The organism is Clostridium sp. (genome assembly GCF_050717545.1).
GTDB lineage: Bacteria > Bacillota > Clostridia > Clostridiales > Clostridiaceae > Clostridium_AD.
In genome coordinates this window covers 1-57671 of the sequence record NZ_JBOITN010000035.1, presented here as the reverse complement: position 1 = coordinate 57671, position 57671 = coordinate 1, and the positions used below count along the sequence as shown (strand labels likewise).

Genomic DNA, 57671 nt, shown 5'->3' with positions numbered 1-57671 from the left:
CAAGAATTCTATCTGCATTTCTAACAGTAGATAATCTATGTGCAATAACAAAAGTTGTTCTGCCTATTATTAGACTATCAAAAGTTTCTTGTATTTTAGCTTCAGTAACACTATCAAGGGCAGAAGTTGCTTCATCTAAAATTAGAAATGGTGGGTTTTTTAGAAATATACGTGCTATAGAAATACGTTGTTTCTGTCCACCAGAAAGCATTGCACCACGTTCTCCAACAAAAGTATTAAATCCATCAGACATAGCAATAATATCATCATAAATTTCAGCCTGTTTTGCTGCTATTGCAACTTCCTTAGAAGTAGCCTCAGGTCTACCGTATCTAATATTTTCGAGAATACTATCGGCAAAAAGAAATATTTCTTGTTCTACAACTCCAATATTTTTATGCAAAGATTCTTGTGTGACATTACGTATATCTACATAGTCAAGCAGAATTTCCCCTTCATCAACATCATAGAACCTGGGAATCAATTTACATAGTGTTGATTTTCCTCCACCTGATTGACCTACTACTGCAATTGTTTCGCCAGGATCGACGTGAAGAGAAATATTATGTAATACTTGAATTCCTTTTTTGTAAGAAAAGCTAACATTTTTAATATCTAATTCGCCTTTTACTCTACCTAGCTCTATAGCATTAGGATCATCTTTCATTTCAGTTTCAGTACGCATCATATCTACAAAACGTACAAGTCCAGCTCCACCTTTTGCAAATAGTTCAGCAAAGTTTGAAAGTTTTCTAATTGGAGTTATAAAAGTAGCAATATATAACGTAAAAGTGATTAAATCAATTTGATTCATCTGTCCTTTCATAATTAATATACCACCTACTAAGATAACTGTTGCTGGCAAAATACAAAGGAAAAATTCCATAGTAGCATTAAAACGTCCCATAGCCTTATAAAATTTGGTTTTAGATGTTTTGAAAGCATCATTTGATTCACTAAACTTATCAAATTCTGAATTCTCATTTGCAAATGCTTTTGCTGTTTTCATGCCTGAAAGCCCCGATTCAATATTCACATTTATAGAAGCAGTTTTTTCTTTCACTTCCAAAGAAGCTTTTGACATTTCAGAACGTCTATACCATACAACTAATAAAAATATAGGCAAGATTAAGGCAATAACCAAAGTTAATTTCCACTGAATAGTAAATAAAATACCTAGTGATCCTATTATTGTCAAAGTGGATATAAAAACATCTTCAGGACCATGATGAGCAAGTTCAGTTATATCAAATAAATCTGCGGTAAGTCTACTCATTAGTTGACCTGTACGGTTTTTATCAAAGTATCCATAAGACAATTCCTGCATATGTTGAAATAAATCGCTTCTTATATCTGCTTCTACTAATACACCAAAAGAGTGGCCATAGTAGCTTATTATATAGTAGAAAAAAGCTCTTAATGTATAAGCAATTAGCATAATCACCATAATAGTTATAAAAGTTTTATAAGCATTAACAGGTAATAGCTCATTTAGAGAATAACGAGTTATTGCTGGAAATGATAAGTCAATAACTGCAATTAAAAATGCACATGACATATCCAATATAAATAATTTTTTGTGTGGTTTAAAATATGAGAAGAATATTGAAACTAGAGATCTTTTTTTAAATTGTTTTGTATCCATTTTAGGTATTTTCCTTTCTTTTATGCTTCTTAGTTTTTCTTTAAGTATAACATATTTATGCTCTGATCAATCTAAATTATCACATTTAAAATCTACAAACATCTCATCATTATGGTTAGAGAATAGGTTAGAGAATAGACCTCGCATTATTTTCAATACTTTAATTATATGCTATAATATAAGACATTATAATAGTTAGGAGTGAAAATTGGATGGTTGATTGGACTGAACTTGAAAAAATGTGTAATAATTGTACAAAATGTGATTTACATAATACCAAAACGAATATGGTTTTCGGGCAAGGAGATATTCATACTGACTTAATGTTTATATGTGAAGCTCCAGGAGAACAGGAAGATTTATCCGGCATACCTTTTGTAGGTAAATCCGGTCAACTTTTCGATAAAATTCTGACTTCGGTTGATATTTCTAGAGAAGAAATCTACATAACAAATATTATAAAATGTAGACCGCCACAAAATAGAAATCCACTAGATATAGAAAAGAAATCTTGTCTACCTTTTCTTCGAAATCAAGTTAAATTAATTCTTCCAAAAATAATTGTATGCCTTGGACGAGTTTCAGCCCAAAGCATTATAAGCCCAAATTTAAAAATTACAAAAGAGCATGGCATTTGGTTTTATAGAAAAGGCTATTATTTAATTGCAACTTATCATCCTTCTGCACTTTTACGTGATCCATCTAAAAAGCGAGATGCTTGGGAAGATTTTAAGACGATTAAGACGAAGTATGATGAGGTTAGGGAGAACAATTAGACTTTACTATCAACTCCTCTAATACTAGCATTCCACAGATTTAATCGTCCTCCCGTTTACATGAAATTATTTACATATCTCAAAATGTCCTAAGGTTTTTTAATTTACTTTCTCTACTAGCTGATAACACCTTTCTTGTGTCGACTTTGCCAAAGAAGTGTATCGTAAATAATCCTCTCCTGTGCCCCCACGCATGTCTTCAGAATCTCTTTGTGCTATAGCCTCTTTTTGTGCTATCCAATTGCTTTCCTCATTCTTTAATTTTTCCATGTCATTAGAGGATAATTGCTGTTCCAAAACATTATAAATCTCATTCAATGATTTATCCCATTTTCCGTATGATTGGAAAGCATAATTATTCAAATCATTTTGTGACTCTGTACCTTCTTCTACTAGCCTTTGTCCAGGGCTTAATTCAATTTTAATATTATTTAATTTATTTATAAATTCTTGTTTTCTACTTTGTACCTGATCTTCTCCATTGTTGTCTTGGGATATTACTTTTGATAATTCAGCAACGTCATTCTTTTGATTTTGCAAAGCAGCAACAATATCTTCCTTTAACTTATTGGCATCTGTATTTTTAGCATCAAACTTTAGAATATCACTTATATATTTATTCGCTTCATCAAATTTCTTATTTCTAATATTGTCTTTTGCTTTCTTTAAATTATCAGATATATATAACTTCTTACACTCACTAATACTACTCTGTGAATCAGAATACCTCTTAGTATCCTGATTGTCTACTTTTGTATAACTCTCAATTGCTGTTAAATACTCCTTACCTTCCATTTGCTTTACTGCAATAGAATATGTTTCTTTCGACTTCCCTAAAACCGTAGCAAAATCCAATTTTCTATTAACTCCTAAATCGTCTTTATAACTTAGTGCTTCTCCGTACAAAGTTACCGCTTTATCATACTCTTCCTTATTCATAGCCTGATTTGCATTATTAAGAAGGTTATTGTATGGTTTAACTTTACTAAAATAGTAATTAGACCCTACTACAAATACAATTAATAAAATAATTGATGAAGATATTAGTACTTTATTTTTAACACTCATAAAAAATACTCTCCCTTGACATTTTCGCTTTATTTTAGCAAAACAATGCTACTATTTAATATATCTAATTTATTGGCGTATATATACCTTGTTCAAATTCCGTAATTGCACCAGTATTCATATTCACTATATATACACATATGTAAACTTCTTCCTCAGAATAAACAGTATCTACATATGATTTTGTTATAACATAACAATCATCACCACTATAAATATATACTTCTTGAAAATCAAAATATTCTTAATTTTTTAACCTTATTTTTGATTTAAAGGCATATTCATTTTTAACATCGAGCTTCAGTATATTCCCTATATACTGATTAGCCTCATCAGATAGAGAGATCTTATAGAAAAGCTATATATATTTGTTATGATAAATGATAAAATATATAAAATAAAATAATTTGATAACAACACATACAACTACAAAATGAAAGGATGATATATTTATGGCAATAAAAAGAAGAAAAGTAGCTATTGTAGGAGCAGGTTCCGTTGGGTCAACTGTAGCATATACTTTAGTAATGCAAGATATATGTGAAGATGTCTTGATATTAGATATTAATAAAAACAAAGCTTGGGCAGAATCTATGGATTTAAATCATAGTATTTCATATTTGAATCGAAACACAAATATTGTTAGCGGTGAATATGAAGACTGTGGAGATGCAGACATTGTTGTTATTACAGCAGCGGCACCATATATAACCGGGCAGACAAGATTAAATATGTTAGGAAAAGCATCCTCAATTGTAAAATCAATAGTAAATCCAATTATAGAGAGTGGCTTTAATGGAATCTTTATTATTGTAACAAATCCAGTAGATGTAATCAGTTATTATGTTCATAAATTATCGGGACTACCAGCAAATCAAGTGATTGGAACTGGAACATCTTTAGATTCTGCTCGTCTTCAGAATGCAGTAGCAGATGTCATGGGTGTAGATCCTCAAAGTGTTCAGGCGTATTGTTTAGGTGAGCATGGAGATTCGCAGATGATTCCGTGGAGTATGGTCACAGTTGGTGGGAAAAATTTTCTTAAAATTCTTGATGATAATAAAGAACGCTTAAATCATATTGTATTAGAACAAATAGAAAAAAACATATCGGAAATTACTTACAAGGTTGTAAATGGTAAAGGTGCTACTAATTATGGAATTGCTGCAACAACAGCGGAAATAATTAAATGTATTTTTAAGGATTCTAATAAAGTTATTCCTGTTTCGGCTATGCTGAACGGTGAATATGGCATAAAAGATGCTTATGTAGGTGTTCCTGCAGTACTAAATCGAAATGGAATAAAAGAAATAGTAGAGTTACGTCTTACCGAGGAGGAAAGTGAAAAATTTCAGAATTCTGTAAAAATCATTAAGGAGTATAATGATAACCTTTAATATATCTTCACACTGCACTTTAACCCAAAAAACAACGAAAACCCCTGAATCAAGGATTTTCCATTGTATCAAACTTGTTGTTTTATTATGGTGGAGGCGAGGGGTGTCGAACCCCTGTCCGAAAGCCATAACACCTAGGCATCTACGAGCATAGTTAGTACTTTAACATTCCCTCCATGTGACTCTTACTAACGAGATTCACGCTTCAGTAGCTTCATATTTTCCGTTTCCAGGTCAAAGCTTTCCCGGACTCGGTTCACCGCTGTCGGCGCCCTATCCTAAGTCGCGGTCATCTAAGGTAAGACGTAGCAGTCTAAGCTGCTAGTGCTAAATTATCGTTTGCGTTTAAATTGTTCCAATAGTTTTTTAACGCGGGTCCATAGGTTCCCTCGACTCGCTTCCTCGATGCAACGTACCCCCGTCGAAACCAAGTACGCCCCCTGAATGTCAAAAGATTAATATTTCCTAAATCTTTTGTAGTAATAATGTGGAGAAATTATTACCTGTATTACGCAAATTTATTTATTAAATTTTATGACCCGTGAATTAATTAAATAGTAACTTAAATTAATTTGTTTATTACTTACTGTATCCTCTATGATACACTATATTATATCCTTTATCAAGTGCTAATATTCTGGAATATAAGTTCATTATTTCTTGTTATCTATTTCTTTCTTTCATCTGTCTGTCCATGTCTCTCTTAGCATCTTTTTCAAGCAGTGCATCTCTCTTATCATAATCTTTTTTACCGCGAACAACGCCGAGATTAACTTTTACCTTAGTATCTTTGAGATAAAGGGATAATGGAACTAGTGTAAAACCTTTTTGAGACGTAAATGATGCTAGTTTTTCTATTTGTACTTTATGCAGCAATAATTTTCTTACTCTTAATGGATCAGTATTAAATTGATTTCCATTTTCGTAATGACTAACATGCATATTTTTTATAAATACTTCACCATTTATAACATCTGCATAACTATCTCTTAAGTTCGCTTTTCCCGCTCTAATAGACTTTACTTCTGTACCAACAAGCGCTATACCAGCTTCCATTGCTTCCTCTATAAAATAATCATGTCTTGCTTTCTTATTCTCCGCTAGTGTTTTGTTTCCTGATTTCTTTGCCATAATTTCACCTGCTTTTTTCTTATTAACATAGTTTAATATTACTTATAATTATACTCTATACCATGCTCTATTTCAAGAACAGATGGATTATTCGCGCGCAGCGTGCTGCAACTTTCAACTAAAATACACGGAAGGAGCATATAATTCTCCTTCCGCAATTTCAATTTTATTCTGTTACGTAATCTTCTTCTTCTTTTGTTTCATCATCTTCATCTATAAGATCATTTAAATCACGAACAGTATATTCCCCTTCTTCTACTTCTTCTCCTGCTTCTATTTCTTCATCTTCCTCTTCTTTTTCAACAAATTCAAAGAAAACATCATGAGAAGTTAAGTCAACTTTACTAACTATAACTCTTACTTCTTCTCCTAATTTATACATCTTTTTAGTCCTCTCACCAATGAGAGTTAAATGTCTTTCATCAAAGACATAATAATCATCATTTAAGCTAGTCATATGGATTAATCCTTCAATAGTATTGGGAAGTTCTATAAACAATCCAAAATTAGTTACTGACGAAATAATACCATCATACTCCACACCAATTCTCTCGCTCATGTATTCTGCTTTCTTTAAGTCATCTACTTCTCTCTCAGCTTCCATAGCTACTCTTTCCATATCTGAGGATTGTTTTGATGCTATTTCTACTTCTTTAGTTAATCTTTCTGTTCTAGCATTACTTAATCCACCATTTATAACTTCTTTAATTATCCTATGGATCATTAAATCAGGATATCTTCTAATTGGCGATGTAAAGTGGCAATAATATTTAGATGCTAACCCAAAATGACCAACACATTCTGGAGAATATTTTGCTTTCATCATAGAACGAAGTAATAATGTGCTAAGTACCATTTCTTCTTTTTTACCTTTTACTTTTGCTATTACTTCTTGAAGCATTCTAGGATGAATATCCTTTCCCCACTTCATACCATATCCTAAGTTATGTGCAAATTCACTAAATCTCATTAGTTTTTCTTCATCTGGGTCCTCATGGATTCTATATACAAACGGTGTATTTAACCAGAAGAAATGTTCAGCCACGGTTTCATTGGCCGTTAACATAAATTCTTCAACCACTCTATTTGCAATCGCTCTTTCATAAGGTACAATATCTACAGGTTTTCCTAGTTCATTTAATATTATCTTACACTCATCAAAATCGAAATCTATAGCTCCTCTACCCATTCTCTTTTTATTAAGAATGCCACATAATTCCTCCATGTGTTTAAAGTCTTCATATAGATACTCATATCTTTTGATTGTTTCCTCGTCCTTGTCTCTTAATATTTTAGTAACATCAGTATAAGTCATTCTCTCATTAGTTTTTATAATACTTTCAACTATTTCATGATCAACGGTTTTACCGTGACTATCTATTTCCATAAAACAAGTAAGAGCAAGTCTATCTACTTTAGGATTTAAACTACATACTCCATTAGATAATTTTTTAGGAAGCATTGGTATAACCCTATCAATAAGATACACTGAAGTTGCTCGTTTAAAAGCTTCTTTGTCTAGAGGATTTTTCTCTTTAACGTAATGAGAAACATCTGCTATATGAACTCCTAAACGATAGTTGCCATTTTCTAAAACCTGGATAGACACAGCATCATCTAGATCTTTAGCATCTTCTCCATCTATAGTTATCATAGTTAAATCTCTTAAATCTTTCCTTCTAGCGTATTCTTCTTTCGGAATTTCTTCAGCTATATTATCAGCATAAGCTTCAACATTTGGCGGAAACTCCTCTGGCAATTTATGTTTTTTAATTATAGTTAGAATATCAATACCTGTGTCGCCTTTGTTTCCTAGAACTTCAATAATTTTTCCTTCTGGATTTCTCTTTTTTTCTGGCCACTGGGTCATTTCAGCTATTACTATTTGCCCTGTTTTGGCACCAAGTCTATCTGCTTTAGGAATAAATATATCTTGAGCTATCCTCTTATCATCAGCTACTACAAATCCAAAATTACTGCTATCTTGATAAATCCCTATTATTGTTTTGTTAAACCTTTCTATTACCTTTGCAATTTCACCTTCACATTTCTTGCCACCATTTTCTTCTTTTATAATTTTCGCAAGAACCTTATCACCATTCATTGCTCCATTTACATTATCTGCTGGAATAAATACATCTGGCCTTTCTACTTCTGCTATTACAAACCCAAAACCTCTTTGATGTCCCTGATATTTACCTACTACAAGACCCATCTTCTCTGGCGTACCGTAACATCCATTATCTGTTTTAGCTATATCACCGTCTTGTTCCATCTCTACAAGCATTGCTGCGAATCCTTTCATATCTTTTTTCTTAATATCAAAGATTTTATAAAGCTCTCCTGTTTTCATAGGTTTATATGCTGGATCTTTCATAAAATCAATTAAGGTTTCCTTTATTTCCATTAAATTTCCTCCTGTCTATTTCTTTATACTTAATATTTTTTCTAATTATACTAAAAAATATTTATTATTACTTTAGTTTTTTTATCTATCGCCCTGTTAATTTATTCATGTGTTTCTATATTTACTCACTTTTATTATAATCCAAAAAAATCGTCTAGTATATACTATATTCTTATATACTTCCCTATTTCCCAATAAAAATGCCCACATTAAATAGATTTATTTAATGTGGGCACTTTTGTCAAACTATATTATATTAAAAATTCTTCACATAAATCGACTTTTTTCTACAAAATAAAGCAGCCCTTGGGGGTGGGCTGCTTTATAACAAATAAAAAGGGGGCTATTTATCTCTCTATTTATCTTTACTTCTTAATTATATTAAATTTAGCTCATATTTGCAAGTAGTTTTGGCAATTATTGTTGTAAATTATTTTTAACAAAATGGTATTTTGTTCATATTTTATTCATTCTTGCTAAAAATTTCACATTAAATGCTAAAATAACCATATTCCTGCTAAATTAAACTTGTTTCAATAAACTTATCTCTTTTTCCGACAATTCTCTACATTTCCCTTCTTCTAAGTTATCCTCTAATTTTAATGGTCCAAAACTAACCCTTTTTAAAAATACAACTTTCTTTTCTACACTTTCAAACATCCTTTTTACTTGATGAAATTTACCTTCTTGTATAGTAACCATTACTTCAGCTCCATTATCATCTGCATTTAATATTTCTAATACTGAAGGCATACATTTATATCCATCGTCTATTACAACACCTTTCTTGAACGCATCAACATCACTTTGCTCAACAAATTTATTGATTTCTGCATAATATACCTTGTCTACATGATTTTTAGGTGCTATTAACTTATGATTTAATTCACCATCATTAGTAATTAATATAAGCCCTACAGTATCCCTATCCAGTCTACCTATAGGAAATGGATCAAAAGCACGATACTCGTCGTCTATTAAATCAATTACAGTTTCATCATGTTTATCTACAGTCGCCGAAACCACTCCAGCTGGCTTATTCATAATTAAGTATATGTATTTTCTATAATTAATTTCCTCGCCAGATACCTTTATTATTGCCTTATCCGGGTCAATTTTCATAGCATTATCAGAAATTATAACTCCATCTATCTCTACTTTACCCTTTTTTAATATTGCTTTTACTTCTTTTCTTGTTCCATGACCTAAGTTAGATAATATTTTATCTATTCTTTCCATACAATTCATCTCCTTAATATTTCTTAAACCTTCATGTAAAAATCATTTATAAATATTGAATTTTTTACTCACAGAAAAAAACAGCCTCTAAAAGCTGTTTTAAATTTATTCTTTTACATCTATCTCTAGTATATCATAATCTTCATATGAAATACTCTTATAAAAACTTTTTGATAATACTAGCAATTTATATGTTCCTGCACTAAAAGGCATAAATATATAATCATCTTTCCTGCTAAACTTTTGAACTAAACTCCAGTCTCCTTTTTCCATAAGGTAGAACTCATATACTACTTCCTTGCCACCATTACTCTGAGCACCAAAAGTTATTGTTTCATTAACTTTAAAACTTACGCTATCACATAGAATTTTTGTACCAGTTATAGGTAACCCATCATGTACTTCTATTTTTATTTCCTTCTTACAATCATAACCCTCTGTACTCTTTTTATTCTTAGCCAAAACCTCTATTAAATATGTTCCACTGCATTTAGGTTTAATATCATAATTTTTATCCTCTACAAAACCTGTTTGTTCTACCGAGTGACCATCTATTTTTAGTATATAATTTATTACTGTATCTGCTGTATTTTCATCTATAACCTTAAGATAAATACTATCTCCCACCATAAAATACATTCGAGATTGCATTAAAACATATTCTATTTTAGCTGGAATGAATTCTAGTGCCTCGATATACACCACTGAATGGGCATCGTATTCTCTCCTAGAATACTTATCTTTCACTCTTATCTCAAGCTTAAATTTTCCTACTTCTTCTGGCGTAAAATGTACAAAATTATGGACTCCAAATAACATTTTCTCCGTCTCTATATCATCCTTTGAAATCGTAAAACTATATCTTAAAGAAGTTCCCCCTGTTGCCTTAACCGTCAAATTAACAGTCTCACCTACTAAAACTATATTTTTTTTATCTATAATTATATCTTCGATAATTACATTTTCACCTGCTATTTTATCAATTAAAAAATCAAAAGAGGTTTCCTTCTCATATTCACCTTTAAAAGAAGCATCCTTTACCCATAATTTTATTTTATATTCTCCTGCCTTTTGGGGCGTCCATGTGTAATTATTTTTTCTAATGTAGCCAGAATCCTCTTTTTTTGTGCCATTAACCATGAACTTGTATAATAAGTCTTTTCCACCACGCGTTATACACTTGAAAACAATAGGACTATCACTTTCCTGTGGTGAGCTTAAATCACTAGTAAAACTCTGAATAATTATTTCTTCATAAGGTTGTACGTTATAATTAATCAATGCCCTATCATCAAACTCATGAAGTGAATACATGTCTTTTGCCATACATAGCAGTTTATAATCACCTTTTTTTTCTTCGATATAGCTAACTAACTTCTTAGTTGAATAATCTTGCAAGCAAACTATATCACCCTCTGCACTTTTTTTTATGAATTTATATAAAACCATTCTATTGTCTTCATACTTCGCATCCACTTCAAAGACTAATTCTGTACCTACTAATATATTCTCTGTTAAACATTTAAAATCCATAATCTCTAATGGCTGTATAGCCTTAACATTAAATACAATTTTCATAAAATCATCAAACACATTTTTTGAGTCTATATTCTTGCATTCTACCAAAAACTCTTGCTGTCCTGAATATTTCGAAGTCCAAATAAGAATATTATCCGCAGAGTAGTCTTTTATAAGCATCCAATTTCCCTTTTCACACACCCAATATCTGTACATTATAGGTGTTTTTATTGCTTCCACTGATAAAGCAATCTTCTCACCCACCACTATCTCGGTCTTGTCTACGTAAATATCCTTTATTAGTTTTTCGCAGGCATCCCCTACTATATAATCCGTTTTTGACATAAAATCAAAAGGTTTATTACTTTTTTTCCTTTTAGCTTGTACCATTACAGAGTATTTTCCATCTATTTCTGGTTTCCATATAACATCACTATCGCTACTTAATTTCTTTAAGGTTGTCCACGTTCCTTCAAGCCCTACAAGAAATTTATAATCTAAATTATCTTCTATTTTATTTTCAACACTTATCTCGATTTCTTTGTATTTTTCTTCAATTTTACCTAAGCTAAACAATATATTCATTTCATTCATTTAAATTTACCTGCCTTTACAAATAAGCTATGTATTACTAATTTACTATTTTTTTAAATTAGCGTCTATAATGATATATTATACTATATTTACATTATTTGTAACAGTATATATTCCAATTTTTTTCTTCTATTTATAGACATAAAATTTCATGGTTTTATTATAAAATAATAATACTTTAAATTTTATACGCCTTTATAGTATTAAATTTGTTATTGTGAATTTTATTAATATTATAAAATTTTATAAAAATAACTAGTAATGTACATTACTAGCTATTTTCCTATTCAAAATACTAAACACTAAACACTAATAAATTATATACTATTGTTTTGCTTTTAGAATTAATTTAATTAAATTGTTATAAAGCTTTTCATCATCTTCATTCGTTCGTTTTTTTGGCCCATAGGTTTTGCCACCACTACGTCTTGCCTTACCTGACAAATGCCTCTCAAATAATAATTTATCAATATTTTTATCATCATATATGTGACCTTTAGGTCCTATAGCAAATGAACCTTTGGCTAAAACCATAGCAGCAACACCAAAATCTTGAGTAATTACTATATCATTTAGTTTAGCTTCATTTGCTACTTTCATATCAACAGTTTGGAATCCACTATCAACATATCTTATGGAGGCATAATCACTGCTTAAAACATGATTAATATCACAATACATAATGAGTTCAATAGAATTTTCCTTAGCTGCCTTTTCTATAAGGTGTTTACCAGGGCAACCATCTGCATCTACAATAATTCTCATATAGTTTTTCTCATTTCTTAAAGTCTTTATCGGGTGAAAATAAACCGATTCCATGTTCACCTAAATATGGTACTGTTTTACTTAAATCTAACGATAAAATCTTTCCCATTAATATTCCTCCTAGAATGTATCTTAAATAAAATAATTATTGATTGTTCACTCTTATATTCACTTGATAGAAATAACAGCTACAATAGTTATTTATAATTATATTAATTTGTCAAAACACTATAAAATAATTTTAGTTTATTAAAGAAAATAAATCAAGTTTTTTAATAAAATTATGTATTTATAGATAATAATGCTATTAAAATATACAATTAGTATGAACTCACTTGTAACATTAAGCATATATTAAATTATATTAATAAAAGAGGTGTGATTTTTTTGATAATTCATGTTGTTAAACGTGGTGAAAACCTATATGGTATATCTAGATTATATGGAGTTTCATATAATAAAATTACTTCAGATAATGAACTTGATGACCCTTCCCAGCTTGTAGTAGGTCAAACCCTTGTTATATTACAAGGAACGCGAAAGCATAAAGTTCTCCCTGGTCAATCACTCTATAGCATATCCAAAGCTTACGGAGTAAATATTGCAAATTTATATGATGCTAATCCTATTCTTAATACCTCTATTATACTTTACCCTGGTCAAATTATTAATATACCACCATCTACACAGAAATTAGGTTCTATTGAAGTTAATGCTTATGCACTTCCAGGTACATCTATGGATGTTCTTGCTAAAACTCTTCCGAATCTAACATACCTAAGTATATTTAGTTATCAGGTGCAACCTAACGGATCTCTAAAAGGCATAAATGACGTTCCCCTAGTGCAAGCTGCTAGAAATGCTAAAGTAGCCCCTATGATGGTTATTACAAATTTAAAGGAAGGTGGTGGATTTGATAGTGCACTAGCTAATACCATTCTTACAAATCAAACCGTTCAAAACACATTATTAGATAACATAATTAACACTTTAAAAACTAAAAATTATTATGGTTTAGATATAGATATGGAATATATTTATCCAGAAGATAGAGAAAACTATAATACGTTCCTACGCAAAGTAGTAACAAAACTTAAAGTTTTAGGTTATCCTGTTACAACCGCCTTAGCCCCTAAACCATCTGGTGATATAAAAGGCTTACTTTATGAAGCTCATGATTATCCAGTCCATGGAGCTCTGGTAAACCATGTTATCTTAATGACCTATGAATGGGGATATACTGCTGGTCCTCCACTTGCGGTGTCACCACTTAATGAAGTTAAAAAAATCCTTGATTATGCTGTAACCGTAATTCCAAGTAAAAAGATTTTTATGGGAATACCAAATTATGGTTATGATTGGACCTTACCTTGGGTAAAAGGTACTTCGGCAAAAGCACTTGGCAATGTAGAGGCCGTGGACCTTGCAAGAAGAACAAATGCAAAAATTCAATATAACCTTACTTCCCAAGCACCATATTTTAATTATTATGATTCTAATAAGAAACAACACGTAGTTTGGTTCGAAGATGCTCGAAGCATGAATGCTAAACTTATGACAGCTAATGACTATAAGCTAGGCGGGGTTAGTTATTGGACAATCGGCAAATACTTCCCTCAAGCTTGGCTGGTACAAAATTCTTTGTATAATATTAAAAAATTACTTTAAGTAAAATTCTTTTATAGAAATATTGTTAAAAATCAAGTTAATACTTTTATAACAAAAAATTAAAAGGACCAGCATGATAATGCTGGTCCTTTGGTAGTTTTATCTATATTTAATTAAAGGGGGCTCTAATTAAAAATCAATTACTAGCTACTTTCTATATATTCATAATAACAACTCTTTGTGTCAGTATAATGACAAATTTAAAAATAAATTGTAAATACTAAATACATAAAAATTAAAAGCTATCTCTTTTGTACTTTTTTACTGTTATTAAAGCTGATCTTTGCTATATTCTATAACCTTATTTCTCTCCAGACTTTCCCTAGCTGATATCATTCTTTGATTCTTCGAACCACTTAAATATTGAGTAATATCTTTAAGATTTTCTATGTATTCACCATCACGTAGCATGTCTACATAATTCAAAAACTCTAATCTAAGAGGGTTTTTAATAAGTTCTTCAAAAGTATAACCACTCCAGCAAAATATGGTTTTTCCAGGTAGCATTTTTCTTATTGTTTTTACTAAATCAAGTAAAGTTCCATCCAATAAATTATCCATTGGTTCTCCACCCAGTATTGATATGCCTTTTACATATGGTTTCCTTAGGCTTTCTATAATAGAATCTTTAGTTTTTTTTGTAAAAGGTATGCCATAATCAAATCGCCTTGCCTCCGGGCTCCAGCATCCTTTGCAAGGAGGTGTTTTAGCGCATCCACTAACAAAAAGTGATGTTCTAAACCCTATGCCATTTACAGTATCATCAAAAAATATGCTAGCATAATTCATTCTAATTACACCCTTTATTATTTTTCCTATTCTTAATTTCCTTCATTTTTCCATTAACTACAGGTCTTTCAAATATACTCCCAAGGTATCCACAAAGCTTTCTAATTATACTTAATGACATTTTGTCATCATTTTTACATACAGGACACTCAAATTCTATATCACTATTCTGTTTTGTAAACATCTCTCCTGTATATCCACATTTTAAGCATTTATCACTTATTGAAGATATACCCAGAAAATGAGTTTTATCATATGAGTATCTTATAATATCTTCTAGTGCTACTAAGTTTTTAGTCATGTCTCCCAGTTCTACAAATGATATTGCTCCACCAGACGATAATGATGATGAAAGAGATTCTATGTCTAATTTATCAAAAGGTGATATCAGATGATTTGAAGGATAATGGAATGAGTTTTCATAATATCCATTGTCGTTTACGCCATCAATAACTCCAAAATCTTTTACATCCTGGACGCAAAATTTTGTTGCCAGCGTCTCTGCTGGAGATCCATACAAACTAAATCCAATTTTTGTTTTATCCTTTTGATTTTCACAATAATCCCTAAGACATTTCATAATTTTAGTTGCTCTTTTTGCTGTTTGTGCGTCTCTATCGTCAAGCCCTGTACCATATAAAGCCATTAAACAATTATGTAATCCAACATACCCAATAGATGCTGAAGCATATCCATTATTAAGTAATGGTTCTATTGTATCTTCTGCTTTTAATTTTGAAATTGCTCCACTCATATATAATATAGGTGCCTGTTTTGCTTTAACATTTTTTAATATATCATATCTTATCATAAGCAATTCTTTGCAATCATCTAATGCCTCATATAATGATTTAAAAAATATATCTTCATTATTTTCAGCTAGAATTGCCAGTCTCACAAGGTTTATTGATATTACTCCAAAGTTAAATCTCCCAGCAGATTTATACTTCCCATCTTCATCTAAATAATTACCTAAAAATGATCTGCACCCCATTGGTTCCTTATAATCTCCAGTAACGGAAGCGGCCTTATCAGTATTGATATAATCGGGATACTGACGGTGCGCACTACATACAACCGCTAATTTGAATAAGTCATAGTATTTGTCTCCTGGGTTAAGATTATTCCCTTTTGTATTTTGATATACAAGCTTAGGAAATACAGGGGTAACTCCCCCAGTTAAGCCCTTAATTCTCTGATTTAATATAGCCTGCGTTATCATCTTTTGAATTTTTTGATTTTCATCACTAGCATTTAAATCTACATTATTTATTCCAAGTGTTAAAAATGGAGTCTCCGCTCTACTTGTCATTAATGTTTGAACTTCATATTCAAGAGACTGCATACTATCTTCTATTTCTTTAGCCAATCTATCCCATGCGTATGCTTCTACTTTAATTTCATCTTCAATCCATTTCCTACCTACTGCTCTATGTTTATTTAAACTTTTAACCGCATAAGGAGCAAGCCCTGTTATTAGAGTTGGAAATGTAGTTCCACCATATGTATTACTAGATATATGACTTGCTACTTGTGACAATACATTAACTGCAGTCTCTATGGAATTTGGAGTTGCTATAAGTGTTGTACCTAAATCAAATCCATTTTCAAACATACTAATCCAGTCAACAAGGCAGCAGTTAAATAGTGGTAATCCAAAATATGTTTCATCATGTATGTATATACTCTTTTTATGTTTCTTTAAAAACTTTTTAGGTATTTTGTGTCTTTGACTGTAATTAGTTCCAACAACATTTGAAATTAACGCCCTTATAGTTTGAATCTTACTACCATCAAGATTCCCATTAGAGTTAGTCTGCTCGGAAACTGCGTTAATTATATTATCTATTTCCTTATCAAGCTCACCTTTTCTATCCCTTTCAAAGGTTCTCTCTTCCCTATAATTTATATAAGCCTGAGCTACCTTGTTATCCAATAATTTTATCTCTCCAACAATTATATCCTGTATTTCTTCTATTGGTATTAACTCTTCTCCAGTTTGTTCTAAAGATCTAATCACTCTATTTAAAACAATATTATTAAACTCTTTATCTTCTTTGCCGTACACGTCTATAAAAGCTTTCCCAGCTGCTGTAGATATTCTTTCTGGTATAAATTCTTTTTTTCTTGAATCTCTTTTTATTACCTGCATATAATGCCTCCGTATATTTTACTTTTGCTATTAAGCCCTTAAAGTCTCTCTTTATTTCACCTGGTAATTCTCCATAAAACAAAAACCTTCTAACTATAACGTTAAAAGGTATAATTTAATAAATATGTTTAATCATATAAAATCAAAAACAAATTCTATTATAGCCCTCCCTATCATTCGTAGAGTATGCAGCGCAAAACATAGGCAGGTATTCTGACTCAAGAATCATTATTTAAGTACGCCTTCCCTGTTTCCAAGTGACATAATATACTTAAATTTATCTATTACAGCTACGAGATAGTTCAGGATTTTAACCTGATTCCCTTTTAATTAATTTAAATTAATCCTATATTTTATTATTTAATTAGCTTCTTGCAAATATTTCTTGAAATTCTACTGCTTCAAGCTTTTCACGTACTAAAAGTTCTTCAGCAACTGCATTAAGTTTACTTCTATTTTCCGTTAGAAGTGTTAATGTCTTTTGATATGCTACGTCTATAAGTTTCTTTATTTCTACATCTATTTTGTTTGCAGTTTCTTCACTATATTTTCTATCCTTACCCATGTCTCTACCAAGGAATACCTCATCACTACCTGAACCAAACGCGATTGTTCCAAGAGTATCACTCATTCCATAGTCCATTACCATTTTTCTTGCTATTGAAGTCGCTCTTTGAATATCATTACTTGCACCAGTACTTATATCTCCAATAACTAGTTTTTCAGCAACTCTTCCACCTAAAAGCCCTACAATTTCTTCTTCAAGTCTCGACCTAGACATATATGATCTGTCCTCATCTGGAAGACTCATAGTATATCCTCCAGCCATTCCTCTAGGAACTATACTTATCTGATGAACAGGATCAGAATTTGGGAGTAAATTCATTACGATTGCATGACCTGCTTCGTGATATGCAGTAAGCCTTCTATCTGCTTCGATTACCACCCTGCTTTTCTTTTCAGGTCCTGCAATTATTCTTGTAACCGCTTCTTCAAGTTCATCCATTCCTATAAGTTTCTTATCTTTTCGAACTGTTAAAAGTGCTGATTCATTCATTAAGTTTTCAATATCTGCACCTGTAAATCCAGGTGTTCTCTTAGCAAGTACGCTAAGCTCAACTTCTGGTGCAAGATGTTTGTTTTTTGAATGCACTGCCAAAATTTCTTCTCTACCTTTTCTATCGGGTATTCCAACAAATATCTGTCTATCAAATCTACCTGGTCTAAGTAGTGCTGGATCAAGTACATCTGATCTATTTGTAGCTGCAATCATTATTATTCCTTCATTTTCTCCAAATCCATCCATTTCAACCAGAAGTTGGTTTAATGTCTGTTCTCGTTCATCATTGCCTCCACCGACACCTGCACCTCTTTGTCTTCCAACAGCATCAATTTCATCTATAAAAATAATACAAGGAGAGTTCTTTTTTGCTTGCTCAAATAAATCTCGAACTCTAGAAGCTCCAACACCTACAAACATTTCTACAAAATCTGAACCTGAGATACTGAAAAATGGAACTCCAGCTTCTCCTGAAATAGCTCTTGCAAGAAGTGTCTTTCCGGTTCCTGGCGGACCTACTAGTAAAACTCCCTTTGGTATACGAGCACCCATTTCCATATATCTTTTGGGTTGCTTTAAAAAATCAACTATTTCTGCAAGCTCAGCTTTTTCCTCATCCGCTCCTGCAACATCATCAAAACTAACTTTTTTTATAGTAGGATCGACAAGTTTTGCTTTACTTTTACCAAATTTCATTACTCCGCCGCCTCCGCCAGATCCTTTCATTTGCTTCATCAATATAAATCCATAGGCTACGAGCATAAGTACCATTAATATTGTAGGCAAATACTGAACCCAAACTGAAATAGTAGCTGGTTTTAGGTATGTTTCCTGAACATCTGTACTCTTTGGATTAGCTTCAATAAATTGAAATAATCTATTAGCTGGCACAACTGTTGTATATGTAGTTCCATCTTTTAAAGTTCCTGAAACTGACATCTGATCCTCATCAACCACAAAGCTCTTTATAGTATTCTTGGTCCAGTTAGTCTGGAACTGATTAAAATTAATAACATTTGAAGTCTGATCCGGTTTAATAAACATAACTGCTACAATAATTAAAACTATACTCCATGCAGCAATTTTTGACATTTTTTTCATCAGAAAACCACCTCTCTTTCTCATTCTATACTTAAATATTTCCTGTAAACTATATTCTCCATTGTCAAAAATTCATAATAAAGTTAAAGAACTTTTCCACTTGTTATATCATACCACTTTTTAACCTCAAAGCTAACAACTTTAGTTACTCTTTTATCATTTATTTTAAATGTCATAGATCACACCTTTAAATTACTATTGTTTATAAAAGAGAGTATATCATAGCAACTATTAAAACACAATAGTTTCAAAACTATTTCGTTTTATTATGTTGAAAAACTACATACATTATGTTATATTTATAGAAAATAGAAAATGGAGGCTAGGAGATGGCTACAATAAACAAATCCGATTCCGTTGACAATAATGAAGGAAAGGTCGCCAGTAAAATTGGAAGACCTATAGATAAGAAGCGTGATCTTGCTATTCTTAAGGCTGCCTTAGAGCTTGTAGCAGAACGAGGGTATAACTGCGTCACTATGGATGCTATTGCATTAAAGGCCCATGCAGGCAAAGCTACCTTATACCGGAGATGGAAATCTAAACCGTCCCTCATTGCAGAAGCCATAGGATTTATGATGCCTTGTGAGCAAAAATTTGATTTTAATCAATGCGGTGACAATTTAAGAGATTACTTATGTGAATTACTTAGTATATACTTTGGAATAAGAGATGAGGTTAGGCAAAAGGTTATGTTGTCCATTGCAACAGCAATAAACAGCGATAAACACTTATCAGAGGTCATTCATTTGGATTGCATAACCAATCAGACATGTATATTTAGCGACGCCATAGAGTGCACTATAAATAAGAAATTAGATAAGGAGCAATTGAACCTCCTGGCAAACGTAGGCCCAGCACTGTTATTTTATCAACTTATGATTAGTGGCAAGCCCATTAAGATGAATTATGTAGAACATATAGTTGATCATTTAATAATTCCACTTGTAGAGCTAAATAAAGAGTAAGACCCATCCTTCAAATTAATTGAAATTATTCATACTTCTTATATTTATGAAATTTATTTTTATCACATTAAGAATCCTGCTAATCAACTAAGTTTTCAGGATTCTTAATTAATATAATGAATTTATAACAGAGTTTTTTTGTAACATATCACAGCAGTTGAAAACTACTTTAAATATAATTTTTTCAGTTTCAGATTTAAATTTTCGGTTATTTATTTCTACTTCTAATTCATTAATTTTGCATGCTATATACTCACACCAATTTCCTTTTATTGACCACTTAACTAAATCATTTTTAATTACTATTTTGCAACATGAAAATTCATCTTTTGCTTTTATCAGCAACTTGCCAGAATTCTTTTCTCTTAAATATAGTGTAGGAGATTTATATACAATAAGTTCATTTAATTTATGATCTATAAGTTGTATTTCAATATTATGCTCTTCTTGCAAAAATGAATCAGGCTTTTTACTATTAAATTTAAACATAATATAAAATCCTTTAGCAGCATTTTATTCCATAAAAAACAGATGATCAGGAAATTTTCTTCCTGATCATCTGTTTTTTATTTAATTTTAGTTATCTATTATTTAACGCCCATCCATCCAGCAATTACCATCATTTGAACTTCTGATGTTCCTTCATAAATTTCTGTTATTTTTGCATCACGCATCATTCTTTCAATTGGATAATCACTTGAATATCCATATCCACCAAATAATTGTAAACAACGTCTTGTTACATCGCTGGCATTTCTAGAAGCAACTAATTTTGCCATAGCAGCTAAATGTGTAAATTTTTCATGATCATCTTTTGCACATGCAGCTTGATATACTAAAAGTTTTGCAGCTTCTGTATTTGCACGCATTTGAGCAAGTTCAAATTGTGTATTTTGGAATTTTGAAATAGTACGCCCAAATTGAACACGTTCATTAACATATTTAATAGTTTCTTCTATTGCACCTTCTGCAATACCAAGAGCTTGTGCAGCAACGCCGATACGGCCTCCATCAAGAGTTGCCATGGCAATTCCAAATCCTCTACCTTCTTGTCCTAAAAGATTTTCCTTTGGAATTATGCAATTATCAAAGAATAATTCACATGTAGAAGATGCCCTTATTCCCATCTTTAATTCATGAGTTCCAACAGAAAAACCTGGAAAATCTTTTTCAACGATAAATGCTGAAATACCCTTTGTTGCCTTACTCTTATCTGTCATAGCTAAAACAATATATACGTCTGCATATCCTGCATTAGTAATAAAGATCTTGCTACCATTTAATACATAATGGTCTCCTTCTAGTACTGCTGTTGACTTTTGCATAGAAGCATCAGTTCCAGCAACAGGTTCTGTTAATGCGAAGGCACCTAATTTTTCACCTGAAGCAAGTGGTTTTAAATATTTCTCTTTTTGCTGATCTGTACCATATGTGTAAATTGGTGTTGCACAAAGACTTGTATGTGCTGAAACAATAACACCTGTTGTTGCGCAAACTTTAGATAATTCTTCTACACATTGTACATAACTTAATGTAGTCATTCCAGCTCCACCGAATTCTTCAGGGAATGGAATTCCAAGCAAGCCCATTTCAGCCATTTTTGCTACATTTTCTGCTGGGAAGCGCATACTTTCATCAATTTCTTTTGCGATTGGTTTTACCTCTTTTTCTGCAAAATCGCGATACATTTCTTGTAATTGTTGGTTATTTTCATCTTGTTTAAAATTCATATTAATTTCCCACCTTTTTTTTATTTGTATTTATCGATTGTGTTTTATTAGTTAGCAACATCTAGTAGACAGCATACTTTACCTGGATTCATAATAGTATTAGGATCAAAGGTCTTTTTAATACCTTTCATTAATTCCATATTTATTCCTCCAACGCACTCTAATAAATAGTTGATCTTTCCACTACCAATTCCGTGTTCTCCTGAAACAAGTCCACCACAGTCTATTGCTTCTTTATAAATAATATCAAAGTATTTATCAACTCTTACCTTAAATTCTGCTTCATCTAAATCATTACTACATTGGTATATGTGAAGATTTCCATCTCCTGCATGTCCAAAACTCTTAATAGTTAATCCACACTCTTCGCCAGTCTTATTTGCAAAAGCAAGATAAGAAGCAATTTTATTTATTGGAACTACTACATCACATTCATCTAATAATTTTGTTTCTGCCGTAATTGCTTCTAAGAAACTAGAACGCGCAGCCCATGCATCTTTAATTTTTGCAGGTGTATCAGCTACAAGAACATCAATTGCTCCTGCTTCTAATACTATTTCACTTGCTTGTTCAATAAGGTTATTTAATTCATCTTCACTACTTGCATCTAAAGTAACAAGTAAATAAGCATTTGCAGTTACTCCATCAACTACTTGAGGGAATACGCTCTTTCCAATAAATCTTTCACTAGATAAAACAATTTCTCTTTCCATAAATTCCAATGCTTGTGGATTCATATGTTCCATTTTAAATTTAGGAACAGCAGAAATACAATCATCTAGATTTTCAAAAGGAATAATTAAACTTGCCATTTCCTTTGGCGCTATAATGGTTTTCAAAGTAAGTTCTGTAATAATTCCAAGGGTACCTTCTGAACCAATCATTAAATTCAAAAGACTGTAACCTGAACTTGTTTTTGATACTGTAGCTCCAAAGTGAGTAATTTCTCCTGATGGAAGAACAACTGTCATTGCACGTACATAATCACGTGTTGCACCATACTTAACAGCTCTCATTCCACCAGCATTTGTTGAAACGTTTCCACCTAAACAAGCGGACTTTTCACCAGGATCTGGAGCATATAATAATCCTTGTTTTGCACAATCCTCAGCAAGATCTTTTAACAAAACACCTGCTTGAACATGAACAACAAAATTTTCTAAGTCATAAGAGAGTATTTTATTCATCTTTGTAATATCAACTAGAACCCCTCCTAAAAGTGGAACTGCTCCTCCTACAAGTCCTGTTCCTGCTCCTCTTGGAGTTACTGGTATCTTATTATCATTACATATTTTCACTACTGCAGCAACTTCCTCTGTAGAGTGTGCCATTAATACAACTTGCGGAGCCTTTTTTCCATAAATAGGCATTTCATCATGAGAATAATCATCATTGATATCATCACCGGTTAAAATATGTTTTGGAGCTGCCTCCTGTAGTTGTACTATTAATTCCTCTGTCAATTGATTATACTTAGCCATAATAACCCTCCCTTTCTAAACTATTAAACAGTTTCTTTGATAGAACCATTGTGTATTTAAATTTTTATAAAGTACCATTTTATAAAAATTATTTAGATTAATTTATATGAAAATATTATTTATTGGTACTACGGTACTACCACTTTAACTAAGTTTATCACAATATTTAAAACAACTCAATCATTTATACAAATTTAAATGTAAACATTAACATAAACAGCAAAAAAACTTTACTGTGCTTTTACTTTCTTCAATTCTTCAATGAAAACTGGAAGAATTTCATTTACATTCCCAATAATACCTATATCTGCGATATCAAAAATCGATGCTTCTTCATCTTTATTAATTGCCACAATATACTTAGAACTTGACATTCCAGATGTATGTTGTGTTGCTCCAGAAATACCACATGCAATATAAAGTTTTGGTGCTACAATCTTTCCTGATTGTCCAACTTGGTGTGTACGACAAATCCAGTCATTCTCAATTGCTGGTCTTGTTGCACCTACTACACCGCCAAGTACACGTGCTAATTCTTCAACAAGTTGGAAATTTTCTATACTTCCCATTCCACGTCCACCAGAAATAATAACTTGTGCTTCTTCTAAATTGACAGATTCGCACATTTCTTTTACTGCATCAACAATTTTTGCCTTAACAGCACTAGCTGGAATTTCTACTTTTTTCTCTGTAACAGCTCCATTTGAACTAGCCTCTGGCTTTGAAAAGCTTCCTTTTCTAACTGTAACTACGGCTGTGCCTTCTACTTCAAGGTGTTCTAAAATTGTACCACCATAAGCTGGTCTAGTGTATATAACTTTACCATCAGTTTCGTTCATTCCTATTATGTCAGTTACACATCCGAGGCTCATACGTCCTGCAATACGTGGCGCAATATCTTTAGCCATTGCTGTACTTGCGAGTAACATAATATCTGGGTTTTGTTCCTTAACAGTTTGTGATAATACTTCTGTCAAAGTATCACAGTCTGTAGCAGTTTCTATAAAAATAACTGGAATTCCAAAAGCAGCTACAGTATCTGCCGCAACCCTGTTACCTACTACAAGAGCTGTTCCTTCTGCATCTAATTCTTTTACTGCACTAATCAATTCAACGCTTCCGCCTAATACTTTTTCTCCATCTGTTTCAATAAACAATAATGCTTTCATACTTTCATTTACCCCCTTAATTAGATTGTCTTGTCTTTTTTCATTTGCTCGATAGCGGCACTTACTGCTAGTATAGCATCTTTTTCTTGGATTCTGATACCAGCCTCTCTCTTAGGTGGTGCAACATATTCAATACAACGTACTTTTGCTTGTTTTACCTCTCCAATTTCTGCTGCGCAGTAAGTTGGAATGACTGCCTTACGGCTTTTCATCTTAGTTTTAATAGTAGGATAACGCGGATCATAATTTGGTTTACTTACTGTTACTACAGCTGGAGATTCTAAAGAAACTACATTATATCCTTCTTCAGTTTCTTGATGAACTTCCATACCAGCATCTTTCAAATTGATCTCAATTGCACTACTAACAAAGCTTGTCTTCATTTTTTCAGCAAGTATTGCTCCTACCTGACCAGTAATTTCATCTGTGGATTCCTTTCCACAAAGAATTAAATCGAATTTTTCACCTTTGTCTTTTTCAATTTTATGAATAGCATCTGCCAAAACATCAGCTGCTCCATTAGCGTCTAAATCTGCATATAAATCATCTTTTGCAAAAAATGCTTCTTTAGCTCCTACAGCAAGGCAATTTTTTAATGTATTTAAAGAATCATCTGCTCCAACAGTTAATACACTAACATCTCCTCCATTAGCTTCCACAAAACGAACTGCGAGTTCTAATGCATATGTATCAAATGCATTTGCTACCATAGTGACTCCATTCAAATTAGGTTTATTCGTCTTATTATCCAAATGGATTTCAATAGAATCATCTGGAACTTGTTTTACACATAACATAATTTTCATACTTTCTCTCTCCTTTACACTTTTAGATTATTAAACTGTATTTTTGATAGAACCATTGTGTATTTAAATTTTTATAAAGTACCATTTCATAAAAATTATTTCAATAATTTCTATAAAAATATTATTGTTGGTACTATGGTACTACCTCTTTAGTTAATTTTATCACAATATTTATAATAACTCAATCATTTATACAATTTTCTTTATTCCATTATTTTGTCATAAAAAAAAGTCCACAAGCACTTATTTTATAAGGCTTGTAGACTTCTTATATTTTATTCCCACTCAATAGTGGAAGGTGGTTTAGATGTTATATCGTAAACAATTCTGTTTACTCCTTTAACTTCATTAACTATCCTTCTTGATACCTTATCTAATACCTCATAAGGTATTCTTGACCAGTCAGATGTCATTCCATCTGAACTAGTTACAGCTCTTAGAGCAACTGTATGACAGTATGTTCGCTCATCTCCCATTACACCAACTGATTGAATGTTTGGAAGGCATGCGAAGTATTGCCATATTTCACTTTCAAGACCTGCTTTAGCAACTTCATCTCTAAAAATTGCGTCCGCTTCACTAGTTATAAATAATTTTTCCGGTGTTATTTCTCCAAGTACTCTTATAGCAAGACCTGGTCCTGGAAACGGTTGTCTCCATACTAAGTAATGTGGAATTCCAATTTCTTCTCCAACTGCCCTAACTTCATCCTTAAACAATTCTCTTAAAGGCTCTATTAGTTTAAAGTGCATATCTTCTGGAAGTCCTCCAACATTATGGTGACTTTTTATAGTAGCCGAAGTTGCGGTGCCACTTTCAACTACATCAGGATATATTGTTCCTTGCACAAGGAAATCTAATTGTCCAAGTTTATTGGATTCTTCTTCAAAAACTCTTATAAATTCTTCTCCAATTATCTTTCTCTTTTGCTCAGGATCACTTACACCCTTAAGTTTACCGAGGAATCTGTCCTGAACATTAACTCTTATTATGTTCATTTTAAATTCACCCTTAAACATTTTTTCAACTTGGTCTCCTTCATCTTTCCTAAGCAACCCATGATCTACAAATACGCAAGTTAACTGATCTCCTATTGCTTTATGCACAAGTACTGCTGCAACTGATGAATCTACACCACCAGAAAGAGCGCAAAGCACCTTTTTGTCTCCAACTTGTTCTTTTATAGCTTTAATTTTTTCCTGCGCAAATGATGACATTGACCAATCGCCTTCAACCTGACATACATCATACAAGAATTTTCTAAGCATTGCCTCACCGAAAAGAGTATGTTTTACTTCTGGGTGGAATTGAACTCCATAAAGTTTTTTAGAAATATTAGCCATAGCTGCCACTGGGCAATCCTGCGTAGTTGCAATTATCTCAAATCCCTTTGGAACTTTAGATATATGATCTGTATGGCTCATCCAACATTGATTTTCCTCTATCCCTTTAAATATAATAGCATCTTTATTTAGATTAACTTCGATTTTCCCATATTCTCGAACATTGGGAGTTATAACTTCTCCACCAAAAGATCGAGCCATTAATTGAGCCCCATAACATATTCCTAAGATAGGAACACCTAACTCGAATATTTCTTTTTCCACCTGTGGAGCACCATCTGCATATACACTATTAGGTCCACCTGTGAATATTATTCCTTTCGGATTCATACTTTTTATTTTTTGCGCAGAATATGTATATGGTACTATTTCACAATAAACATTATTTTCTCTAACTCTTCTTGCTATAAGTTGATTATATTGACCACCAAAGTCAACCACTAAAACTAATTCTCTATTAATCAATGTTCTTCCTCCTGTGCACTTAAACTTTATACTTATCTATTATTATCTATACTAGCTGCTAACGCTATAATTTGGAGCTTCTTTTGTAATTGATACATCATGTGGATGACTTTCTCTTAATCCTGCTGAACTTTGTACAACAAATGTTGAAGTTTCAAACAATTGTACAAGAGTTGCCGAGCCTAAATATCCCATTCCTGAACGAATACCACCTATTAGCTGATATATAGTATCTATAACGCTGCCTTTAAAAGGTAGTCTTCCTTCTACACCTTCTGGAACTAATTTTTTATTTCCTTCTTGGAAATATCTATCCTTACTTCCAGAAGCCATAGCACTTAGTGAACCCATGCCTCTATATACCTTATAACTTCTCCCTTGATATATTTCCATTTCACCTGGTGCTTCTTCACAACCTGCAAACATAGAGCCCATCATTACGGCGCTTGCTCCGGCTGCTAAGGCTTTAACTACGTCTCCTGAGTACTTTATACCACCATCTGCAATTACCGGTATACCATGCTTATTTCCTTCTTCAACACAGTCCATAACTGCTGTTAATTGTGGGACTCCCACTCCTGCTACAATTCTTGTGGTACAAATAGATCCAGGACCTATTCCTACCTTTACACAATCTGCTCCTGCCTCAATTAAATCGCGAGTTGCCTCAGCAGTTGCAATATTTCCTGCAATTATTTGAAGTTCTGGGTATTCTGATTTTATTTTACGCACTGCTTCCATTACTCCAAAAGAATGTCCGTGAGCTGTATCTATAGTTATTACATCTACTCCAGCTTTTACTAGTGCTGCTACTCTCTCCATAACATCAGCAGTTACACCAACAGTTGCACCGCATAATAATCTTCCTCTAGAATCTTTTGCAGCATTAGGAAATTTTATAGTTTTCTCTATATCTTTTATAGTTATAAGTCCTCTTAAATAATTTTCACTATCTACTAAAGGTAACTTTTCTATTTTATGTTTTTTAAGAAGCTCTTTAGCTTCTAGCATGCTTGTTCCTTCTGGTGCAGTAATTAGATTTTCACTTGTCATTATGTCTTTAATTACCTTACTATAATCCGTTTCAAAAACTATATCCCTATTAGTAATTATTCCAACTAGTTTACCATTTGTTGTAATTGGAACTCCTGATATTCTATACTTGCTCATTAATGCTAAAGCATCTTCTAGAAGATTATCAGGTGAAAGAAAAAACGGATCTGTAATTACACCATTTTCTTGTCTTTTAACTCTATCAACTTCAATAGCCTGATTTTCAATACTCATGTTCTTATGTATAATTCCTATTCCGCCCTCTCTAGCCATAGCAATAGCCATTCTAGATTCAGTAACAGTATCCATAGCAGCACTCATTAACGGTATGTTAAGTTTTATTTTTTTTGTAATATATGTAACTAAACTAACATCTCTAGGTAATACTTCTGATTTGTTTGGAACTAGCAATACATCGTCAAAGGTATATGCTTTTTTTAATATTTTCGCCATTTTATCAACACCCTTTCACCATTCTATTTAGGTACATTTATTAGACGTGCCTTATATTCATCTTTATAACTTGCATAAAAATATTTATATATACAATTTTTAAACCTCGCTTAAAGTATAAAAAGGTATACTAATCGTACTTTAATAAAAGTAAAATTAGCATACCTAAAATAAATCCATGCTAAGATTACCCATAGTGGTCAATTTGTGGCTGACCGTAGATACTCCTTGCCATATTCAAGGTATATATGAGTTTCGTAATTGTTTTATAAGCTATTATTATCATAATAGATAATCTTTAAGGATTTGTCAATGAATAATTCTTATTTATGCAATTTAAAATAAAAAAATTAACTAGGTAAATACCTAGTTAATTTTTTTATTTCTTATATTTTGATGTAAAGTAATTATATTTAAAAAAACTTTTAGTACATTCCGTCCATTCCACCCATTCCTGGACCACCCATTGGTGCTGGATTCTTTTCTGGAATATCTGCAACTGCAACTTCTGTTGTTAAGAATGTTGCTGCAACTGATGCTGCATTTTGTAGTGCTGATCTTACAACTTTTGTTGGATCAACTATTCCAGCTTTTATCATGTTAACTAATTCTCCACGAAGTGCGTCGTATCCAATTTCTCCAGCACTTGCTCTTACCTTTTCTATTATAACTGAAGGTTCTGCTCCAGCATTTGTTACTATTTGTCTTAGCGGTTCTTCTAATGCTCTTTTAATTATATTAATACCTACTTGAACATCCGCTATATCTGAAGATAATTTAGCGATTTCTAATATAGCGTTAATATAAACAGTACCACCACCAGCAACTATTCCCTCTTCAACAGCTGCTTTTGTAGCTGCAAGGGCATCCTCTATTCTAAGTTTCTTTTCTTTAAGTTCTGTTTCAGTAGCAGCTCCAACTTTAATTACAGCTACTCCTCCTGCAAGTTTAGCAAGTCTTTCTTGTAATTTTTCTCTATCAAAATCTGAAGTAGTTTCTTCAATTTGTCTTTTGATTTGAGAAACTCTATCATGTATAGCTTCTTTTTCACCTTTTCCATTTACTATTGTAGTGTTTTCTTTAGATATTTTAACACTTTCAGCTTTTCCAAGCATCTCAACAGTAACATCTTTAAGCTCAGTTCCCAATTCTTCGCTTATAACTTCTCCTCCTGTTAGAGTAGCTATATCCTGAAGCATTTCCTTTCTTCTATCTCCGAAACCTGGAGCTTTAACTCCTACGCATGTAAAAGTTCCTCTTAACTTATTAACAACTAATGTACTTAAAGCTTCTCCTTCAATATCTTCAGCAACTATTAATAATTTTTTACCTTGTTGAACAATTTGCTCAAGTATTGGAAGTATGTCTTGTATGTTAGTTATTTTTTTGTCTGTTATCAAAATATATGGTTCATCAAGATTCGCTTCCATTTTTTCTGCATCTGTAACCATATATGCACTTAAATATCCTCTGTCAAACTGCATTCCTTCAACAACATCAAGTTCAGTTCCCATAGATTTTGATTCTTCTACAGTTATGACACCTTCATTGCCTACTCTTTCCATAGCATCAGCTATTAAAGTTCCAGTCACTTCATCACTAGCAGATATTGCAGCAACTCTAGCTATATCTTCCTTACCACTAACTGGTTTAGATGATTTTTGAATTTCTTCTACCGCTTTATCAACAGCCATTTTTATTCCAGTTCTTATTAACATTGGATTAGCTCCAGCTGTTACATTTTTTAAACCTTCTCTAATTATTGCCTGCGCAAGTAAAGTAGCTGTAGTTGTTCCATCTCCTGCTACATCATTAGTTTTTGTAGCAACTTCTTTAACAAGTTGTGCTCCCATATTTTCATAAGGATCTTCGAGTTCTATTTCCCTAGCTATAGTAACACCATCATTTGTTATGAGTGGTGATCCAAATTTCTTATCTAAAATAACATTTCTTCCTTTTGGTCCTAATGTTATCTTAACGGTATTTGCAAGTTTATCTACACCTCTTTGCATAGCTCTTCTCGCGTCTTCTCCAAATAATATGCTTTTAGCCATTTCAAACCCTCCTATCGCTAAATATTAAATATACTTCAAATATTATATTTAATATTTATAACGTTAATTAAATTATTCTTTGCAATACTGTAATATTAAAACTACTTTTCAATTATAGCTAACAGTTCTTCTTGTTTTAATATGATATACTCAGTACCATCATATTTTACTTCACTTCCTGAATATTTAGAGAATAAAACTATATTCCCTGGCTTAACTTCCATTTTAATTATTTTACCATCTTCAACTTTTCCTGGTCCTACAGCTATTACTTCAGCCTCTTGTGGTTTTTCTTTTGAAGCTCCTGCAAGAAGTATTCCACTTTTTGTAGTTTCTTCTGCTTCTAATCTTTTAATTAATACTCTATCACTAAGTGGTCTAATGTTCATTTTAAACCCCTCCTTTTATATTTTTATTTTCTTTTGTTAGCACTCAACACATTTGAGTGCTAACATCATCTATACCTTATATACTAATTTATTATCATCATAATATCAAATTGGTATACACCATATATTATCCCATTTATAGCTAAACAAACAAATTGCCTTTGTTTAACACTGTATTATATAGTTTTTCGCTTGTTTGCTCTATTATTTATTGTAATTATTATACATTTAACTTGTTAGATATAATAGTATTGAATATATTATCATTTATTGATAAAATCACTATTAGAGGTGATTTTATGAGCATTTTACATAAACCAATTAACAGATTTTTTAGTTTTTCATTAAAAGCCATTTTTATTTTAAGTTTTACTTTTATTTTTATAACATTAAGTGTATATTTTACTTTGCTTTTTAAGCCATTATATTATGTTGACATTAATGCTCTTAATATTGAGTCCTCAACAGGAATAAACAAAAGTGAACTAAAAGCTAATTATAATTACGTTATCACATATTTAACCCAAAATACAACAGAAGAATTTAATCTTCCAACCCTACCTTCATCCGAGCACGGTAAAATTCATTTTAAAGAAGTTAAAATAATATTTGATAAGCTCAAAGTAATATTGTTTTGCTCTATAATAATAAGTATTATAGGTATAATTATAAATAAAAAACATAAACATACAAAATATTTGAAAATTAGCTCCATTCTTCTTATTATATTGCCTATCTTATTGCTTATACCTTTTTTAATAAATTTCGACAAAAGTTTTACTACATTCCACCACATTTTCTTCAATAATGATTACTGGCTATTTGATATCAATCTTGATCCAATAATAACAATTCTTCCACAGACATTTTTCTTTCATTGTGCATTATTAATGATTACCTTAATTGCTATATGCAGCCTAATACTATGGTGTTTATACAAATCATCATTAAAAAATAACTAGATTGTGGTCTAGTTATTTTTTCTTTTTAATTATATTGTGAATTATACTATTACCTTTAAAAATCCCTAATGCGAATATTATACTCATGGTAACTCCTATAGTAATCAAAGTTGTATAATCTTGTGCATATATTTCTTGACCAAAATATGAGGAAATAACAATTGCAGGAATTCTACCCAGAGTTGAATATATAATAAAATCTTTAAAAGAAATATCTGATATTCCACATATGTATGCCAAAGCATCCTTTGGTATTCCCGGAATTAAATAAAATATAAATACAACACTTTTTTTACTTCCCACAGTTAGTATTTTTCTGAAAAACTTTATTTTCTTTTTCATCATTATTTTTTCAACATACGGTTTACCATAACTGTTAGCTATCAAATATACAATTATGCTTCCAAATGTAATGCCTACTAGAGATATCACCGCGCCCGGCAAAGCACCAAAAATATACCCTCCGGCAACTTGTATAAATTCACCCGGTATAAAGAAAATAACTACTTGAAAAATCTGCATAAGTATGAAAACTAAAACGCTAAAATTTCCATAAGAAAGAATAACTTCTTTTAGTATATTAGGGTTTCTCACCATATATGAATACTTAAAATAATATTCGTATCCAATATATACAAATAACAGCGATACTAATGTTAATATAATAAATTGTTTATGCTGCTTAACATTAATTCTAATAGAATTACATATTTTTTTCATTTCTTTATCCTCTTCATTCTTATATTCTTTAACTTATTAATTAATTAACAACATAATTCCCAAGACTTCTGCGGGATAGTTTCAATAATAACCTTCATTATTTATTTTGCTTACTTTTCTATAAATTATTCTATTTTTATATTATTTTCTCTTGCATAATAAAATAAATATTGTTGCGCAAACCCTGCTAGGTCTTCAAATTTATCTCTAGCAAAAATCCTTATTTTAGGCAATGACACATCTGGTGCTAAATAAAAGAATTGCATAGCTCTCTTAACCCATACATCCACCGGGAAAGCAGAGTATTTTTGCATAGAAAAAAGCATGATACAATCTGAAACCTTTGGTCCAATACCACTAAGTTTTTGTAACTCTTCGTGACAAACATCATCACTTTGCGATTTAATAAATTCCAAATTAACCTCACCAGAATGAACTCTATGTACCGTATCTTTTACATATTTGGATCTAAACCCTAACCCGCAACTTTGAATTTCTTCTAAAGATGCTAATTCTAGTTCATCAACAGTTGGAAACGCAAAATATGTTTCCCCTTTATATTCTAGCGCTTTGCCCCACTTTAGGCTTAATTTATCTATAGCTCTTTTTATCATAGGGATTCTATTATTTGAAGATATTATAAATGATATGGTAAGTTCAAATGGTTCCTGCTGTAACAGTCTGATGCCATGACCAAAGTTTACCGATCTTTTAAGAAGAGGATCCTTCTCAAATTTTTCTTTGATAGCTGTATAATCCCTTTTAAGGTCGAAATAATAACACCAAATCCGGTTAAATTCATCCTTATTTATATTATATATTTTTACGTCATTATCTTTCTTTTCAATTTCTATAACCTTGCCGCAAGCAACTCCTATGTAATTACCGTTATCTTGTTTGTTCCATCTAAAACATTGCCCACATTCGAATATATGATCTAATTTAAAATTTTCTACATCTTTTATAATAATACCTTCATTAAATGATTCTATATTTTTATAATCCATAATCTTTCCTTTCTTTGCCCAATTATTAATTTCTAATTCACGCTCGCTTTTAACTCACGGCATACAATTTCGTCTAATATCTGCGTCGCAGTTTCTATCATTACTCTACAACCCACTTCTTCTGTTTTATATTTTGCTTTAAGTATTCCACAATTATTCGTACTTAATTTCGCTTCAAATTTTTGGATTAGTTCCTGGCAAAGCTTTTTAACTCTATCTCCCTCATGAGCTTTTTCAATAGTAAATAGTATTCCTATAACTGCAAGCGATCCTGTTATCGCTCCACATACGCTCTCTATACCCATACCACCACCAAATGATGACATAGTTTTAAATGTTTCGCTTGTTAAGTTCATATTGTATTCGTCATTTGCTGCGTAGATTATTACTTCCGCGCAGTTAAAATCATATTGCTTAGTGTAATACTTATTCACTTTATCCATTAACATTTTTGAACCTCCTATATAATTATTATACCAAATAGTTGTTAACTGTCCTCGACTTTTTTCACAACTTTCTTCAATTTTTTTTAATTTTTATTAAAAAACAACTCCATAAACTTTTGTTCATGGAGTTGTTTAAGTTACAATCTATTAATCTTTCTTATTTTGATATCAATTTATCTATAGCTTTAGCAGCTTTTTTGCCTGCTTCCATAGCTAATATAACTGTAGCCGCTCCTGATACAGCATCTCCACCGGCATAGACGTTATTCATAGAAGTTAAGCCCGTTTCTTCTTCCGTTACTATACACTTACGTTTATTAATATCCAAACCTTCTGTCGTTAAAGGAATTAATGGATTTGGTGATGTCCCCAGTGACATTATAACTGTATCTACATCCATTGTGAATTCTGATCCTTTAATTTCCATAGGTCTACGTCTTCCTGAAGCATCAGGCTCTCCCAGCTTCATTCTTATACATTTCATTCCTATTACATTACCTTTTTCGTCTCCTAAGATTTCAACTGGATTCACAAGTAAATCCATTATAACTCCCTCTTCTTTTGCGTGATGCACTTCTTCCGCTCTCGCTGGAAGTTCTGATTCTGATCTTCTATAAACTATATGTCCTTCTGCTCCAAGTCTCACTGCTGTACGCACAGAGTCCATGGCAACATTCCCTCCGCCTACAACAGCAACCTTCGCACCTACTCTTATCGGAGTTTTATACCCATCCTTAAATGCTTTCATTAAGTTGCTTCTGGTTAAAAATTCGTTAGCAGAAAATACACCATTTAAATTTTCTCCTGGAATTCCCATAAACATTGGAAGTCCTGCACCTGAGCCAATAAATACTGCTTTAAAGTCCTCATCTTCCATTAGCTCATTTATTTTTACAGTTCGTCCTACAACTACATTTGTTTCTAATTTAACACCTAACTTCTTTACATTTTCAACCTCATGTTTAACAACCGTTTCTTTAGGCAATCTAAATTCTGGAATTCCATATACCAAAACTCCACCGGCTTCATGAAGTGCCTCGAAAATAGTAACATCATATCCAGCTTTAGCTAAATCGCCTGCGCAAGTAAGTCCTGATGGACCACTTCCAATTACTGCAATCTTAATACCATTTTTAGGTTTTGTCTCTGATAGATCAACATTATGCGTCCTTGAGTAATCGCCTACAAATCTTTCAAGTTTGCCTATTGCAATTGCGTCTCCTTTTATTCCTAATATACATTTACTTTCACATTGAGTTTCTTGTGGGCAAACTCTTCCACAGACTGCTGGTAATGCACTATATTTTGCAATTACTTTAACTGCATCTACAAATTCTCTATTCTTAACGTGCTGAATAAACCCAGGAATATCTATTGCTACTGGACATTTAGTGACGCACATTGGTTTTTTACAGTTTAGACATCTTGTGGCTTCCTCAACCGCTTCATCTTCCGTATATCCTAGGCATACCTCTTCAAAATTAGTTGCTCTTATTTTTGGATCTTGCTCTGATACTGGAACTCTTTTCATTTTACTCATTACTTAGTACCTCCTAATAGACCGCAACCTGCTTTAATGCCTTCATTTTCTGAATTCTCTTGAGTTTTATACATTGTTTGTCTTCTCATTGCTTCATCGAAATTAACCTTATGTCCATCAAATTCTGGTCCATCAACGCAAGCAAACTTAGTTACGCCGTCTACAGTGAGTCTACATCCTCCACACATACCTGTCCCGTCTATCATAATAGGGTTCATACTTACAATAGTAGATATTCCAAGTTCTTCAGTTAATTTACAGACAAATTTCATCATTATCATTGGTCCAATTGAAACAACTAAATCATATTTTTTGCCATCAATTTGAACTAATTCTTTTAATTTATTTGTAACAAGTCCTTTGTATCCATATGAACCGTCATCAGTGCATGGATAAACATCCCCTGCTACTTCTTTCATTTCTTCTTCCATAATTACATAATCTTTAGCCTTTGCGCCTATTATTACATCTGCCTTAACGCCTTGTTCACTAAGCCATTTAACTTGTGGGTAAACTGGTGCTGTTCCAAGGCCTCCAGCTACAAACACTATTTTCTTTTTCTTTAAATCTTCAATGCTTTCACTCATTAATTCAGATGCTTGTCCAAGCGGGCCTACAAAATCTGAAAACGAATCACCAATTTCGTAATTTTCCATTTCTTTTGTTGAACAGCCTATTGTTTGAACCACTATAGTAACTGTACCTCGCGAAGCATCATAATTACTAATTGTTAAAGGTATTCTTTCACCTTTTTCATCCATTTTTACAATTACAAATTGACCTGGTTTTGCTGATTTCGCTACTCTTGGCGCCTCAATATCCATTAAAAATATTTGAGGTGCTAATGCTCTTTTTTCAACTATTTTATACATTTTTTTGCCTCCATATTCATCGACGATTTTAGTTCATTTATGTAATACATTTAAATTTTCATTACTCTGATATATTTATACTAATTTTATTTTACCACAAAACTAAAATATATTAAATTTAATTTCAGGTAAAATCTTTACCAACATAAATTCCTATACTAAAATAGACAGATAATAAAGAGCATAGAAACACTAATGCTGTTTACTAACTGTCTACTTCCTAATTATTTAACTACTATACATTCACAAAAATTATACAATTACTATTTAATTTCTATCACATATTTTATATTAAAAATCAACTTTCTCTCCTGTAAATGAACAAGTTAATAATTTTCTCATTTCATCAACGTTTATTGGTCTTGGATTAGAACCTGTACATGCATCTTTTAGGGCATTTTCAGCTATAAATTCTATATTTTCATCAAACTCTTCTTTAGTCATTCCATTTTCTATAAAGGATGCTGGTATATTTAGAACTTTATTTAAATCCTTTATCATATCAGTTAATGAATTTATTAATTCATCATCTGTATTTCCAGCAAGTTTTAAAGTTCTAGCGATTGTAGCATACCTAGCACCGCAAGATTTTTTATTAAAATCTATAACGTGGGGAAGAAGTATCGCATTTGCTAAACCGTGTGCAACATGGAATACACCACCTATTTTATGTGCCATGCTATGAGATATTCCTAATAATGCATTTGAAAATGCCATTCCAGCTAGACATTGTGCAATATGCATTTCATCTCTAGCCTGTACATCTCCATTAAATGAATTTACTAAATTATCTTTAATCATAGTTATAGCTTGCATTGCAAGGGGATCTGAAAAGCTTGAATGAAGTCCTGCTACATAAGCCTCAAATGCATGAGTCATTGCATCCATACCTGTATGAGCTACTAGTTTCGGTGGCATCGTTTGAGCAAGTGATGGATCAACTATAGCTATATCTGGGGTTAAGTTGAAATCTGCTAAAGGATATTTTATTTTTGCTTTATAATCTGTAATTACTGAAAATGCTGTTACTTCAGTTGCAGTTCCACTAGTTGATGGTATAGCTATAAATTTAGCTTTTTGTCTTAAGTCAGGAATACCAAATGGTATAACAGCCTCTTCAAAAGTAAACTCTGGATACTCATAAAAAATCCACATAGCTTTAGCTGCGTCAATAGGCGAACCTCCACCTATTGATACTATCCAGTCTGGCTCAAATTCTCTCATTACTGCTGCACCCTTCATAACTGTATCTACTGATGGGTCTGGTTCTACTCCAGTAATATGTTTAACTTCTATTCCCGCTTCATTTAGATACGCCTCAACTTTATCTAAGAATCCAAATTTTTTCATCGAACTTCCACCAGTAACTATTACTGCTTTTTTCCCTTTTAAAGTTTTTAACATGTCTAATGAATTTTCTCCAAAGTAAATATCTCTTGGTAACGTAAATCTATTCATTATATTTCCCCTCCATTTTTAAATATAGCTGTATATATTTTTATACCGTTAATATTACATATTTACAATATTTGTTATGACTTTGTTATTTATTTACTACATTGTGAATTATATAACTTTAACATTGCAAAATCTATATTCATACAATATAATTTGTAATCCTACTTACAATTGTTTTATTTTTTTACAGTATAGTAGTTGTTTTTTTATAAAAAAAAAGCACTCCCACCCTATATAGGCTAGAATGCTCTCTAATTTCAACATTCAAAATATTATCTTATTTTGAATAATCAAATATTCCTTTTTTAGTTTTTCTTCCTAGTAATCCGCCTCTAACATATTTTCTTAAAAGACTATGAGCTCTGTACTTAGTATCTCCAGTCTCAGTATATAAAACATCCATTATAGCAAGACATACATCAAGACCTATAAGATCTCCTAGTCCTAAAGGACCCATTGGGTGATTAGCACCAAGTTTCATTGCTTTATCAATATCTTCTGCAGATGCAATACCTTCTGCAAGGATTCCTATAGCTTCGTTAACCATTGGAATTAATATTCTATTTACAACAAAACCTGGAGCCTCTGCAACTTCAACTGGATCTTTACCGATAGCAATTGCAATTTCTTTAACTGCATCGAAAGTTTCATCTGATGTTCCCATTCCCTTAATTATTTCTACAAGCTTCATCATTGGAGCTGGATTAAAGAAATGCATCCCTATAACCTTATCAGGTCTACTTGTAGCAGCTCCTACTTCAGTTATAGAAAGTGATGATGTATTTGATGATAAGATAGTTTCTGGTTTACAGATTTTATCAAGCTCTGCAAAAATTTCTTTCTTTATTTTCATGATTTCTACAGCTGCTTCAACTACTAAATCACAGTCTGCTGCCAGTTGCATATCAGTAGTTCCTGTAATTCTTGAAAGTATTTCTTCCATTTGTGCTTGAGTGATTTTTTCTTTTTTAACTAATCTTTCTAAATTCTTTTTAATTGTTGCAAGTCCTCTATCAACAAATTCATCTTTAATATCTCTCATTATTACTTCGCATCCGCTTACTGCAAATGTTTGAACGATACCTGCTCCCATAGTTCCAGCGCCAAGTACAAAAATCTTTTTCATAATAACACACTCCTCGAATTTATTTTTCACTAAAATAAAGGTATTACCTATATTTAAAACTTAATCTAATACTAAATATTAACATTAGGCCAAGTATATTGTGCGAATTTATTATTATAATAGGCTCTCTCTATCTAAAAACTATTTATTTATTTCTTAATGTATTTATTTGAGCTATCATTTCTGGAATAACTTTTAAGAAATCTCCAGCTACTGCTACATCAGCAGCTTTCATGATAGGTGCGGTTGCATCTGTATTTATAGCTATTATGAAATCAGAATCTTGCATACCAGCTAAATGCTGAATTGCTCCTGAAATACCACAAGCTATATATACTGTTGGTCTTACAGTTTTTCCTGTTTGACCTACCTGAACAGATTTATCTATCCACTCATTTTCAACTGCAGCTCTTGAAGCTCCAACAACACCATCAAGTGTAACTGCAAGTTTTTCAAGTAATGCGAAGTTTTCTTTACTTCCAACTCCACGACCACCAGATACTATAATGTTTGCTTCTCCAATATCAGCTAACGTTTGCGCAACGTGTGCGACTTCTAAACTTTTAGTTCTGATATCTGATTCCTTAAGATTTACAGTAACTTTTTCAACTGGGCAACTTCTACTAGCATCTCTAGCTAATTTATCAAAAACTCCTGGTCTAATAGTAGCCATTTGTGGTCTATGATCACCACAAACTATAGTAGCCATTAAGTTTCCTCCAAATGCTGGTCTTGTCATCATTAAATTGTTGTTCTCTGTATCTACATCTAATGACGTACAATCTGCAGTTAAACCTGTTGCAAGTCTTGCTGATATTCTAGGACCTAAATCTCTTCCTAAATAAGTTGCTCCAACAAATATTATTTCTGGTTTTCGCGCATTTGCAAGATCACATATTACTTTTGCATATGCATCAGTTGTAAAGTGATCAAGAAGTGGGGAACTCGCAACTATTACTTTGTCAGCTCCATATGCTACTAATTCTTTCACCATATCATCAGTTTTATCACCAAGTAATACAGCTGTTAATTCTTCTCCTAATTTATCAGCAATTTCTCGTCCCTTACCTAAAAGTTCGAATGAAATCTTTTGAAGTTCTCCGTCTCTTTGCTCAGCAAAGACCCATACGCCCTTATAATCTTCTAAATTCATAACTTAATCCCTCCTACGTCTTAGATATAGTGATTTTCTTTTAATTTTGAAACTACAAATAATGCAGCTTCTCCTGCTGGCAATTGTATCAATTCGCCTTTTCCCTTAGGTTCTTTAGTCATTGACTTTTTAACCTTTGTTGGTGATCCTTTAAGTCCGAGCAAAGATATGTCTGCTCCGATATCTGCCGCACTCCAAACTTTTACTTCTTTAGTCTGGAACATTTCAAAAATACTTTTTATATTCATATATCTTGGCTCATTTAATTCTTTTATAGCTGTTAAAAGAACAGGAGTTTTAACTTCGATATCTTCATATCCGTCTTCCCAAGCTCTTCTAACTTTTAATCCGCCCTCAATTACATCAACTTTTTCAACATATGTAATTTGTGCAAGATTTAAATGTTCTGCAATTTCTGGTCCAACTTGCGCTGTATCTCCATCTATTGCTTGTCTTCCAGCAAATACTACATCGTAGTCTAATTTCTTTAATGTTGCAGCAAGTGCATGAGATGTAGCTAGTGTATCTGCTCCAGCAAATGCTCTATCAGATACTAGTATCGCTTCATCAGCGCCCATAGCTAGTGCTTCTCTTAATGCTTTTTCTGCTTGAGGTGGTCCCATGCTTATTACAGTCACATGCGCACCATGTTCATCTTTTAATCTTAAAGATTCTTCTAAAGCATTTTTATCATCTGGATTTATTATTGATGGAACTCCTTCTCTTATAAGGGTTCCTGTTTTAGGATCTATTTTAACTTCGTTTGTATCTGGAACTTGTTTTAAACATACAACTATATTCATTCCTTAATCTCCTCCTACTTTAATAAATTTCCAGCTATAACCATTTTCTGAACTTCCGAGGTTCCTTCATATATCTCAGTAATCTTCGCATCTCTCATCATTCTTTCTAATGGATATTCTTTAGTGTAACCATATCCGCCAAAAATTTGAATGGCTTTAGTTGTAACTTCCATAGCTGTTTCTGAAGCAAATAATTTTGCTCTAGCTGCTTCTACCGTATAAGACAGACCATTATCTTTATTAAATGCTGCTTTATAAACTAAAAGTTTAGCAGCTTCGATTTTAACATCAAGTTCTGCAACCATCCATTGTAAACCTTGGAATGCTGCAAGTGGTTTTCCAAATTGTTTTCTTTCTTTCATGTATTTAGTAGCTTCCTCTAATGCTCCTTCTGCAATTCCTAAAGCTTGAGCTGCTACTCCAATTCTTCCTCCATCAAGAGTCTTCATTGCAATACCAAAACCTCTTCCTTCTTTACCAAGCATATTTTCTTTTGGAACTATGCAATTCTCAAATACAAGTTCTGTGGTTGACGATGCTCTTATTCCTAATTTATCTTCAAGTTTTCCTATTGAGAAACCAGGAAATTCTTTTTCAACTATGAAAGCTGTAATTCCTCTTGTTCCCTTAGTTTTATCAGTCATGGCAAATACTACAAATGTATCTGCTACTCCACCGTTTGTGATAAATATTTTTGAACCATTTAATATATAATTATCACCATCTAAAGTTGCTGTAGTTTGTTGACCTGATGCATCTGTTCCTGCATTAGGTTCAGTTAATCCAAAAGCTCCTAGTTTAGATCCATTTGCAAGTGGAACTAAATATTTCATTTTTTGATCTTCTGTTCCAAAAGCATCTATTGGGCCTGCGCACAATGAAGTATGAGCTGACAATACAACTCCTGTTGTTGCACATACTTTTGATAATTCTTCAACAGCAATAATGTATGATAAATTATTTCCGCCTGCACCACCGTATTTAGTTGCTATTGGAATACCCATCATATGGTATCTAGCCATTTTTTCTACAGTTTCACTTGGAAATCTTTCTGTTACATCAATATCCGCAGCTATTGGCTTAACCTCATTTAATGCGAATTCACTTACCATCTGTTTTACAAACTCTTGTTCTTTTGTCAATGTGAAATTCATGAACTTTCCTCCTCGCTATTCTCTAAGGAAGATAATAATCATTATCTTCCTATTATTTTTGCAGAGTATTTATAATTACCTATTTTTAAAACATTTTTCAGTTCTTTCAATAAACGCTTTCATTCCGCTTTTTTGATCATCAGTAGAGAAACATTCTCCGAATACTTCTGATTCATATGAAAGTGCTGAGTCTATATCTAATTGTATTCCTGTGTTTATTGCTGCTTTACAAAGACTTACTGCAATCGGTGCTTGACCCGCAATTGTATTTGCAAGTGTTTTAGCTTCTTCCATTAAATTCTCTGGCTCAACTACTTTATTAACAAGTCCAATTCTTAATGCTTCTTCTGCATTTATAATTTTTGCTGTATAAATTAATTCTTTAGCATTGCCAAGTCCTACAAGTCTAGGAAGTCTTTGTGTACCTCCGAAACCAGGAGTTATTCCAAGGCCTACCTCAGGTTGTCCAAATTTTGCTTTTGCTGATGCTATTCTAATATCACAAGACATAGAAAGCTCGCATCCTCCACCAAGAGCAAATCCATTTATTGCAGCTATTACAGGTTTTTCCAAAGTTTCTAGTTTTCTAAAAACTTCATTCCCCAATTTTCCAAATTTTCTTCCAGCAATTACGTCTAATTCTTTCATTTCGGCAATATCAGCTCCTGCTACAAAAGCTTTACCTTCACCTGTCAAAATTAATGCATATATTTCATCGTCTTTAGCAACTTCATCTATTGCTAAATTTAGCTCTTTTAATGTTTCTGAGTTTAATGCATTTAGAGCTTTTGGTCTACTAATAGTAAGTACCGCAACCTTGTCTTCTTTTTGAAGAACAATATTTTTAAATTCCATAATAATTCACTCCTTTCAAATTAGTCGATACATTAATTGCTAAGTCTAGCTCTTTTAATGTTTCTGAGTTTAATGCATTTAGATTTTCAGGTCTACTAATAGTTAGTACTGAAATTTTGCCTCTTTTCAAAAGAATAATATTATGGATTCTATAATAATCAACGCCTTGAAAACTAGTTCATTCATTAATTCATATATTATTCTAACTAATAATCCTAAATACTTTAATAACTTCTCTAAATTATATTGTATACCTATTCAAAACTTATTTCAACATTAATTTACTTTATTGTATATGTATATCCATATTTCCTCAATTGCAAAAGTAAATTCCACCCCCAACACATTCAACATACTCCAGTTGTTGAAATAGATAGTGTGGAAGGTACAAAGTGAGGAAAGGTTCCGCTGCTTACAAATTTTACAATGGAGTAGTACCAGCCAACTAATAACAAACAGAACTTGTCCACTATGTTACCAATTTCTGTAATGGGGTCGCATCAGCCAACCATAGCCATCAACCTAAGAATTGAAATATATTCCAAAGGATGATGACTATCATTATTTTATAAATGGTAGTTACAATATGGGTGAAAATAGAATTTTTTCAAAATAATTAATAAATATTGTGAATTTTAGGTACAGTAAATAAACCTGCAATTAATTTTGTAGATTATTTACATATATTTAAATATCATCAAGTATTAACTTGCCATTTTTTCCAATTCAGCTTCTGTTATTTCGATGTCCTTTATTATTAATGCCAGTAGCAAACAGAACTTGTCCACTTCGTTACCAATTTCTGTAACGGTAGCAAACAGAACTTGTCCACTTCGTTACCAATTTCTGTAACGGGGTCGTGTCAGTAGACCAATAAATGTAAACCACCTATAAAAGATTATACTCATATTGAATATTATTTTATAGAAACGGCCTTCACTGTTTTCAGGTGACTGTCCAGCCCCATAGTTCATTAATGAAGTTAACTGCTTTGCTAAGCTGACTTTACCATCTGCAAATCTCTTTCTCTAGCCCCATGTAACATTCACACTTATAGACCTACTTTCTTCCTGTGACGTATGCTGGAGCATATCGACCATCTACTCACCATCATTTTCTACAATGAGTGTATCATTAATCATGTCCTCAATTCTGTTTGCCTCCTTGATATGATTATCAAAATCGTAATTTAACATTTCTTCATTCCATATGCGAACAATACTTTTTTCGGTAAAATACTGCAGGCTTTTAATTTTTCTTGAAGTCTTATACAGATAGCTGCCTTCATCATACATGTAACTTTCATCTTTCCATTCTTTCTAGCAACACAGCTTGTCCGTTTCACTTCCAATCTGTGTAAGGGGTCAGACCCTTGTCAAAAACTGGGACAGTTTTTGTTGCTAAGAGTTTAATTTAAATTATCGATTTAAATTTTAAGTTTCCTTTTTTTAAGTTTCCATCTGATAAAAAAGTAAATACCTGTACTTGCAACAACCAATATAATACAAATGTTAAAACTTAGTGTTTTACCTTTATTATATTGAGTAGTATAAAATTTTTGCCCCTTTCCTACCACTTTTAGCTTATGAAAAGCTAACCCATCCTCATATCCATTATTAGCAATCATAGTTACTTCATCATTGGAGTGAAATCCATCTTTAAATGATTTAATTAAAATCTCATCGTCAATATTGTTAGAATTTTTTATTGATATAAGTTCATCATCTTTTACATTCTTATATATATTTATATTTTTAAAATATTTTATAAAATGGTTATTGTACCTTTCTGGTAATTTAGGTTCAACATCATCGAAAGCTTGATTATATCCTTCATCATGTGATTCATTGATTAACTTCACTAAATCTTCTTTATACTTCTTAATATTATATTCCTTCTGAGCAGTGATGAATCCATTACAGTAAGAATTATTCCGTTTCAAGTCCTTAGAATAAACTGGGCACGGAGAAGAATATTTCACTTTCCCAGTAGAATAACCCAAGTCGTAATCATCCTTTATTAACTTTTGTATACCCTCACTATATCCTTTAACATACGATTGTTGTCTTTCTGTATCCTTTGAATACGATGGGATATTTTTTGAATTTGGTGTAGAAGTGGTAGAGCCTTTTAAAAAACCTTGTTTATAATCGTCCTTAATAAGATTTTCCCTTTTTATTCTCTGTTGTTCCTTATATTCAACTTTTACACTTAACCCTTCATCAAAACCAGCATCATAACCATTATTATAAGACTCTGTTCCAGAATAATTAACCTCATTATAATTCTCATTATACCCATAATTATACCCCTTGGAATGACCAGCTTTGTAACCTTTGTTATATTCATTTACACTATTATCAACATTACCATTATTACTACTCCCACCATTATGATAATGATAAGAGCCTACAGGATAACCCTTACCAGCTGTTCTAACATAATGACCACCACTTGAATCGGTTCGTCCTGAATGTGCTTGTACAGGAAAAGAGATAATCCTAATAAAAAAAACTACAATATTAATAATTCTCTTGTTTTTAATTCTATTCCACTCCTTTCTTTTAAATTAATTAGCAATAATAGCTGTTCCATAATGTAAGTGTTCTCATAAAACCTGTAGCAAACATAAACTTCCAGTTTATGTAACGACCTCAGAGGTCGTAGTAAAACCTGTAAGTTTTTACTTTCCTTTTGTTGTCGTTATTTTTGTTTTTCGAGCTTAACCTTTGTAGTCGTGCCCATAGCGGAAGCTTCATAACTTAATACACCGTTTTGGTATGTCATATTTTTAGTGTCATCACTTGAAGCGAGCATAGCACTATCAGTTTTACTGTGATCATTTTTCGAAGCCCATATGTAAGGTTCGTCAGCAGTTGTTGGAGCGACAAAAGTGCCAGTCCAATAAAGCGATTTTGTGTCACCATTATCACTTACCCAGTAAATTTCAATAGTATCACCGCTTATTGTAGCGGCTTGATAAGTATCATCAGATTTACTGTTTGATTGTTTCCATTCTCCCGTCAAGTCGGGTATTTGCTTTTCAGGGGTTTTACTTTCCGTTGAGCTTACAGTGGTATTGTCGCCGTTGCCCGAGCTTGTCGGCGTGGAGCTGCACCCAGTAAATAGAGTTACGAGCAAAGCCACGCAAAGGGTAATGCTTGCCGGTTTTTTCATTTTTGTTATCCTCCTATTTTTTTATTAAGTTTAGCATTAACTTTATCTAACTGCTTTTGATATTTTTCAACATCACTTATATTATAATATAAAGCCAACTCATTGATTTTAACATCGTTTTCATTGTCGCCTTGATTATCATAATTCATTTTTTTGTTGGGATTATATTCATAATCTCCCTAATAGTTAATAATTTATAAAGTTAACTTTTATGGTGTTAAATTAATGACAGCCTAATAAGGAGGGGACTATTGATTTCCAATCTATTTCAAAATCCAAATACCGACAGTATCTTTTTTAGAACCACTATACATCAATCTATATGATATTTCTTTAATATCAACATTTCGTTCAAAGCTCCATTCATAATACCCATTGTAAGATTCTTTTGGATAAACATATTGAGATCCTGAAGATGGACTCATGCCATAACCAGAATTATTTAATTCATCTTCATACTTTGGGTCAATTAGCTTAAAATCAAAACCACCCCTGCTATCTAAAGTATTTTGTGAATTATTTTTCACAGTAAAGTATACTTTTATTTTATTACCTGAATTTTCTACTTTATTGATACATACTTCAATATCGTTATAAACAGTTTTTTCACCGAGTTTTAAAGTAGGAATATTTTTATTATTATTTGAATCAGATGGTAAACTAGAAGTTGAAGTATTGTTTTGATTAACTTGTAGCAATGAGTTTTGATTTTGCAAATTATTATTTTGTTGTTTCAATGTAGTAATTTGTTGTTCTTTTAAAGTTAGTTGGCTAGATAGTTTACCTAATTCCTTTTTCTTTTCATTGAGTTTTTTATTTACCGAAATAAAATTATTAATTGTGAAGGTAAATAAGAGGCCTTAAATATATGTGATAAGACAAATTAAAAATACTTTAAACTTAGAATTACTACTCTCTACTTAATTTAAAATTAAATATTTATATATATAATGCGAGTTCACAAAGTAAACTCCCATTATTATGTTTTTTGTGTTTTGAGTTTCTGTTACACTTATAAAGTAAATAAACTTTTCCGCTACGTTACAATTTGTTTTACAACTATAGATTTATTTAAAAATAATATGAGTGAAATAAAAATGTGAATAATATATCTTACTAGTATAGAATATATATTATTTCAAATGCTATAGTTATAAGGTGATGATAAATTTGGATAAAAGAAGATTAGGAGAAATACTTGAATCTTATGGTATAATAAATGTTACCTACAAGAATAATAATCTAAGTCTGAGGTCAGTAAATAGGAGGATGATTTTATGCTGAAAGCAGTTATATTTGATATGGATGGAGTAATTATTGATAGTGAACCAACACATATGAAACTGGAAAATGAAACTTATAAAAAATTAGGAATAGAGGTTACAGAAGATGAGCATCACTCTTTTGTAGGATCAACCTCTCATTATATGTGGGAATCTCTAAAAAATAAATATAATCTTAATCAAACACTTGATGAGTTAATTGGATATGATCGAAGTAAGTATTTTAAATACCTTAATTCAGATGAATGCGAAATAACTCTTATTTATGGGGTTAAAGAACTAATAAAAGATTTTCATGAGAATGGAATAAAACTAGCCGTTGCCTCATCATCTCCACTAAATGTAATTATGACTATTGTAAAAAAATTTCAAATAGAAGAATACATTGAAGTTTTTGTTACCGGTGACTATGTAAAAAGGAGTAAACCTGAACCAGATATATTTCTTTTTGCTTTAAAGAAGCTTGGTGTAAGCCCAGATAATTGTATAGTTATTGAGGATTCTCATAACGGGGTTCTTGCTGCTAAGAAAGCAGGTATGAAGTGTGTAGGAATTAATAGCGACGCTGCCGGAAACCAAGACATTTCCATGGCTGATTTAGTGATAAATAGTTTTAAAGAAGTGAGTTATATGAAATTAAGAAATATATTTGAATTTAGATAATCTTTCATAACAATAAATATTTTAAACCAGTTTCTCTTTAATTTACAATTAATTTTTAGTTTTGTCACTACAATGACATAAATAATTGTTATTATAAATACATAGAAAGTAATTGATTTTTTTTAATTAGAGTCCCCCTTTAATTAAATATAAATTTACATAAACCCAAAGAGAAGGAGCCAGCAGATATTTATATCTGCTGGCTCTTTTTCAAGTATTAATAAGTTCATAAAACACGTCCTACAATTAGTGTGGAGGCATTAGCTATTGTTGCTACAAAACTCTATGTCTATAAAATTTTCATTTCCACTTATAAAATCCAATTCATTATATATACTTATTTTCTACCATACTAAATATTGTGTATATTACCATCTCACCCACTAACTTAACTTTGCAATATGAATTAAAATATATCACGTTCGAACCATTGACTTTGGATTTACACTCAACCCCATTTGTTTTTGAATTATGAAATTGCAAAATAGTTTTATTTTCCTCTTCTGAATTGTCGCGTAAATCTTTAATTAAATTAGTAATTGAAATCATACATTTCATTATTACTAATATAAGTAAATTCAATGATAAAATTGAACCTATAAGTAACACAGTTAATGATACTGTCATAATGTCTATCCTTTTTTAGCTTTCGATTTTATTATAAATGGCAAGAACTAAAAATCCATCTTTGTTAATCATTTATTTAAAATAATTATTTATCACTTACCATATCTGCTTCAATTAGGTCTTTAATATAATTTGATTTATCTCGCTTTTTTTTAAGATGACTGTACAGAACCATATCTTGGTTATTATTATTAAAACTTATATTTATTCTTAAATTCTCACTTTTCTCTTTCATCTTTTAGCAAATTCGCCAAAAATTAAATTCTACCCCAGCCTTTTCATATGCGATTACTTTTGTTACTTCATCTATAATCTTATGATTGCTATCTATTTAGTTTTAGTAATCTTATTCTCAGTTCATTTATACAAGAATACAGTCGTTTATAAAAAAAAATTTAGTTCTTGTATATTTATAACATTATAGTCTAGTTTACTGTTTACTTGCTTTATTGCTTATTAAATAATTTTCTAGTATATTAATATTTTTGAATATATTTATAACACTTATTGTATTTAATCCTGTCTTATCATATTTTTTATCTGGCTTACCTTCCTCTACAAGTTGTTTAATTATGAGCCCATTTACAGTTATCTTTTTATTTGTTATTGAATAACTACTTGCAAACTGTATATCATGCATGTAGAATGAAACTCCTTTTGGATTATTCCACTTGTGTGCAAGAACAAATTGTAACTTACCATCTTCGATTACGAATCCTGTGAAACTGTACTTCATCATGAAACTAAAATAGAATGTAAGACCAACTATTATACTTCCTGGGATATACATGCCACCTATAATTACAGGTAAAATAACCTCTTCATTTATAGGTGTTATTGATACCATCATTCTTAATAGCATTAATTCAATAACTACTGGAATAATAAAGAAGATGAGTAAAGCTTTTGTTTTATATAATTTTTTGTACTTTTTCTTGTCTATTAACATTTTTTCAAGCATGTTTATTGCCTCCTAATTCTTTGTTAGCAAACAGAACTTGTCCACTTCGTTACCAATTTCTGTAACGGCGTCGGATCCGCCTCTTAATAAATGGAATCAGAGTGTGCCTTCAGTTAGCAACACAGCTTGTCCGTTTCACTTCCAATCTGTGTAAGGGGTCAGACCCTTGTCAAAAGCTGGAACTATTTTTGTTACTTTGCAATAAACCTACATTTAGGAAAACTGCTACACCCCTTAAATTGACCATACTTGCCATTTCTTAATACTAACTTTCCTCCACATTTAGGACAGATATCCCTACTTACTTTAATATCCTTTTCAGCTAATGTCTTGTGAATTGCTTTAACATGAGTTTTTCTAGTTTCTTTACTATCGACATTTAAAGAAATTAATTTTGCATATACATCCTCTTTAACTAGATCAGTTATGTTCTCTGACTTATATTTTCTAATCGTCTTAGGTAAATTTATAGTGTACACGACATCCGTTTTTGATGTTACTTTTAGCTCCGCTCTAGTTGTAAAAGCTACTATTGAAATATAATTTATATCTCCAAAGTCATTTAATATCTCTTTCAATGCTCGTATATGTCCATAATTTTGTTTTATTGGATTATGCAGTTTTTCTTTATGCTTATAAATTACCTGCTTCCAATTATCATCAAATTCATTACCAATAATCCAACCCTTGTAATTCTTAGTTTCTATAACAAAAATACCATAGTTAGATACTATTACATGATCTATTTGTGTTGTTTTATTTCCTACCTGTAGCATTATGTTGTTAATTAACTTATACTTTGTTTTATCTAGACCTGATAATAAAAAGGCAACAGACTTTTCGCCAAGAAATCCTTTGATTTTAGGCATAACGACTTCTAATACCCCTGCTGCAATAACTAATAGCCATAGATACCAAAACTTCGTTGATAATTCAAATAGTATTTCCATTACTCTCACTTCCTTCATGCCCTCTTATGTAATAACCTTTTTAACTTACTCAACTTATTTATCGCTTTAAATAATCCATATACATGCTCCACTCTAATTACTTAAGTTTCCATACACTATAATTCTACATTAATTTCCAAATACCTTTATATAAGGTAACATTTTTGTCAATAATTACTGATTTATTGTTAAAATAATTAGAAAAAGCCTATCCCATAGATTTCTCTATGAGATAAACTTTTGATGTTACATTTATTTAATTTTACAATAGCAAATCCGCCTCGCTTATTAAGACCCTCGGTGGTTGTGAACAAATTATGACCATAATTTGTTTTGCTAATTTTTGTTGGCTCTTTATTTTTTCTGTAGGCTATTTTTATAATCTTTTGGTTGTACACCTGTATATTTTTTGAACAACTGACTGAAGTAAGTATGATTGTCAGGAAAGCCGACTTGCTCAGCTACCGACGAAATAGAAGCATCTGTAGATCTAATCAGCAACTTGGCCTTTTTCATACGTATGGCAAGGAGATAGTTCGAAAATTTAATGCCACATTCATTTTTGAACAGTTTGCCCAAATAGTCAGTGTTCATGAACATTACTGTGGAAGATATCTGGTTGAGAGATAGACTGTAGTCTATGAAATTTTTGTTTATATAGTCTATGGCAGTTCGTACCGCTTTGCTGTAAGTATCATACAAACTTTCTTCATTGAAAATAACAATATGGCTAGCAAACATAGACTTACAGTTTATATAACGACCTCAGAGGTCATAGAAAAAACAGTAAGTTTTTACTTTTCTTATGTACCATAAAATCACCTCATAACCATAATTGCTGTAAATGGTTAATATCCTTTAATTACCTGCTATTAGGATTATTTTCGCATAAAATTAAGGAATTGTCTCTAATCCCTTGATTTTTATCTTTATTTTGCTTTAACTTCATAACTCACAGTTTTATAAGTTATAACTTTGCCATCTGTTTTATCTGTATCAAATTGAGCAACTTCTACTTTATGTTTACCAACTTTTAGAGTATCACCCTTTAAGTCTAATGATATCTGTGTATCACCTAATTGCTCATTAGTATTAACAACATTATCAATATAAATATAGCTTAATTTAGCTCCATCAAACTCTGCAGCATTAAATCCTATCTGCATTATTTGAATATCTTTATCTTCAAAAATTACAACAGATCCATCATTACTACTGCCACTTTCATTTACAAGTTCTATTTTACCTTTACCAGTATCTTTAATATCACTAGAAAATGCTGGTTCAATTTTTTTAACAGATTGTGTAATAGTTTCAATTTTATCTGATTTAACCACTTCTTTCGTTTCAGCTTTTGAGCATCCAACAAAACTAAATGTTAATACCATAGCACATATAAATAAACTTATTTTCTTTTTACTCATTATCATCAATCCCCTTATTCCCTTTTATTGTAATTATTGTATCATACATTTTGTCACAAAAAAGGGGCTAAATTAAAAAAACACCCATGATAATTATAAATTAGCTTATATTTTATTTGTTTTTCTTTATAAATTTAATTACTTATTTCTTTATTAATCTTTAAGATTTAATTTTTCTAATAAATAATATAGCATATTCTTTCTTCGTGTAATTATTCTTCCTTCACACGTCATTCCGGGTTTTATTACTGCTTTCTCATTTTTATGGCTATACAGAATATTGTTTTTTAATATTCCTTCTCCTGTATAAAAAGTAACACCTTTTTCATTATCAATTTGAGAATTAACACTTATGCTTTCTATACTACCCTTTAAAAAACCATATTCCTTATATGGTAAGGAAGAGAAGCTATATTTAACTTCTTGTCCCTTTTTTATATTTCCGATATCTTTATCAGGTATAATTAATTCAATTTTGTAATCATTTGATTTAGGCAAAATATTCGCAACTATTGCTCCAATTTCAATCATAACTCCAGGCTCTAAATTAGCTTTAATATCCAGTTTTCCATCAATATTAGATTTAACTACACATTCACTTATATTTTTATTAATTTCCTTTAAGTTTAAATCTATTTCTTTCAATTTTTCATCATTTAAATTTAACTTTTCTTCAATTTGAGCTAACATTGTTATTTTATTTTTTTCTTTTGATAAATTTCCTACTTCATCAAATTTAATTACATTGCTATTAATATTTTTAACTTGTAATCTTAATTCATCAATTGAATTTATAACTTGCAACTTAATGTCACTTTTCAATTTAGTTAATCCATTATTATTATTTTGTATTTCAACATCAATTTGTAATATTTGCTCGTCAGAATCATTTTGAGTTTGTAATTCTTTTTTACTCTTTTCCAATATAACTATACTATCCTCTATAGATTTTCTTGAAATTTTATAATTATTAAACTGCTCGCTATAAATACTACCTTCTTCATTATAGTTTTTATTATCTTCTATAGATTTGTTTAATTTCTCCAAATAATTTATTTTGTTTGTTGCATCATTTTTAGAACTCATTAAATTGTTTTTATCTTCAACTGATACATTGTTACCCGCTTCATAACTTTTATATTTACTATAATACTCTTTTTCTTCCTCGCTATCCTTAAAGTAGTTAGTATTATCAGCTATGCTTTTACTTAATTTTACTAAATTTCTTACATCATTTGTTAAATATTTTTTTTGACCTTCTACTTTGCTTTTCTGAATTTGTAGTGGAGCATCATCTGTTTTATATAGGACTTCGCCTTTTTTTATGATTTGTCCATTTTTCATATATAATTCTTTTATTTCTCCGGCTATATGGTTAGATACTACATAGGATTGTTGACTTGGTTTTACGGTCCCAGTTACCTTAACTACAACTTCTTTTTCACTAAAACACGCCCATAATATAAAAGAAGTAATTACTGCTAATAGAATGTAAATAAATATACTTGTAAACTTATGAGGCCTAGTTTCCATTATTTGTCTACTGTCACTAAGTTCATCTAAATTTTCTATTTTATACCTCATTTGTTTCTACCTCCTTAGCTACTATCATTTCCTCTGCATAACTATCAGGAAGTTGTTCTTTCCATAAATCAGAATATTTACCTTTTTGTTTTATAAGTTCAATATGCGATCCTCTTTCTATAATTTGTCCTTTTTCCATAATATAAATATTATCACATCTCATAATAGTGCTTAATCTATGTGCAATTATTACAGTTGTTATATCCTTACTAAAATCATATATTGTTTTTTCAATAGCTCTTTCAGTTATTGAATCCAAGTTGCTTGTTGCTTCATCCATAATAAGAATTTCAGGTTTTCTAAGTATGGCTCTTGCTATTGATAATCTTTGTTTTTGTCCACCGGAAAAATTAGAACCATTTTCTTCAACTAAAGTATTGTATCTTAAAGGTATTGAGTTTACATAGTCATGTATTTGAGCTTTTTTGCAAGCTTCTATAATTTCTTCATATGTTACATATGGATTTCCAAGTGATAAATTTTCAATTATTGTTCCATTAAATAAAAATGTTTCTTGTGATATATACGCTGTTTTATCTCTTAATGTCTCAACATTAATATCTTTTATATTATATCCATTTATAAGTAATTCACCTTTTTCACATTGGTAGAAGTTCATTAGTAATTTTACTAATGTAGTTTTTCCAGAGCCACTTTCACCAACTAAAGCTATCTTTTCTCCAAATCTAACTTTTAGATTTATATTTTTTAATATAAGACTTCTTGTCCCATATCTAAAATCTAAATTCTTGAATTCTATATCACCCTTTAAAGTTTTTGGATCTATTTTTTTATTTTCATGGACTGATTTTTCTAATGATAAATCTAATATTTCTGAAAGCCTTTCAGCTGCAACTATTGCCGTTTGAACAGTTGGTTGCAAGTTAATGATGTTTTCTATTGGATCTAAGAAATATACTAATAAAGCATTAAATGTTAATAGTTCACCAAAACTTATCTTTCCATTTAACACTTGCAATGTTCCAATCCAAAGTATTACAATTGAAAATATCCCTTTTACAAAACTTTTTAATGATACCTGAAAGTTATTTATAAATCCATTTCTAAATACAGCTTTTATAAGTTTTATAAACCTTTTTTCTGTTTCTGCATTAACTTCTCTTTCTGCATTAAAAGCTTTTATAGTTTCTATTCCGCTTAATGATTGAACTAAATAAGAAGTTAATTTTGCATTACTCTCCATTGCTTCCCTATTAACTTTTTCAATACTCTTTTTAAATATAAAAACTATTACTGCGTAAAAAATTAATGGTACTAAAGTAATTCCAAACAACAAAGAACTTTGAGAATATAATATTAATCCACCTATTATAACCATAAAAACATCTATCATCATAGTAAGCGTTACCCCTGAAATAGCCTCTCTTATTTTAGAAGCATCATTAAATCTTGATATTATTTCGCCAACTTCTCTAGTTCCAAAAAAGTTCATTGGTAAATTAATTACATGATTATAATATCCAAGCATTAATGGTATATCTAACCTTTGTCCTAAATGAATTAAAAGCTGAGTTCTAAAAGCATTTGTAATAACCTTAAATGTAATTAAAATAATAAATCCAATTGAAAATATATGTAATGATTGAGTTAGATTATTTGGTACTATGTCATCTAATAAAAACTTGAAATAAAATGATCCTAAAATACCAAATATGGTTATTAATACCGATGAAAGAAATATATTAACCAATAATCCTTTTTGCGGTTTTATCAAATCAAAAAACCTTGAAAATACTCCCTTAAGTTCATTTCCTTTTTCAAACTTAACAGTTGGAGTCATAATAATAAGTACGCCTGTCCATATCTTAAAAAAATCTTCTGGTTTATACTTAACTATCCCTTTCGCTGGATCTGCAACTAAAATTTCTTTCTCACTTATCTTATGTATAACAACATAATGCAATAATGTTTTATCTATAACCACATGAGCTATAGCTGGCAACGGCATCCCACTAAATATGTCTTCTGATTTACTTGCTTTAACCCCCTTAGCCGAAAATCCTAATTGTTCTGATGCTTTAATTAAGCCTAAAGCACTTGTACCTTTTTTATCTGTGCCAGATGCCTCTCTTATTTTAGATATTGGATACTTCAGTCCATATGTCTTACATATTGTTGCTAAACAGGCACAACCACAATCTTTATAATCATGCTGATTAACACAATAATACATTTTAAATACATTTTTCATTTTCCGCCTCCATTAATTACCGGTAATTTAATTTTTTGTCGTATTTTAATATAAAATAAATATTTTTTGCTTAATTGTATATTTTTTACATATAAAACAGAAGATGCTAGAATAATACGTTTATTAAACTAATATTTATTATTAAGTATATATTAGATAAAAACACTGCAATACTAATTATTAAAAACACCATCTCAATAGCAAACTATTTTATTCTTTTAATTTTATTAAGGATTAAAAAAGTTGACCACTGTACAATACAGAAATCAACTTTTAGTTGCGTAGCTTTTTTGTGTATCCTTGATATAGAATCCATTTTATTTAAGGAGGTAGGGCTTTATTAATTATATATAGTTTATGAGTGTTAATACAAAAAAAATTGTACAAACAACTACACAAATTCTTATTAAATTAAGATTGTATGCGTTTTTAATTTTAATAAATGTGTATAATTCTTCTACATTTATCTCTTTACAATTAATCTTAGTATATTCTCCGGTAATCTTACTATGAGTTATATTATTGGGCGGATTTTTTTTATTTATTTCTTTTTTTTGAATTTTAGTTCCTTCAAAAAACTTTAATTTCCATAAATAAAAGTTGATTTTTTTCATTTTCTAGCCCCCAATTTAGACATAATAGATAGTATTTGTTCATTCAACGCAGATTTTAAACGTTAAGACATATATTACATAACTATATTAAAGCGTATATCGTTACTTCTTACATGCATCTTTTATAAAAACAAAATAATTTTTTATAACAAGCATATCCTTTTTATTACTTTTTTTAAAATCTAAGTTTTTAATAACTATTATTAAGATAATAATAGAACCTACGAATAAATAAATATCTTTTAGATCTATAATATACCCCAATAATATTACATAATCGAGGCTTCCTCCCCAAAAAATTCTATCTATAGTAGAGGATATACCACCTGCTATAAATAATAGTAGACTTGTATAAATAGCAGTTGTTTTTATTTTAATATGCCTGAAGTATTTAAGTAAACTTATTAAAAATAAGCAAATAAATATATTAAGTATTATTAATATATTTATATTTATATTTATATTCAAAAAATCACTATTAAAGACTGACAAATGATTTGAATTTAATAGTGATCTAAATCCAAAAAAATTATTAAAGATGTTAAATTTTACATTAGATAAAAAGGTATAGACAATTAGTTTTATGAATTGATCTAAAAAAACTAATAAAAATATAAACATATATTTAAGGCTCCTTTCTACAGTTCGCATAATGAATTTGTGGATTTATACATAATTATATCACATATTGACATAATTGTTAATTAGATTTACAATATATACATGAGTGTACTCGGAAAACAATAATTGTAAATTTCCACATTTGTGGAATAAAAGTATTAATTTGGATGAAAGGTTATATTTGAAGTAATTGTAGGCATGACAAAAAGGCTTTTTTATACGCTATTTCAAAAAAAGC

52 protein-coding genes, 1 other RNA gene, 1 pseudogene and 2 riboswitches (1 of these 56 running past the window's edge) are annotated in these 57671 nt (G+C 31.1%); of the genes and pseudogenes, 6 read left to right on the top strand and 48 right to left on the bottom strand.

Translation table 11 applies throughout. The features are described 5' to 3' along the window. A protein-coding gene (locus tag ACREVX_RS11780; RefSeq protein ID WP_431544377.1) for an ABC transporter ATP-binding protein crosses the window boundary here: on the bottom strand, nucleotides 1–1645 show its 5' portion. 104 nt of this gene lie to the left of the window's left edge; the window shows 1645 of its 1749 coding nt (coding positions 1–1645); its start codon is at nucleotides 1643–1645; its stop codon lies beyond the left edge, outside the window. 212 nt (nucleotides 1646–1857) lie between these two features. Between ACREVX_RS11780 and ACREVX_RS11775 the strand changes: the two genes are divergently transcribed. Next, nucleotides 1858–2421 (top strand): uracil-DNA glycosylase, encoded by a 564-nt coding sequence (locus ACREVX_RS11775; RefSeq protein WP_431544376.1) that lies wholly within the window; start codon nucleotides 1858–1860, stop codon nucleotides 2419–2421. Between the two features lie 99 nt (nucleotides 2422–2520). Here the strand turns inward: ACREVX_RS11775 and ACREVX_RS11770 are convergent, their stop codons facing one another. Continuing rightward, on the bottom strand, nucleotides 2521–3489 hold the full coding sequence (locus ACREVX_RS11770) for a lysozyme inhibitor LprI family protein (protein ID WP_431544375.1): 969 nt from the start codon (nucleotides 3487–3489) through the stop codon (nucleotides 2521–2523). A 452-nt stretch (nucleotides 3490–3941) separates the two neighbouring features. Between ACREVX_RS11770 and ACREVX_RS11765 the strand changes: the two genes are divergently transcribed. After that, on the top strand, nucleotides 3942–4886 hold the full coding sequence (locus tag ACREVX_RS11765; protein WP_431544374.1) for an L-lactate dehydrogenase: 945 nt from the start codon (nucleotides 3942–3944) through the stop codon (nucleotides 4884–4886). An 88-nt stretch (nucleotides 4887–4974) separates the two neighbouring features. Here ACREVX_RS11765 and ssrA read toward each other — a convergent pair. From ssrA to ACREVX_RS11735, 6 genes are all read right to left on the bottom strand, one after another. Beyond that, nucleotides 4975–5327, bottom strand: a transfer-messenger RNA (tmRNA) gene (gene ssrA, locus ACREVX_RS11760). 222 nt (nucleotides 5328–5549) lie between these two features. Further along, complete coding sequence (smpB, locus tag ACREVX_RS11755) at nucleotides 5550–6017, bottom strand: SsrA-binding protein SmpB (RefSeq protein ID WP_431544373.1); 468 nt, start codon at nucleotides 6015–6017, stop codon at nucleotides 5550–5552. Nucleotides 6018–6183: 166 nt separating this feature from the next. Continuing rightward, nucleotides 6184–8424: a ribonuclease R gene (rnr, locus tag ACREVX_RS11750; protein WP_431544372.1), complete on the bottom strand. Its 2241-nt coding sequence runs from the start codon at nucleotides 8422–8424 to the stop codon at nucleotides 6184–6186. A 522-nt stretch (nucleotides 8425–8946) separates the two neighbouring features. After that, nucleotides 8947–9663 carry a pseudouridine synthase gene (locus ACREVX_RS11745; RefSeq protein ID WP_431544371.1) on the bottom strand — a complete coding sequence of 239 codons (717 nt, stop codon included), beginning with the start codon at nucleotides 9661–9663 and terminating at the stop codon, nucleotides 8947–8949. A 105-nt stretch (nucleotides 9664–9768) separates the two neighbouring features. Then, a complete protein-coding gene (locus ACREVX_RS11740) occupies nucleotides 9769–11775 on the bottom strand; it encodes a triple tyrosine motif-containing protein (RefSeq protein WP_431544370.1) in 2007 nt (668 codons plus the stop codon). A 324-nt stretch (nucleotides 11776–12099) separates the two neighbouring features. After that, nucleotides 12100–12540 carry a YaiI/YqxD family protein gene (locus tag ACREVX_RS11735; RefSeq protein ID WP_431544369.1) on the bottom strand — a complete coding sequence of 147 codons (441 nt, stop codon included), beginning with the start codon at nucleotides 12538–12540 and terminating at the stop codon, nucleotides 12100–12102. Between the two features lie 387 nt (nucleotides 12541–12927). On the opposite strand from ACREVX_RS11735, the gene ACREVX_RS11730 reads away from it, so the two are divergent. Next, entirely contained in the window at nucleotides 12928–14208 is a 1281-nt protein-coding gene (locus ACREVX_RS11730) for a glycosyl hydrolase family 18 protein (RefSeq protein ID WP_431544368.1), read from the top strand. Between the two features lie 270 nt (nucleotides 14209–14478). Here the strand turns inward: ACREVX_RS11730 and nrdG are convergent, their stop codons facing one another. The 3 genes from nrdG to ftsH all read right to left on the bottom strand — a co-directional run bounded on the left by nrdG (nucleotide 14479) and on the right by ftsH (nucleotide 19310). Continuing rightward, nucleotides 14479–14997: an anaerobic ribonucleoside-triphosphate reductase activating protein gene (gene nrdG, locus ACREVX_RS11725; protein ID WP_431544367.1), complete on the bottom strand. Its 519-nt coding sequence runs from the start codon at nucleotides 14995–14997 to the stop codon at nucleotides 14479–14481. 1 nt (nucleotide 14998) lies between these two features. Further along, a complete protein-coding gene (gene nrdD, locus ACREVX_RS11720; RefSeq protein WP_431544366.1) occupies nucleotides 14999–17149 on the bottom strand; it encodes an anaerobic ribonucleoside-triphosphate reductase in 2151 nt (716 codons plus the stop codon). Nucleotides 17150–17335: 186 nt separating this feature from the next. Then, nucleotides 17336–17514: riboswitch (cobalamin riboswitch) on the bottom strand. After that, entirely contained in the window at nucleotides 17514–19310 is a 1797-nt protein-coding gene (ftsH, locus tag ACREVX_RS11715) for an ATP-dependent zinc metalloprotease FtsH (RefSeq protein ID WP_431544365.1), read from the bottom strand. Its footprint overlaps the riboswitch before it by 1 nt. 329 nt (nucleotides 19311–19639) lie before the next feature. On the opposite strand from ftsH, the gene ACREVX_RS11710 reads away from it, so the two are divergent. Beyond that, nucleotides 19640–20278 carry a TetR/AcrR family transcriptional regulator gene (locus tag ACREVX_RS11710; protein ID WP_431544364.1) on the top strand — a complete coding sequence of 213 codons (639 nt, stop codon included), beginning with the start codon at nucleotides 19640–19642 and terminating at the stop codon, nucleotides 20276–20278. Nucleotides 20279–20386: 108 nt separating this feature from the next. Here ACREVX_RS11710 and ACREVX_RS11705 read toward each other — a convergent pair whose 3' ends face one another. From ACREVX_RS11705 to ACREVX_RS11665, 9 genes are all read right to left on the bottom strand, one after another. Further along, on the bottom strand, nucleotides 20387–20767 hold the full coding sequence (locus tag ACREVX_RS11705; RefSeq protein ID WP_431544363.1) for a hypothetical protein: 381 nt from the start codon (nucleotides 20765–20767) through the stop codon (nucleotides 20387–20389). A gap of 98 nt (nucleotides 20768–20865) precedes the next feature. Then, nucleotides 20866–22008 (bottom strand): acyl-CoA dehydrogenase, encoded by a 1143-nt coding sequence (locus ACREVX_RS11700; protein ID WP_431544362.1) that lies wholly within the window; start codon nucleotides 22006–22008, stop codon nucleotides 20866–20868. A 47-nt stretch (nucleotides 22009–22055) separates the two neighbouring features. Next, on the bottom strand, nucleotides 22056–23489 hold the full coding sequence (locus ACREVX_RS11695; protein WP_431544361.1) for a D-lactate dehydrogenase: 1434 nt from the start codon (nucleotides 23487–23489) through the stop codon (nucleotides 22056–22058). 230 nt (nucleotides 23490–23719) lie between these two features. After that, on the bottom strand, nucleotides 23720–24658 hold the full coding sequence (locus tag ACREVX_RS11690; protein ID WP_431544360.1) for an electron transfer flavoprotein subunit alpha/FixB family protein: 939 nt from the start codon (nucleotides 24656–24658) through the stop codon (nucleotides 23720–23722). Between the two features lie 20 nt (nucleotides 24659–24678). Continuing rightward, nucleotides 24679–25464, bottom strand: coding sequence for an electron transfer flavoprotein subunit beta/FixA family protein (locus tag ACREVX_RS11685; RefSeq protein ID WP_431544359.1), 786 nt, complete (start codon nucleotides 25462–25464; stop codon nucleotides 24679–24681). Nucleotides 25465–25739: 275 nt separating this feature from the next. After that, the gene (gene guaA / locus ACREVX_RS11680; protein ID WP_431544437.1) at nucleotides 25740–27269 is read right to left on the bottom strand and encodes a glutamine-hydrolyzing GMP synthase; all 1530 of its coding nucleotides are present in this window, start codon (nucleotides 27267–27269) and stop codon (nucleotides 25740–25742) included. 54 nt (nucleotides 27270–27323) lie between these two features. Then, the gene (gene guaB, locus ACREVX_RS11675; RefSeq protein ID WP_431544358.1) at nucleotides 27324–28778 is read right to left on the bottom strand and encodes an IMP dehydrogenase; all 1455 of its coding nucleotides are present in this window, start codon (nucleotides 28776–28778) and stop codon (nucleotides 27324–27326) included. Between the two features lie 174 nt (nucleotides 28779–28952). Beyond that, nucleotides 28953–29050: riboswitch (purine riboswitch) on the bottom strand. Nucleotides 29051–29203: 153 nt separating this feature from the next. Beyond that, the gene (gene groL / locus ACREVX_RS11670; protein WP_431544357.1) at nucleotides 29204–30832 is read right to left on the bottom strand and encodes a chaperonin GroEL; all 1629 of its coding nucleotides are present in this window, start codon (nucleotides 30830–30832) and stop codon (nucleotides 29204–29206) included. Nucleotides 30833–30933: 101 nt separating this feature from the next. Continuing rightward, nucleotides 30934–31221: a co-chaperone GroES gene (locus ACREVX_RS11665; RefSeq protein ID WP_431544356.1), complete on the bottom strand. Its 288-nt coding sequence runs from the start codon at nucleotides 31219–31221 to the stop codon at nucleotides 30934–30936. A gap of 299 nt (nucleotides 31222–31520) precedes the next feature. Between ACREVX_RS11665 and ACREVX_RS11660 the strand changes: the two genes are divergently transcribed. Further along, nucleotides 31521–32183: a TIGR01906 family membrane protein gene (locus tag ACREVX_RS11660; RefSeq protein WP_431544355.1), complete on the top strand. Its 663-nt coding sequence runs from the start codon at nucleotides 31521–31523 to the stop codon at nucleotides 32181–32183. 12 nt (nucleotides 32184–32195) lie between these two features. On the opposite strand, the gene ACREVX_RS11655 is transcribed toward ACREVX_RS11660, so the two are convergent. From ACREVX_RS11655 to ACREVX_RS11570, 18 genes and pseudogenes are all read right to left on the bottom strand, one after another. Then, entirely contained in the window at nucleotides 32196–32903 is a 708-nt protein-coding gene (locus tag ACREVX_RS11655; RefSeq protein WP_431544354.1) for a TVP38/TMEM64 family protein, read from the bottom strand. Nucleotides 32904–33028: 125 nt separating this feature from the next. Beyond that, nucleotides 33029–33910 carry a DNA-3-methyladenine glycosylase family protein gene (locus tag ACREVX_RS11650; RefSeq protein ID WP_431544353.1) on the bottom strand — a complete coding sequence of 294 codons (882 nt, stop codon included), beginning with the start codon at nucleotides 33908–33910 and terminating at the stop codon, nucleotides 33029–33031. Between the two features lie 32 nt (nucleotides 33911–33942). After that, nucleotides 33943–34359 carry a C-GCAxxG-C-C family (seleno)protein gene (locus ACREVX_RS11645; RefSeq protein WP_431544352.1) on the bottom strand — a complete coding sequence of 139 codons (417 nt, stop codon included), beginning with the start codon at nucleotides 34357–34359 and terminating at the stop codon, nucleotides 33943–33945. A gap of 154 nt (nucleotides 34360–34513) precedes the next feature. Further along, nucleotides 34514–35896 carry an NADPH-dependent glutamate synthase gene (gltA, locus tag ACREVX_RS11640; protein ID WP_431544351.1) on the bottom strand — a complete coding sequence of 461 codons (1383 nt, stop codon included), beginning with the start codon at nucleotides 35894–35896 and terminating at the stop codon, nucleotides 34514–34516. Next, the gene (locus tag ACREVX_RS11635) at nucleotides 35896–36768 is read right to left on the bottom strand and encodes a sulfide/dihydroorotate dehydrogenase-like FAD/NAD-binding protein (RefSeq protein WP_431544350.1); all 873 of its coding nucleotides are present in this window, start codon (nucleotides 36766–36768) and stop codon (nucleotides 35896–35898) included. Before ACREVX_RS11635 ends, gltA begins: the two co-directional genes overlap by 1 nt. A 291-nt stretch (nucleotides 36769–37059) precedes the next feature. Next, the gene (locus tag ACREVX_RS11630) at nucleotides 37060–38226 is read right to left on the bottom strand and encodes an iron-containing alcohol dehydrogenase (RefSeq protein ID WP_431544349.1); all 1167 of its coding nucleotides are present in this window, start codon (nucleotides 38224–38226) and stop codon (nucleotides 37060–37062) included. Nucleotides 38227–38503: 277 nt separating this feature from the next. Continuing rightward, on the bottom strand, nucleotides 38504–39352 hold the full coding sequence (locus ACREVX_RS11625; protein ID WP_431544348.1) for a 3-hydroxybutyryl-CoA dehydrogenase: 849 nt from the start codon (nucleotides 39350–39352) through the stop codon (nucleotides 38504–38506). Nucleotides 39353–39497: 145 nt separating this feature from the next. Next, a complete protein-coding gene (locus tag ACREVX_RS11620; RefSeq protein ID WP_431544347.1) occupies nucleotides 39498–40505 on the bottom strand; it encodes an electron transfer flavoprotein subunit alpha/FixB family protein in 1008 nt (335 codons plus the stop codon). Nucleotides 40506–40525: 20 nt separating this feature from the next. After that, entirely contained in the window at nucleotides 40526–41308 is a 783-nt protein-coding gene (locus ACREVX_RS11615; protein ID WP_431544346.1) for an electron transfer flavoprotein subunit beta, read from the bottom strand. 14 nt (nucleotides 41309–41322) lie between these two features. Then, complete coding sequence (locus tag ACREVX_RS11610) at nucleotides 41323–42462, bottom strand: acyl-CoA dehydrogenase (RefSeq protein WP_431544345.1); 1140 nt, start codon at nucleotides 42460–42462, stop codon at nucleotides 41323–41325. Nucleotides 42463–42537: 75 nt separating this feature from the next. Continuing rightward, the gene (locus tag ACREVX_RS11605) at nucleotides 42538–43317 is read right to left on the bottom strand and encodes a short-chain-enoyl-CoA hydratase (protein ID WP_431544344.1); all 780 of its coding nucleotides are present in this window, start codon (nucleotides 43315–43317) and stop codon (nucleotides 42538–42540) included. Further along, nucleotides 43307–43447 carry a hypothetical protein gene (locus ACREVX_RS11600; RefSeq protein ID WP_431544343.1) on the bottom strand — a complete coding sequence of 47 codons (141 nt, stop codon included), beginning with the start codon at nucleotides 43445–43447 and terminating at the stop codon, nucleotides 43307–43309. Before ACREVX_RS11600 ends, ACREVX_RS11605 begins: the two co-directional genes overlap by 11 nt. 1059 nt (nucleotides 43448–44506) lie before the next feature. Next, complete coding sequence (locus ACREVX_RS11595; protein ID WP_431544342.1) at nucleotides 44507–44662, bottom strand: hypothetical protein; 156 nt, start codon at nucleotides 44660–44662, stop codon at nucleotides 44507–44509. An 81-nt stretch (nucleotides 44663–44743) separates the two neighbouring features. Further along, entirely contained in the window at nucleotides 44744–45319 is a 576-nt protein-coding gene (locus tag ACREVX_RS11590) for a hypothetical protein (RefSeq protein WP_431544341.1), read from the bottom strand. A gap of 399 nt (nucleotides 45320–45718) precedes the next feature. Further along, nucleotides 45719–45814, bottom strand: a pseudogene (locus ACREVX_RS11585) (YHYH domain-containing protein); the annotation flags it as partial. Nucleotides 45815–46020: 206 nt separating this feature from the next. Further along, nucleotides 46021–46344, bottom strand: a complete 324-nt coding sequence (locus tag ACREVX_RS11580; protein WP_431544340.1) for a hypothetical protein — start codon at nucleotides 46342–46344, stop codon at nucleotides 46021–46023. Between the two features lie 155 nt (nucleotides 46345–46499). Beyond that, entirely contained in the window at nucleotides 46500–46643 is a 144-nt protein-coding gene (locus ACREVX_RS11575) for a hypothetical protein (RefSeq protein WP_431544339.1), read from the bottom strand. A gap of 114 nt (nucleotides 46644–46757) precedes the next feature. Then, nucleotides 46758–47210, bottom strand: a complete 453-nt coding sequence (locus ACREVX_RS11570) for a hypothetical protein (RefSeq protein ID WP_431544338.1) — start codon at nucleotides 47208–47210, stop codon at nucleotides 46758–46760. A gap of 561 nt (nucleotides 47211–47771) precedes the next feature. Here ACREVX_RS11570 and ACREVX_RS11565 point away from each other — a divergent pair. After that, nucleotides 47772–48440 carry an HAD family hydrolase gene (locus ACREVX_RS11565; protein WP_431544337.1) on the top strand — a complete coding sequence of 223 codons (669 nt, stop codon included), beginning with the start codon at nucleotides 47772–47774 and terminating at the stop codon, nucleotides 48438–48440. Nucleotides 48441–48767: 327 nt separating this feature from the next. Here ACREVX_RS11565 and ACREVX_RS11560 read toward each other — a convergent pair whose 3' ends face one another. The 10 genes from ACREVX_RS11560 to ACREVX_RS11515 form a co-directional block, all read right to left on the bottom strand. Further along, on the bottom strand, nucleotides 48768–49067 hold the full coding sequence (locus ACREVX_RS11560; RefSeq protein ID WP_431544336.1) for a hypothetical protein: 300 nt from the start codon (nucleotides 49065–49067) through the stop codon (nucleotides 48768–48770). 85 nt (nucleotides 49068–49152) lie between these two features. After that, entirely contained in the window at nucleotides 49153–49302 is a 150-nt protein-coding gene (locus ACREVX_RS11555) for a hypothetical protein (protein ID WP_431544335.1), read from the bottom strand. A gap of 195 nt (nucleotides 49303–49497) precedes the next feature. After that, nucleotides 49498–50028 carry a hypothetical protein gene (locus ACREVX_RS11550; RefSeq protein WP_431544334.1) on the bottom strand — a complete coding sequence of 177 codons (531 nt, stop codon included), beginning with the start codon at nucleotides 50026–50028 and terminating at the stop codon, nucleotides 49498–49500. 191 nt (nucleotides 50029–50219) lie between these two features. Beyond that, nucleotides 50220–50978, bottom strand: coding sequence for an NERD domain-containing protein (locus ACREVX_RS11545; protein WP_431544333.1), 759 nt, complete (start codon nucleotides 50976–50978; stop codon nucleotides 50220–50222). A 354-nt stretch (nucleotides 50979–51332) separates the two neighbouring features. Further along, nucleotides 51333–51572, bottom strand: a complete 240-nt coding sequence (locus ACREVX_RS11540) for a helix-turn-helix domain-containing protein (RefSeq protein WP_431544436.1) — start codon at nucleotides 51570–51572, stop codon at nucleotides 51333–51335. A 335-nt stretch (nucleotides 51573–51907) separates the two neighbouring features. Next, the gene (locus ACREVX_RS11535) at nucleotides 51908–52402 is read right to left on the bottom strand and encodes a hypothetical protein (RefSeq protein ID WP_431544332.1); all 495 of its coding nucleotides are present in this window, start codon (nucleotides 52400–52402) and stop codon (nucleotides 51908–51910) included. 153 nt (nucleotides 52403–52555) lie between these two features. Further along, a complete protein-coding gene (locus tag ACREVX_RS11530) occupies nucleotides 52556–53986 on the bottom strand; it encodes a beta-barrel domain-containing protein (RefSeq protein ID WP_431544331.1) in 1431 nt (476 codons plus the stop codon). Next, complete coding sequence (locus tag ACREVX_RS11525; protein ID WP_431544330.1) at nucleotides 53976–56198, bottom strand: peptidase domain-containing ABC transporter; 2223 nt, start codon at nucleotides 56196–56198, stop codon at nucleotides 53976–53978. Before ACREVX_RS11525 ends, ACREVX_RS11530 begins: the two co-directional genes overlap by 11 nt. Before the next feature lie 344 nt (nucleotides 56199–56542). Further along, nucleotides 56543–56812: a hypothetical protein gene (locus ACREVX_RS11520; RefSeq protein WP_431544329.1), complete on the bottom strand. Its 270-nt coding sequence runs from the start codon at nucleotides 56810–56812 to the stop codon at nucleotides 56543–56545. Between the two features lie 102 nt (nucleotides 56813–56914). Next, nucleotides 56915–57433, bottom strand: coding sequence for a signal peptidase II (locus ACREVX_RS11515; protein ID WP_431544328.1), 519 nt, complete (start codon nucleotides 57431–57433; stop codon nucleotides 56915–56917). Nucleotides 57434–57671: the final 238 nt, after the last annotated feature.

Coding starts and splice junctions, on each gene's coding strand:
- ACREVX_RS11605 (WP_431544344.1), bottom strand. CDS start 43,317: ATGGAATTTAAAAATATTGTTCTTCAAAAAGAAGACAAGGTTGCGGTA.
- ACREVX_RS11775 (WP_431544376.1), top strand. CDS start 1,858: ATGGTTGATTGGACTGAACTTGAAAAAATGTGTAATAATTGTACAAAA.
- ACREVX_RS11615 (WP_431544346.1), bottom strand. CDS start 41,308: ATGAATATAGTTGTATGTTTAAAACAAGTTCCAGATACAAACGAAGTT.
- ACREVX_RS11690 (WP_431544360.1), bottom strand. CDS start 24,658: ATGAAAGCATTATTGTTTATTGAAACAGATGGAGAAAAAGTATTAGGC.
- ACREVX_RS11665 (WP_431544356.1), bottom strand. CDS start 31,221: ATGAACATTAGACCACTTAGTGATAGAGTATTAATTAAAAGATTAGAA.
- ACREVX_RS11625 (WP_431544348.1), bottom strand. CDS start 39,352: ATGAAAAAGATTTTTGTACTTGGCGCTGGAACTATGGGAGCAGGTATC.
- gltA (WP_431544351.1), bottom strand. CDS start 35,896: ATGAGTAAAATGAAAAGAGTTCCAGTATCAGAGCAAGATCCAAAAATA.
- ftsH (WP_431544365.1), bottom strand. CDS start 19,310: ATGAAAAAAATGTCAAAAATTGCTGCATGGAGTATAGTTTTAATTATT.
- ACREVX_RS11650 (WP_431544353.1), bottom strand. CDS start 33,910: ATGGATTATAAAAATATAGAATCATTTAATGAAGGTATTATTATAAAA.
- ACREVX_RS11535 (WP_431544332.1), bottom strand. CDS start 52,402: ATGAGTAAAAAGAAAATAAGTTTATTTATATGTGCTATGGTATTAACA.
- ACREVX_RS11610 (WP_431544345.1), bottom strand. CDS start 42,462: ATGAATTTCACATTGACAAAAGAACAAGAGTTTGTAAAACAGATGGTA.
- guaB (WP_431544358.1), bottom strand. CDS start 28,778: ATGGCGAAAATATTAAAAAAAGCATATACCTTTGACGATGTATTGCTA.
- ACREVX_RS11620 (WP_431544347.1), bottom strand. CDS start 40,505: ATGAATTTAGAAGATTATAAGGGCGTATGGGTCTTTGCTGAGCAAAGA.
- groL (WP_431544357.1), bottom strand. CDS start 30,832: ATGGCTAAAAGCATATTATTTGGAGAAGACGCGAGAAGAGCTATGCAA.
- ACREVX_RS11540 (WP_431544436.1), bottom strand. CDS start 51,572: ATGAACACTGACTATTTGGGCAAACTGTTCAAAAATGAATGTGGCATT.
- ACREVX_RS11660 (WP_431544355.1), top strand. CDS start 31,521: ATGAGCATTTTACATAAACCAATTAACAGATTTTTTAGTTTTTCATTA.
- ACREVX_RS11525 (WP_431544330.1), bottom strand. CDS start 56,198: ATGAAAAATGTATTTAAAATGTATTATTGTGTTAATCAGCATGATTAT.
- ACREVX_RS11560 (WP_431544336.1), bottom strand. CDS start 49,067: ATGACAGTATCATTAACTGTGTTACTTATAGGTTCAATTTTATCATTG.
- ACREVX_RS11550 (WP_431544334.1), bottom strand. CDS start 50,028: ATGCTTGAAAAAATGTTAATAGACAAGAAAAAGTACAAAAAATTATAT.
- ACREVX_RS11710 (WP_431544364.1), top strand. CDS start 19,640: ATGGCTACAATAAACAAATCCGATTCCGTTGACAATAATGAAGGAAAG.
- ACREVX_RS11770 (WP_431544375.1), bottom strand. CDS start 3,489: ATGAGTGTTAAAAATAAAGTACTAATATCTTCATCAATTATTTTATTA.
- ACREVX_RS11740 (WP_431544370.1), bottom strand. CDS start 11,775: ATGAATGAAATGAATATATTGTTTAGCTTAGGTAAAATTGAAGAAAAA.
- ACREVX_RS11700 (WP_431544362.1), bottom strand. CDS start 22,008: ATGAATTTTAAACAAGATGAAAATAACCAACAATTACAAGAAATGTAT.
- ACREVX_RS11630 (WP_431544349.1), bottom strand. CDS start 38,226: ATGAATAGATTTACGTTACCAAGAGATATTTACTTTGGAGAAAATTCA.
- ACREVX_RS11695 (WP_431544361.1), bottom strand. CDS start 23,489: ATGGCTAAGTATAATCAATTGACAGAGGAATTAATAGTACAACTACAG.
- ACREVX_RS11545 (WP_431544333.1), bottom strand. CDS start 50,978: ATGGAAATACTATTTGAATTATCAACGAAGTTTTGGTATCTATGGCTA.
- rnr (WP_431544372.1), bottom strand. CDS start 8,424: ATGGAAATAAAGGAAACCTTAATTGATTTTATGAAAGATCCAGCATAT.
- ACREVX_RS11745 (WP_431544371.1), bottom strand. CDS start 9,663: ATGGAAAGAATAGATAAAATATTATCTAACTTAGGTCATGGAACAAGA.
- ACREVX_RS11565 (WP_431544337.1), top strand. CDS start 47,772: ATGCTGAAAGCAGTTATATTTGATATGGATGGAGTAATTATTGATAGT.
- smpB (WP_431544373.1), bottom strand. CDS start 6,017: ATGGCAAAGAAATCAGGAAACAAAACACTAGCGGAGAATAAGAAAGCA.
- ACREVX_RS11705 (WP_431544363.1), bottom strand. CDS start 20,767: ATGTTTAAATTTAATAGTAAAAAGCCTGATTCATTTTTGCAAGAAGAG.
- ACREVX_RS11515 (WP_431544328.1), bottom strand. CDS start 57,433: ATGTTTATATTTTTATTAGTTTTTTTAGATCAATTCATAAAACTAATT.
- ACREVX_RS11555 (WP_431544335.1), bottom strand. CDS start 49,302: ATGAAAGAGAAAAGTGAGAATTTAAGAATAAATATAAGTTTTAATAAT.
- nrdG (WP_431544367.1), bottom strand. CDS start 14,997: ATGAATTATGCTAGCATATTTTTTGATGATACTGTAAATGGCATAGGG.
- ACREVX_RS11765 (WP_431544374.1), top strand. CDS start 3,942: ATGGCAATAAAAAGAAGAAAAGTAGCTATTGTAGGAGCAGGTTCCGTT.
- nrdD (WP_431544366.1), bottom strand. CDS start 17,149: ATGCAGGTAATAAAAAGAGATTCAAGAAAAAAAGAATTTATACCAGAA.
- ACREVX_RS11520 (WP_431544329.1), bottom strand. CDS start 56,812: ATGAAAAAAATCAACTTTTATTTATGGAAATTAAAGTTTTTTGAAGGA.
- ACREVX_RS11655 (WP_431544354.1), bottom strand. CDS start 32,903: ATGAAAAAAATATGTAATTCTATTAGAATTAATGTTAAGCAGCATAAA.
- ACREVX_RS11635 (WP_431544350.1), bottom strand. CDS start 36,768: ATGTATAAAATAGTTGAAAAAAGAGCATTAGCACCTCAAATATTTTTA.
- ACREVX_RS11530 (WP_431544331.1), bottom strand. CDS start 53,986: ATGAGGTATAAAATAGAAAATTTAGATGAACTTAGTGACAGTAGACAA.
- ACREVX_RS11685 (WP_431544359.1), bottom strand. CDS start 25,464: ATGAAAATTATGTTATGTGTAAAACAAGTTCCAGATGATTCTATTGAA.
- ACREVX_RS11575 (WP_431544339.1), bottom strand. CDS start 46,643: ATGAATTATGATAATCAAGGCGACAATGAAAACGATGTTAAAATCAAT.
- ACREVX_RS11645 (WP_431544352.1), bottom strand. CDS start 34,359: ATGTTAATGGATAAAGTGAATAAGTATTACACTAAGCAATATGATTTT.
- ACREVX_RS11735 (WP_431544369.1), bottom strand. CDS start 12,540: ATGAGAATTATTGTAGATGCAGATGGTTGCCCTGGTAAACACCTTATA.